This window comes from Streptomyces sp. NPDC048001 (assembly GCF_043203115.1).
Lineage (GTDB): Bacteria > Actinomycetota > Actinomycetes > Streptomycetales > Streptomycetaceae > Streptomyces > Streptomyces sanyensis.
Genome location: NZ_JBIDBN010000002.1, coordinates 112,832 through 169,317 on the forward strand (window position 1 = coordinate 112,832; position 56,486 = coordinate 169,317).

At 73.0% G+C, this 56,486-nt stretch carries 50 protein-coding genes and 1 tRNA gene (1 of these 51 cut by a window edge); 36 read left to right on the forward strand and 15 right to left on the reverse strand.

Annotated features, from left to right (window positions below):
• Nucleotides 1-670 precede the first annotated feature (670 nt).
• Nucleotides 671-742: transfer RNA gene (locus ACGF15_RS04830), tRNA-Arg, on the reverse strand.
• A 155-nt stretch (nt 743-897) separates the two neighbouring features.
• Between ACGF15_RS04830 and ACGF15_RS04835 the strand changes: the two genes are divergently transcribed.
• The 26 genes from ACGF15_RS04835 (at nt 898) to ACGF15_RS04960 (ending at nt 28,216) form a co-directional block, all read left to right on the forward strand.
• Complete coding sequence (locus ACGF15_RS04835) at nt 898-1,530, forward strand: PleD family two-component system response regulator (protein ID WP_376426257.1); 633 nt, start codon at nt 898-900, stop codon at nt 1,528-1,530.
• A gap of 392 nt (nt 1,531-1,922) precedes the next feature.
• Entirely contained in the window at nt 1,923-2,942 is a 1,020-nt protein-coding gene (nrtL, locus tag ACGF15_RS04840; RefSeq protein WP_392796928.1) for an ArgS-related anticodon-binding protein NrtL, read from the forward strand.
• Between the two features lie 14 nt (nt 2,943-2,956).
• Nucleotides 2,957-4,348, forward strand: a complete 1,392-nt coding sequence (gene lysA, locus ACGF15_RS04845) for a diaminopimelate decarboxylase (protein ID WP_345613099.1) — start codon at nt 2,957-2,959, stop codon at nt 4,346-4,348.
• Between the two features lie 95 nt (nt 4,349-4,443).
• Nucleotides 4,444-5,736 (forward strand): homoserine dehydrogenase, encoded by a 1,293-nt coding sequence (locus ACGF15_RS04850; protein WP_392796929.1) that lies wholly within the window; start codon nt 4,444-4,446, stop codon nt 5,734-5,736.
• 7 nt (nt 5,737-5,743) lie between these two features.
• Nucleotides 5,744-6,835, forward strand: a complete 1,092-nt coding sequence (gene thrC / locus ACGF15_RS04855; protein WP_392796930.1) for a threonine synthase — start codon at nt 5,744-5,746, stop codon at nt 6,833-6,835.
• Between the two features lie 355 nt (nt 6,836-7,190).
• Nucleotides 7,191-8,111: a homoserine kinase gene (thrB, locus tag ACGF15_RS04860; RefSeq protein WP_392796931.1), complete on the forward strand. Its 921-nt coding sequence runs from the start codon at nt 7,191-7,193 to the stop codon at nt 8,109-8,111.
• Nucleotides 8,112-8,503: 392 nt separating this feature from the next.
• Nucleotides 8,504-10,513, forward strand: a complete 2,010-nt coding sequence (gene rho, locus ACGF15_RS04865) for a transcription termination factor Rho (protein WP_392796932.1) — start codon at nt 8,504-8,506, stop codon at nt 10,511-10,513.
• 272 nt (nt 10,514-10,785) lie between these two features.
• Nucleotides 10,786-11,916, forward strand: a complete 1,131-nt coding sequence (locus ACGF15_RS04870) for an LCP family protein (protein ID WP_345613109.1) — start codon at nt 10,786-10,788, stop codon at nt 11,914-11,916.
• A 150-nt stretch (nt 11,917-12,066) separates the two neighbouring features.
• Nucleotides 12,067-12,291, forward strand: coding sequence for a 50S ribosomal protein L31 (gene rpmE / locus ACGF15_RS04875; protein WP_256522988.1), 225 nt, complete (start codon nt 12,067-12,069; stop codon nt 12,289-12,291).
• 106 nt (nt 12,292-12,397) lie between these two features.
• Nucleotides 12,398-13,468, forward strand: a complete 1,071-nt coding sequence (gene prfA, locus ACGF15_RS04880) for a peptide chain release factor 1 (protein WP_345613112.1) — start codon at nt 12,398-12,400, stop codon at nt 13,466-13,468.
• 55 nt (nt 13,469-13,523) lie between these two features.
• Nucleotides 13,524-14,405: a peptide chain release factor N(5)-glutamine methyltransferase gene (gene prmC, locus ACGF15_RS04885; protein WP_345613114.1), complete on the forward strand. Its 882-nt coding sequence runs from the start codon at nt 13,524-13,526 to the stop codon at nt 14,403-14,405.
• 29 nt (nt 14,406-14,434) lie between these two features.
• Nucleotides 14,435-15,082, forward strand: coding sequence for an L-threonylcarbamoyladenylate synthase (locus tag ACGF15_RS04890; protein ID WP_345613116.1), 648 nt, complete (start codon nt 14,435-14,437; stop codon nt 15,080-15,082).
• Nucleotides 15,083-15,110: 28 nt separating this feature from the next.
• Entirely contained in the window at nt 15,111-15,761 is a 651-nt protein-coding gene (locus ACGF15_RS04895; RefSeq protein WP_345613118.1) for a protein-tyrosine-phosphatase, read from the forward strand.
• Nucleotides 15,762-15,906: 145 nt separating this feature from the next.
• On the forward strand, nt 15,907-17,217 hold the full coding sequence (gene glyA / locus ACGF15_RS04900; protein ID WP_362606219.1) for a serine hydroxymethyltransferase: 1,311 nt from the start codon (nt 15,907-15,909) through the stop codon (nt 17,215-17,217).
• A 102-nt stretch (nt 17,218-17,319) separates the two neighbouring features.
• Nucleotides 17,320-18,648, forward strand: a complete 1,329-nt coding sequence (locus tag ACGF15_RS04905; RefSeq protein ID WP_392796933.1) for an MraY family glycosyltransferase — start codon at nt 17,320-17,322, stop codon at nt 18,646-18,648.
• 258 nt (nt 18,649-18,906) lie between these two features.
• On the forward strand, nt 18,907-19,236 hold the full coding sequence (locus ACGF15_RS04910) for a hypothetical protein (RefSeq protein WP_362606225.1): 330 nt from the start codon (nt 18,907-18,909) through the stop codon (nt 19,234-19,236).
• 515 nt (nt 19,237-19,751) lie between these two features.
• Nucleotides 19,752-20,189: a hypothetical protein gene (locus tag ACGF15_RS04915; protein ID WP_360647639.1), complete on the forward strand. Its 438-nt coding sequence runs from the start codon at nt 19,752-19,754 to the stop codon at nt 20,187-20,189.
• A 225-nt stretch (nt 20,190-20,414) separates the two neighbouring features.
• Nucleotides 20,415-21,236 carry a F0F1 ATP synthase subunit A gene (gene atpB / locus ACGF15_RS04920; RefSeq protein WP_362606229.1) on the forward strand — a complete coding sequence of 274 codons (822 nt, stop codon included), beginning with the start codon at nt 20,415-20,417 and terminating at the stop codon, nt 21,234-21,236.
• Between the two features lie 71 nt (nt 21,237-21,307).
• Nucleotides 21,308-21,535: an ATP synthase subunit C gene (locus tag ACGF15_RS04925; RefSeq protein ID WP_046776171.1), complete on the forward strand. Its 228-nt coding sequence runs from the start codon at nt 21,308-21,310 to the stop codon at nt 21,533-21,535.
• Nucleotides 21,536-21,572: 37 nt separating this feature from the next.
• The gene (locus ACGF15_RS04930) at nt 21,573-22,109 is read left to right on the forward strand and encodes a F0F1 ATP synthase subunit B (protein ID WP_256522979.1); all 537 of its coding nucleotides are present in this window, start codon (nt 21,573-21,575) and stop codon (nt 22,107-22,109) included.
• Nucleotides 22,106-22,921 carry a F0F1 ATP synthase subunit delta gene (locus ACGF15_RS04935; RefSeq protein WP_345613131.1) on the forward strand — a complete coding sequence of 272 codons (816 nt, stop codon included), beginning with the start codon at nt 22,106-22,108 and terminating at the stop codon, nt 22,919-22,921. Before ACGF15_RS04930 ends, ACGF15_RS04935 begins: the two co-directional genes overlap by 4 nt.
• Nucleotides 22,922-23,058: 137 nt before the next feature.
• Nucleotides 23,059-24,657, forward strand: coding sequence for a F0F1 ATP synthase subunit alpha (gene atpA, locus ACGF15_RS04940; RefSeq protein ID WP_256522977.1), 1,599 nt, complete (start codon nt 23,059-23,061; stop codon nt 24,655-24,657).
• A gap of 20 nt (nt 24,658-24,677) precedes the next feature.
• Nucleotides 24,678-25,595: a F0F1 ATP synthase subunit gamma gene (locus tag ACGF15_RS04945; RefSeq protein ID WP_345613134.1), complete on the forward strand. Its 918-nt coding sequence runs from the start codon at nt 24,678-24,680 to the stop codon at nt 25,593-25,595.
• 1 nt (nt 25,596) lies between these two features.
• Nucleotides 25,597-27,051, forward strand: a complete 1,455-nt coding sequence (atpD, locus tag ACGF15_RS04950) for a F0F1 ATP synthase subunit beta (RefSeq protein ID WP_345613136.1) — start codon at nt 25,597-25,599, stop codon at nt 27,049-27,051.
• 193 nt (nt 27,052-27,244) lie between these two features.
• Nucleotides 27,245-27,619 carry a F0F1 ATP synthase subunit epsilon gene (locus ACGF15_RS04955; RefSeq protein WP_256522974.1) on the forward strand — a complete coding sequence of 125 codons (375 nt, stop codon included), beginning with the start codon at nt 27,245-27,247 and terminating at the stop codon, nt 27,617-27,619.
• A gap of 150 nt (nt 27,620-27,769) precedes the next feature.
• Nucleotides 27,770-28,216 carry a DUF2550 domain-containing protein gene (locus tag ACGF15_RS04960; protein ID WP_392796934.1) on the forward strand — a complete coding sequence of 149 codons (447 nt, stop codon included), beginning with the start codon at nt 27,770-27,772 and terminating at the stop codon, nt 28,214-28,216.
• Between the two features lie 369 nt (nt 28,217-28,585).
• Here the strand turns inward: ACGF15_RS04960 and ACGF15_RS04965 are convergent, their stop codons facing one another.
• From ACGF15_RS04965 to ACGF15_RS04975, 3 genes are all read right to left on the reverse strand, one after another.
• Nucleotides 28,586-30,346, reverse strand: coding sequence for a glycosyl hydrolase family 18 protein (locus tag ACGF15_RS04965; protein ID WP_392797051.1), 1,761 nt, complete (start codon nt 30,344-30,346; stop codon nt 28,586-28,588).
• A gap of 235 nt (nt 30,347-30,581) precedes the next feature.
• On the reverse strand, nt 30,582-31,265 hold the full coding sequence (locus ACGF15_RS04970; RefSeq protein ID WP_345613140.1) for a response regulator transcription factor: 684 nt from the start codon (nt 31,263-31,265) through the stop codon (nt 30,582-30,584).
• Nucleotides 31,262-32,488, reverse strand: a complete 1,227-nt coding sequence (locus tag ACGF15_RS04975; RefSeq protein ID WP_362606241.1) for a histidine kinase — start codon at nt 32,486-32,488, stop codon at nt 31,262-31,264. Before ACGF15_RS04975 ends, ACGF15_RS04970 begins: the two co-directional genes overlap by 4 nt.
• Before the next feature lie 150 nt (nt 32,489-32,638).
• On the opposite strand from ACGF15_RS04975, the gene ACGF15_RS04980 reads away from it, so the two are divergent.
• Nucleotides 32,639-33,214, forward strand: a complete 576-nt coding sequence (locus ACGF15_RS04980; protein ID WP_345613144.1) for a hypothetical protein — start codon at nt 32,639-32,641, stop codon at nt 33,212-33,214.
• 40 nt (nt 33,215-33,254) lie between these two features.
• On the opposite strand, the gene ACGF15_RS04985 is transcribed toward ACGF15_RS04980, so the two are convergent.
• Nucleotides 33,255-33,827 carry a cob(I)yrinic acid a,c-diamide adenosyltransferase gene (locus ACGF15_RS04985; RefSeq protein WP_345613146.1) on the reverse strand — a complete coding sequence of 191 codons (573 nt, stop codon included), beginning with the start codon at nt 33,825-33,827 and terminating at the stop codon, nt 33,255-33,257.
• A gap of 468 nt (nt 33,828-34,295) precedes the next feature.
• Here ACGF15_RS04985 and ACGF15_RS04990 point away from each other — a divergent pair, with 468 nt between their 5' ends.
• From ACGF15_RS04990 to ACGF15_RS05000, 3 genes are all read left to right on the forward strand, one after another.
• Nucleotides 34,296-35,144 carry a 3-hydroxyacyl-CoA dehydrogenase family protein gene (locus tag ACGF15_RS04990; protein WP_345613148.1) on the forward strand — a complete coding sequence of 283 codons (849 nt, stop codon included), beginning with the start codon at nt 34,296-34,298 and terminating at the stop codon, nt 35,142-35,144.
• Nucleotides 35,145-35,293: 149 nt separating this feature from the next.
• On the forward strand, nt 35,294-35,617 hold the full coding sequence (locus ACGF15_RS04995; protein ID WP_256522967.1) for an STAS domain-containing protein: 324 nt from the start codon (nt 35,294-35,296) through the stop codon (nt 35,615-35,617).
• A gap of 363 nt (nt 35,618-35,980) precedes the next feature.
• The gene (locus tag ACGF15_RS05000) at nt 35,981-38,422 is read left to right on the forward strand and encodes an ATP-binding protein (protein ID WP_392796935.1); all 2,442 of its coding nucleotides are present in this window, start codon (nt 35,981-35,983) and stop codon (nt 38,420-38,422) included.
• 139 nt (nt 38,423-38,561) lie between these two features.
• Here ACGF15_RS05000 and nucS read toward each other — a convergent pair whose 3' ends face one another.
• Nucleotides 38,562-39,224: an endonuclease NucS gene (gene nucS / locus ACGF15_RS05005; protein ID WP_345613153.1), complete on the reverse strand. Its 663-nt coding sequence runs from the start codon at nt 39,222-39,224 to the stop codon at nt 38,562-38,564.
• A gap of 242 nt (nt 39,225-39,466) precedes the next feature.
• Here nucS and ACGF15_RS05010 point away from each other — a divergent pair, with 242 nt between their 5' ends.
• Nucleotides 39,467-39,859, forward strand: a complete 393-nt coding sequence (locus ACGF15_RS05010) for an SCO5389 family protein (protein ID WP_345613155.1) — start codon at nt 39,467-39,469, stop codon at nt 39,857-39,859.
• Between the two features lie 158 nt (nt 39,860-40,017).
• On the opposite strand, the gene ACGF15_RS05015 is transcribed toward ACGF15_RS05010, so the two are convergent.
• Nucleotides 40,018-41,049 (reverse strand): LLM class flavin-dependent oxidoreductase, encoded by a 1,032-nt coding sequence (locus tag ACGF15_RS05015; protein WP_362606254.1) that lies wholly within the window; start codon nt 41,047-41,049, stop codon nt 40,018-40,020.
• 201 nt (nt 41,050-41,250) lie between these two features.
• Here ACGF15_RS05015 and ACGF15_RS05020 point away from each other — a divergent pair, with 201 nt between their 5' ends.
• A complete protein-coding gene (locus ACGF15_RS05020) occupies nt 41,251-41,580 on the forward strand; it encodes an ATP/GTP-binding protein (protein WP_345613159.1) in 330 nt (109 codons plus the stop codon).
• A gap of 9 nt (nt 41,581-41,589) precedes the next feature.
• Here the strand turns inward: ACGF15_RS05020 and ACGF15_RS05025 are convergent, their stop codons facing one another.
• The 7 genes from ACGF15_RS05025 to mce all read right to left on the reverse strand — a co-directional run bounded on the left by ACGF15_RS05025 (nt 41,590) and on the right by mce (nt 51,384).
• Nucleotides 41,590-42,420: an ABC transporter permease gene (locus ACGF15_RS05025; RefSeq protein WP_345613161.1), complete on the reverse strand. Its 831-nt coding sequence runs from the start codon at nt 42,418-42,420 to the stop codon at nt 41,590-41,592.
• A complete protein-coding gene (locus ACGF15_RS05030; protein WP_392796936.1) occupies nt 42,417-43,559 on the reverse strand; it encodes an ABC transporter ATP-binding protein in 1,143 nt (380 codons plus the stop codon). Before ACGF15_RS05030 ends, ACGF15_RS05025 begins: the two co-directional genes overlap by 4 nt.
• Before the next feature lie 138 nt (nt 43,560-43,697).
• Nucleotides 43,698-44,477, reverse strand: a complete 780-nt coding sequence (locus ACGF15_RS05035; RefSeq protein WP_345613165.1) for an ABC transporter permease subunit — start codon at nt 44,475-44,477, stop codon at nt 43,698-43,700.
• Between the two features lie 3 nt (nt 44,478-44,480).
• Complete coding sequence (locus tag ACGF15_RS05040; RefSeq protein WP_345613167.1) at nt 44,481-45,458, reverse strand: ATP-binding cassette domain-containing protein; 978 nt, start codon at nt 45,456-45,458, stop codon at nt 44,481-44,483.
• A 145-nt stretch (nt 45,459-45,603) separates the two neighbouring features.
• Entirely contained in the window at nt 45,604-46,542 is a 939-nt protein-coding gene (locus tag ACGF15_RS05045; protein WP_392796937.1) for a cellulose-binding protein, read from the reverse strand.
• 282 nt (nt 46,543-46,824) lie between these two features.
• Complete coding sequence (scy, locus tag ACGF15_RS05050; RefSeq protein ID WP_392796938.1) at nt 46,825-50,787, reverse strand: polarized growth protein Scy; 3,963 nt, start codon at nt 50,785-50,787, stop codon at nt 46,825-46,827.
• 168 nt (nt 50,788-50,955) lie between these two features.
• Entirely contained in the window at nt 50,956-51,384 is a 429-nt protein-coding gene (gene mce / locus ACGF15_RS05055) for a methylmalonyl-CoA epimerase (RefSeq protein WP_256522955.1), read from the reverse strand.
• A 143-nt stretch (nt 51,385-51,527) separates the two neighbouring features.
• On the opposite strand from mce, the gene ACGF15_RS05060 reads away from it, so the two are divergent.
• Both ACGF15_RS05060 and meaB read left to right on the forward strand, forming a co-directional pair.
• Nucleotides 51,528-52,730, forward strand: a complete 1,203-nt coding sequence (locus ACGF15_RS05060) for an acetyl-CoA C-acetyltransferase (protein WP_345613174.1) — start codon at nt 51,528-51,530, stop codon at nt 52,728-52,730.
• 112 nt (nt 52,731-52,842) lie between these two features.
• Nucleotides 52,843-53,799, forward strand: a complete 957-nt coding sequence (gene meaB, locus ACGF15_RS05065; RefSeq protein ID WP_256522953.1) for a methylmalonyl Co-A mutase-associated GTPase MeaB — start codon at nt 52,843-52,845, stop codon at nt 53,797-53,799.
• An 85-nt stretch (nt 53,800-53,884) separates the two neighbouring features.
• Here the strand turns inward: meaB and ACGF15_RS05070 are convergent, their stop codons facing one another.
• Nucleotides 53,885-54,283, reverse strand: coding sequence for a PepSY domain-containing protein (locus ACGF15_RS05070; RefSeq protein ID WP_362615817.1), 399 nt, complete (start codon nt 54,281-54,283; stop codon nt 53,885-53,887).
• Between the two features lie 116 nt (nt 54,284-54,399).
• Here ACGF15_RS05070 and ACGF15_RS05075 point away from each other — a divergent pair, with 116 nt between their 5' ends.
• Together ACGF15_RS05075 and ACGF15_RS05080 are read left to right on the forward strand one after the other, a co-directional pair.
• Nucleotides 54,400-55,065: a response regulator transcription factor gene (locus ACGF15_RS05075; RefSeq protein ID WP_345613179.1), complete on the forward strand. Its 666-nt coding sequence runs from the start codon at nt 54,400-54,402 to the stop codon at nt 55,063-55,065.
• Nucleotides 55,062-56,486: the 5' portion of a HAMP domain-containing sensor histidine kinase gene (locus ACGF15_RS05080; protein ID WP_345613182.1), read on the forward strand. 6 nt of this gene lie beyond the right edge of the window; 1,425 of the gene's 1,431 nt are visible here — the first part of the coding sequence; it begins with the start codon at nt 55,062-55,064; its stop codon lies off the right edge, out of view. Before ACGF15_RS05075 ends, ACGF15_RS05080 begins: the two co-directional genes overlap by 4 nt.

Below are 56,486 nucleotides of genomic sequence, written 5' to 3' on the forward strand. Positions count from 1 at the left end.
GGCCGCCCCTTCCTCAGAGGGCCGTCGTGACCAACGAAGCCGACCGCATACGGTCACGAGCCCACGGTGCTTCGGTCTGTCCGGAGTGCATTCGGGTACGCCGGCACACGTACCCTGGCCCGCCCGCCCGCCCGCCCGCCCGCCCGCCCGCCCGCCCGCCCGCGGTCGGGACGGCGCCGGTGCGAGCCGCCCGGAAGCGGGGGAGCAGCAGAGCCCACGAGGCAGACCCGCGCAGCTGGGCATGTTCCGAACAAACGGATCGATGCCACCGGGCGGCTCATGACCGGGTGGGACGCGCGGGACGCCGACCAGTCGGCAGCCGGCCGAGACGGAGGAGGAGGCCGGCAAGCGCTGGCCGTTCTGCCGACCGGTGGCCCTCTGTTGGAACATCCGGCAGCCATCGGCTCGCACGGTCCCGGGCTTCTGCGGAGGAGGCTGTGCCGATCCCGGCGGTGCCGACGGACGTCGTCCGAACGCCCAGTTCGCCGTCTCGTACCCTCTGCTTCGGGCGCTGAGTCAGCGATCCGGCCAGGGGCGTGCAGGTCTACTCGCCACTTACTTGGCGAGCACTGGTACACAGAACGAAGTCCCGGACTCGGTGTAGAGAGTCCGGGACTTCGTGTTGGCACCCTTGCTCGTCAGCGGCTTGATCACGCTGTCCGAGCTGGAGTGCCCCCGGCAGGATTCGAACCTGCGCACACGGCTCCGGAGGCCGTTGCTCTATCCCCTGAGCTACGGGGGCGTGCGCCTCGCTGCTGCGCGGCGACGGGTAGAACACTACCAGCTCCCGGAGGCTGTCCGTGACCGGATATGTGGAGGGCGCTACGGTCGCGTTGGCGCAGGCCCGGAGGGTCGGGGGAGGGGCGGCGACCGTGGGCCCGGGCGGTGCCGGGACCGGTGCACCCGTGCGCCCCCGGAGCGCCGTCGCGACCCCCGCAAGGGGCGGAAGTCGGGAAAACCCGGACGCGGCCGCGTCCGCGGACCTACTCTCGAGTTGTGTCCGGCGCGCCCCGCCGAGTGCTGGTTGTCGATGACAACCGGGTGATTCGGCAGCTGATCAGGGTCAACCTCGAACTGGAGGGCTTCGAGGTCGTGACCGCGGCCGACGGTGCCGAGTGCCTGGAGGTCGTCCACCGGGTCCGGCCGGACGCCGTCACGCTCGATGTCGTCATGCCCCGCCTCGACGGTCTGCGGACCGCCGCCCGGCTGCGGGCGGATCCGCGGACCGCGCGGCTGCCCCTGGCCATCATCAGTGCCTGCACCCCCTACGAGGTGGAGAGTGGCCTGGCCGCCGGTGTGGACGCCTTCCTCGCCAAGCCGTTCGAGCCCGCCGAGCTGGTGCGCGTGGTCCGCAGGCTGGTGAGGGAGCCCGAGGGCTCCGAGGACGAGGCGGACGGGGGAAGCGGCGACCGCCCCGGCGGCCTCGACCGCGAGGAGCCGCCGCTCCCCGTCCCTCCGCATCCGACCGTGCAGGGCGGTCCGGGCACGGTTCCCGACCGGACGGGCGCCGCCGGGCGCTCGCTCGGCTGAGACGCCGGCCGGAGGGCGCGCAGCCCCGGGCACAGCGCTCCGAGGGCGTACGCCATGCTCCGTGCGAAGGCCCGGGGGCGCACGGACGGGGCACGCGCGGCACCGTGCCCCGGCTCTTCGGGCCCGGCGCCACGCCTCGGAGCCGCGGGGCGCACGCGCCAAGGCGCGCGTCCCGGCGCCAGCCCCCGCGCCCGTGAGCCCCCCACCGCGCCCGCGAGCCCCCAGCACACCCGCCGCCCCCCACTGCACCCGCGAGCGTCCCCCGCACCGCCGAGCCCCCCGCACCCGCCAGCGCCCCGCCACAGCTCCGCCGGGGCCCTGCCCCCGCCCGCCTGCCCGTATGGCGAAACCGGTTCGCGAAGGGCCCCCCTGTCTCCCATACGCTTGTCCCCGTGACCCCCGCAGAGCTCTCCCGTACCGTCCGGCACGCCGTGTGCCGCGCGGTCGAGGACGGTGCGCTGCGGGTGGCCGTGCCGGAGACCGTGCGGGTCGAGCGCCCCCGCCCCGGCGGCAGCGGCCACTGGGCCAGCAACATCGCCCTGCGCCTCGCCCGCGAGGCGGGCCGCAGCGCCGCCGAGGTCGCCGGGATCCTCGGCCGCCACCTGGAGCAGGCCCCCGGCATCGCCCGGGTCGAGGTCACCGGCCCCGGCTTCCTCAACCTCACCCTCGCGGACGGATCCCAGCAGACGCTGGTCCGCAGCGTGCTCGCCCAGGGCCCCGCCTACGGCCTGCCACCGGCCGCCGAGCCCTGTGCGCACGACGCCGAGCCCTGTGCGCACGACGCCGAGCCCTGTGCGCACGACGCCGAGTCCCGTGCGCACGACGCCGAGCCCTGTGCGCACGGCGGCGAGCTGCGCGAGCGGGTGTGGGGCGAGACCCTGGCGCGGATGGGCGCCCGCCCCGCTGCCGGTGAGCGCCTCGGCGTCGTGCCCGCCCCGGACCAGGAGCTGGCCGTCCGCCTCGGCACCGACGCGGCCCGCTGGGCGCTGCTGGCCGCCGCCGCGCACGACCGGCCGCGCACCGAGGGCCTGCTGGTGCAGCAGGAGCGCAACCCCCTCTTCCGTGTGCGGTACGCGCACGCCCGGGCCCACGCCCTCGCCCGCGGTGCGAGGGCGCTCGGCTTCGCGGCCGAGCCCGTCGCCCCCGTCGACGCCCCCGCGCTCACCGCGGCGGTGGCCGACCACCCGGCCGCGGTCGCGGACGCCGCGCGGCTGCGCGCGCCCGACCGGCTCGCCCGGCATCTGGAGGCGGTCGCCGACGCCCTGCTGTCCTTCCAGCACACCGTGCTCCCCGTGGGCGACGAGAAACCCTCGGCCGCCCACCGCTCCCGGCTGGCCCTCGCCGAGGCCGCCGGGGCGGTGCTGGCCGGCGGCCTGTCCCTGTTCGGCATCAGCGCACCCCTACACCTGTGAGATGTGAGAGACAGATGAGCCGATCCGCACACCCCGCCGGGCCCCGCCATGCCGACGTGCTGCCCGAGGGGCACTACACCGCCCCCCCGGCCGATCTGAACGTGCTGGACGCGAAGGTCTGGTCGCGCACCGTGGCGCGCAACGCCGACGGGGTGGCCACCGTCGGCGGGATCGAGGTCACCGCCCTGGCCGAGGAGTTCGGCACCCCGGCGTACTTCCTGGACGAGGCGGACTTCCGCGCCCGCTGCCGGGCCTGGCACGACGCCTTCGGCGGCGGTGCGGACGTGTTCTACGCGGGCAAGGCCTTCCTCAGCCGCGCGGTGGTGCGCTGGCTGACGGAGGAGGGCCTCAACCTGGACGTGTGCTCCGGCGGCGAGCTCGCCACGGCGCTGGACGCGGGCATGCCCGCCGAGCGGATCGCCTTCCACGGCAACAACAAGTCGGAGGGGGAGATCCGCCGCGCGGTCGGGGCCGGCGTCGGCCGGATCGTGCTGGACTCCTTCCAGGAGATCGTGCGGGTGGCGCACGTCGCGCAGAGCCTGGGCCGACGCCAGCGGGTGCAGATCCGGGTGACGGTGGGGGTCGAGGCGCACACCCACGAGTTCATCGCCACCGCGCACGAGGACCAGAAGTTCGGGCTCGCCCTGGCCGGGGGCCAGGCGGCCGAGGCGGTGCGCCGGGCCCTGCGGCTCGACGGCCTCGAACTGGTCGGCATCCACTCGCACATCGGCTCGCAGATCTTCGACATGGCGGGCTTCGAGGTCTCGGCCCGCCGCGTGGTGCAGCTGCTGGCCCAGGTGCGCGACGAGCACGGCGTCGAGCTGCCCGAGATCGACCTCGGCGGTGGCCTCGGCATCGCGTACACCTCCGAGGACGACCCGCGCGAGCCGCACGAGATCGCCAAGGCGCTGAGCGAGATCGTGTCCCGCGAGTGCGAGGCGGCCGGGCTGCGCACCCCGCGGATCTCCGTGGAGCCGGGCCGGGCCATCGTGGGGCCGACGGCCTTCACGCTCTACGAGGTGGGCACGGTCAAGCCGCTGGAGGGGCTGCGCACCTACGTCAGCGTGGACGGCGGCATGTCGGACAACATCCGCACCGCGCTCTACGACGCGGAGTACAGCGTGGCGCTGGTCTCGCGCACCAGTGACGCCGAGCCGATGCTGAGCCGGGTGGTCGGCAAGCACTGCGAGAGCGGGGACATCGTCGTGCGGGACGCCTTCCTGCCGGCCGACCTGGCCCCGGGCGACCTGATCGCGGTGCCCGCGACGGGCGCCTACTGCCGGTCGATGGCCAGCAACTACAACCACGCGCTGCGCCCGCCCGTGGTCGCGGTGGCCGACGGTGCGGCGCGGGTCATCGTGCGGCGCGAGACGGAGGAGGATCTTCTGCGTCTCGATGTCGGATAGCTGAGATACTTGTCTCGTATGTCGGACGGGGGATAGAAACTCCGGTCCGGTGGGTGAGACTGGTCCAACCGTAGAAGTAAAGGAAACGAGGTCGGATGATGCGTACGCGTCCGCTGAAGGTGGCGCTGCTGGGCTGTGGTGTGGTCGGCTCAGAGGTGGCGCGCATCATGACGACGCACGCCGACGACCTCGCCGCGCGGATCGGCGCCCCGGTGGAACTCGCCGGGGTCGCCGTCCGCCGCCCCCAGAAGGTCCGCGAGGGCATCCCCGCGGAGCTGGTCACCACCGACGCGACGGCCCTGGTCAAACGCGGGGACATCGACGTCGTCGTCGAGGTCATCGGCGGCATCGAGCCCGCCCGCACCCTGATCACCACCGCCTTCGAGCACGGCGCCTCGGTCGTCTCGGCCAACAAGGCCCTCCTCGCGGAGGACGGCGCCACCCTCTACGCGGCCGCCGAGCGCCACGGGCGTGACCTGTACTTCGAGGCGGCCGTCGCCGGGGCCATTCCGCTGATCCGCCCCCTGCGCGAGTCCCTCGCGGGTGACAAGGTCAACCGGGTGCTCGGCATCGTCAACGGCACGACCAACTTCATCCTCGACAAGATGGAGCGCACCGGCGCCGGCTACACCGAGGCGCTCGACGAGGCCACCGCCCTCGGCTACGCGGAGGCCGACCCGACCGCCGACGTCGAGGGCTTCGACGCCGCCGCCAAGGCCGCGATCCTCGCCGGGATCGCCTTCCACACCCGCGTACGGCTGGACGACGTCCACCGCGAGGGCCTGACCGAGGTCACCGCCGCGGACATGGCCTCCGCCCAGCGCATGGGCTGCACGGTGAAGCTGCTCGCCATCTGCGAGCGCGCTGCGGACGGCCGGTCGGTCACCGCCCGTGTGCACCCCGCGATGATCCCGCTCAGCCATCCGCTGGCCTCCGTCCGCGAGGCGTACAACGCGGTCTTCGTCGAGGCGGAGGCCGCGGGCCGGCTGATGTTCTACGGGCCCGGCGCGGGCGGTGCGCCGACCGCGTCCGCGGTGCTCGGCGACCTGGTCGCCGTGTGCCGCAACAAGCTCGCCGAGGCAACGGGGCCCGGCGAGTCCGCCTACACCCAGCTGCCGGTGTCGCCGATGGGCGAGGTGGTCACGCGGTACCACATCAGCCTCGACGTGGCCGACAAGCCGGGCGTGCTCGCCCAGGTCGCCACGGTCTTCGCCGAGCACGGCGTGTCGATCGACACGGTCCGGCAGCAGGGCAAGGACGGCGAGGCCTCCCTCGTCGTCGTCACCCACCGCGCGCCCGACGCCGCCCTCTCGGGGACGGTCGAGGCGCTGCGCAAGCTCGACACCGTGCGCGGTGTCGCCAGCATCATGCGTGTTGAAGGGGAGTAAGGGACCCATGACCACCAACGGAACCCACCAGTGGCGCGGCATCATCGAGGAGTACCGGGACCGCCTTCCGGTCACGGACACGACGCCGGTCGTCACGCTCCGTGAGGGTGGTACGCCGCTCGTCCCGGCCCAGGTCCTCTCCGAGCGCACGGGCTGCGAGGTGCACCTGAAGGTCGAGGGGGCCAACCCCACCGGGTCCTTCAAGGACCGCGGCATGACCATGGCCATCACCAAGGCCAAGGAGGAGGGCGCCCAGGCCGTCATCTGCGCCTCCACCGGCAACACCTCCGCCTCCGCCGCCGCGTACGCGGTGCGCGCCGGGATGGTCTGCGCGGTGCTGGTGCCCCGCGGCAAGATCGCGATGGGCAAGATGGGCCAGGCGCTCGTCTACGGCTCCCGCATCCTCCAGGTCGACGGCAACTTCGACGACTGCCTGGACCTCGCCCGCGGCCTCTCCGAGAACTACCCGGTCGCCCTGGTCAACTCGGTGAACCCGTACCGCATCGAGGGCCAGAAGACCGCCTCCTTCGAGATCGTCGACGCCCTGGGCGACGCCCCCGACATCCACGTCCTGCCCGTCGGCAACGCCGGCAACATCACGGCGTACTGGAAGGGCTACCGGGAGTACGCGCGGCCCGCGGCGGACGGCGCGCTTCCCGCCGTCTCCACCCGGACGCCGCGGATGTGGGGCTTCCAGGCGTCCGGCTCCGCGCCGCTGGTCCGCGGCGAGGTCGTCAAGGACCCCTCGACGATCGCCACGGCCATCCGGATCGGCAACCCGGCCTCGTGGGCGCAGGCGCTCGCCGCGCGCGAGGAGTCGGGCGGCCTCATCGACGAGGTGACGGACCGTGAGATCCTGCGCGCCTACCGTCTCCTGGCCTCCCAGGAGGGCGTGTTCGTCGAGCCCGCCTCGGCGGCGTCCGTGGCGGGCCTGCTGAAGGCGGCCGAGCAGGGCAAGGTCGACCCCGGCCAGCGGATCGTCTGCACGGTCACCGGCAACGGCCTCAAGGACCCGGACTGGGCGGTCGCCGGTGCGCCGCAGCCCGTCACCGTCCCGGTGGACGCGGTCGCCGCCGCGGAGCGCCTGGGTCTCGCCTGACGGCGGGCCGCGGTGCGCCGTGCCCCGCCCGGGGCGGCGCATCGCGGCCTCTCCGGCGCCGGTGCGGCGGAGAACGGCTCAAAAGCCGCTTGCGGAAACCCGGTTGCCCCCTGGAGCGTTGCGGTCGGGGAAGCGCAAGCACCGCGGCGTCCCCGGTCGGGGCACACAGGGCGGACGACACGCATCGTGCGCCTCCCGTGCGCCCTGTGTCGCAGGTGAACCTTCCTTCGATAGGCTGTACCCGACCCCGCCCCACCGCAGGTGCCGTGGTGATGTCGCCGTCCAGGCCCGGGTGTTCGTCCCCTCGAAAATCTCGTACATCTCGCAGTTCAGAACCAAGGAGTGTCGTCGAGCGATGGCCGGTCCCGCGTTCCGCGCCGCCGCCGTCCGGGTGCGCGTCCCCGCCACCAGCGCCAATCTCGGTCCGGGCTTCGACGCCCTCGGACTGTCGCTCGGCCTGTACGACGACGTGGTCGTCCGGGTCGCGGATTCCGGCCTGCACATCGACATCGCGGGCGAGGGTGCCGACACCCTGCCGCGCGACGAGAACCATCTGCTGGTGCGCTCCCTGCGCACCGCGTTCGACCTGCTCGGGGGGCAGCCCCGCGGCCTGGAGGTCGTCTGCGCCAACCGCATCCCGCACGGACGCGGCCTCGGCTCCTCGTCGGCGGCCATCTGCGCCGGCATCGTCGCCGCCCGGGCCGTCACCATAGGGGGCGACGCCCGCCTGGACGACACCGCGCTGCTGGAACTCGCCACCGAGATCGAGGGCCACCCCGACAACGTCGCCGCCTGCCTGCTCGGGGGCTTCACCCTCGCCTGGAGCGAGGCCGCGGGCACCCGGGCCATCAGGATGGACCCCTCGGATTCCGTCGTTCCGGTGGTTTTCGTCCCGGCGAAGCCGGTGCTCACCGAGACGGCCCGCGGGCTGCTGCCCAAGACCGTGCCGCATGTGGACGCCGCCGCCAACGCGGGCCGCGCCGCCCTGCTCGTCGAGGCGATGACCAGGCGCCCCGAGCTGCTGCTGGCGGCCACCGAGGACCGGCTGCACCAGGAGTACCGCGCCCCGGCCATGCCCGAGAGCATGGCCCTGGTGCACCGCCTGCGTGCCGACGGCATCCCCGCGGTGATCTCGGGTGCGGGGCCGACGGTCCTGGCGCTGCCCGACAGCGGGGCGGCGGACAAGGTCGCCGGGCTGGCGGGCGAGGAGTGGGCGGCCAACCGGCTCCCCTTCGACGCCGCGGGGGCGAGCGTTCTGCCGCTGGCCACGCAGTGACACACGATTGCCGGTGCGAGAGAGGGGGAATGTTTGTTGGAGCCGGTAGTGTTAACCTCAAGTCTGCAACCGTCGTCGAAGCGGCGCGGTGCTGCGAGTCCCGTTACGGGACCACCCTTCTTCCGGGAGCCTCCCACACTGCCTGAGCAGCCTGCCTGAGCAGTTTCGAGCACGCTCCGGAACCGGCACGACACCCCTCGCTCCCCCGGGAAGCGGGTCGGGCAGGGGGACCTCGAGCCGGACCCTGCACGTCTTTGCATGTATATCTTCCGCCGTTGGTCCGCACCGGCGGGATCACCGCTCCGACGCGGTCGGCACCCCAGACCGCAGCCGGACAGCACAACCGGTCGCCGAGCCAGAAGGCCGACGTCCGCTCCAGGGAAGGACCCTTCGTGAGCGACACCACCGATCTGATGGGCGTCACTGCCGACAACACTGTCGACACCGCCGCGCCCGCCGAAGGTGCTGCCTCCGGCACCACCACACGGCGCCGCCGTTCCGGCACCGGCCTCGAGGGCATGGTCCTGGCCGAGCTGCAGCAGGTGGCGTCCGGCCTCGGCATCAGGGGCACCGCGCGGATGCGCAAGAGCCAGCTGATCGAGGTCATCAAGGAGGCGCAGGCCGCCTCCGGGGCCTCCCCGTCGAAGCCCGCCGAGGCGGGCGCCGGCGAGGCCCCCGCCAAGCCGAAGCGCCGCGCCGCCGCCAAGGCCCGCACGGCCGAGGACGAGGACGCCTCCGGCGCCGACAAGCCCGCCAAGGCCGCCGCCAAGGCCGCCGCCAAGGCCGACAAGGGCGAGGCCGCGGAGAAGGCCGTCGCCCAGCAGCAGATCGAGATCCCGGGCCAGCCGGCCAGCGACGACCAGCCGGCCGGTGAGCGCCGCCGTCGCCGCGCCACCGCGCAGGCGGGCAGCCCCGAGACCACCGGCGACGTCCGCACCGAGGTGCGCACCGAGGCCCGCACCGAGACGCAGACCGACACCAGGCCCGAGGCCGGCGGCGGCCAGGACGGCGAGGCCCGCCAGGGCCGCCAGGACCGCGGCGGGCGCCGCGACCGCCAGCGCGGCCGGGGCAAGGGCGACGACCAGCAGGGCGGCGGCCAGCGCCAGCAGCGCCAGGGCGGCCAGCAGGGCGGCGGGGCGCAGGACGACTTCGACGACGACGGCAGCGGACGCCGGGGCCGCCGCGGCCGCTACCGCGACCGCCGGGGCCGCCGGGGCCGCGAGGACTTCGCCGGCGGCGAGCCGCAGGTGTCCGAGGACGACGTGCTGATCCCCGTCGCGGGCATCCTCGACATCCTCGACAACTACGCGTTCATCCGGACCTCCGGCTACCTGCCCGGCCCGAACGACGTGTACGTCTCCCTCGCCCAGGTCCGCAAGAACGGCCTGCGCAAGGGCGACCACGTCACCGGTGCGGTGCGCCAGCCCAAGGAGGGCGAGCGCCGGGAGAAGTTCAACGCCCTGGTGCGCCTGGACTCCGTCAACGGCATGGCCCCCGAGTCCGGCCGCGGCCGCCCCGAGTTCAACAAGCTGACCCCGCTCTACCCGCAGGACCGGCTCCGCCTGGAGACCGACCCGGGCGTGGTGACCACGCGGATCATCGACCTGGTGTCGCCGATCGGCAAGGGGCAGCGCGGTCTGATCGTGGCCCCGCCGAAGACCGGCAAGACCATGATCATGCAGGCGATCGCCAACGCGATCACCCACAACAACCCCGAGTGTCACCTGATGGTCGTCCTCGTCGACGAGCGTCCGGAAGAGGTCACCGACATGCAGCGGTCGGTCAAGGGCGAGGTCATCTCCTCGACCTTCGACCGCCCCGCCGAGGACCACACGACCGTCGCCGAGCTGGCCATCGAGCGCGCCAAGCGCCTCGTCGAGCTGGGCCACGACGTGGTCGTCCTGCTGGACTCGATCACCCGCCTCGGCCGCGCCTACAACCTCGCGGCCCCGGCCTCCGGGCGCATCCTCTCCGGTGGTGTCGACTCGACCGCGCTCTACCCGCCGAAGCGCTTCTTCGGCGCTGCGCGCAACATCGAGGACGGCGGCTCGCTCACCATCCTGGCCACCGCGCTGGTCGACACCGGCTCGCGCATGGACGAGGTGATCTTCGAGGAGTTCAAGGGCACCGGCAACATGGAGCTCAAGCTCGACCGGAAGCTCGCCGACAAGCGCATCTTCCCCGCGGTGGACGTCGACGCGTCCGGCACCCGCAAGGAGGAGATCCTGCTCGGCAGCGACGAGCTCGCGATCACCTGGAAGCTGCGCCGCGTGCTGCACGCGCTCGACCAGCAGCAGGCGATCGAGCTGCTGCTCGACAAGCTGAAGCAGACCAAGTCCAACGGCGAGTTCCTGCTCCAGATCCAGAAGACCACTCCGTCCGCCGGCAACGGCAACGACTGAGGGTCCCCCGCCCCCGCCGGGGCCCGACCGAGGGCCCCCGGCTGATCCGGCCCCGCTGTGCCCACCGCGCCTCCGCGCGGTGGGCACAGCGCGTTCTCAGGGCGCTCTCAGACACCCGTGCCACGCTGAGGGGGATGCCGCACGCCCCGCGGGGTACCCGGCACACCGCCGGGGGCTCAGGGCGACGCGCTCCCGCCCGGCACCCGCCGAGTGCGGCACAGCCCGACGGCCCGGCCGCACCGCGCGGCGGGCCCAGGAGAGCCGAGGAGAGCATGTCCGAGCAGAGCAGCCAGGGCCGCGGCGACGGCGGCCCGGAGGGCGCCATAGGCGGCAGCGGCAAGCGCCGGGGACACCACGGGACGGCCCGCCGCATCGGCCTGGTCGCGGCCTGGACCACGGCCGCCGCCCTCCTGGTCGCGGGCTCCGGCCTGGCCTACGCCTACTTCACCCTCCAGGGCAGCATCGACGGCGTCGACATCGACCAGGCCCTCGGCACCGAGCGGCCCAAGAACCTCGACGACGGCTCGATGGACATCCTGGTGCTCGGCTCGGACTCGCGCGCCGGCGACAACGGCGCCTACGGCCGCGACGAGGGCGCCGCCCGGTCCGACACCGCCATGGTCGTCCACGTCCATACCGGCCGTACCGCCGCCTCGGTGGTCTCCATCCCGCGCGACACCCTGGTCGAGCGGCCCGGCTGCACCCGCGCCGACGGCACCGAGGCCCCCGGCGCCGCGCGCGCCATGTTCAACACCGCCTACGAGGCGGGCGGCCCGGCCTGTGCGGTCAAGACCGTCGAGACGATGTCCGGCATCCGCATGGACCACTATCTGGAGGTCGACTTCACCGGCTTCACGGAACTGGTCGACGCGCTCGGCGGGGTGGAGATCACCACCACCGAGCCCCTCCGCGACGCCGACAGCCGCCTCGACCTGGAGCCGGGGACCCACACCCTGGACGGCGAGCAGTCCCTCGCCCTGGTGCGCACCCGCAAGGGAATCGGCGACGGCAGCGATCTCGGCCGCATCGAGCTCCAGCAGGCCTTCGTCCGGGCCTTCGTCGACCAGGTGCGGGACGTCGGCGTGCTCGGCAACCCCAAGCGGCTGCTGGACCTGGCCGGCACCGCGGCCAGGGCGGTCACACCGGACTCCGGCCTCGACTCGGTGAACGAGCTGGTGGGCTTCGCCCGCGGGCTCGGCGACCTGGGCGCCGAGGACGTGTCCCTGGTGACCCTGCCGGTCCGCTACGACCCGGTCGACCCCAACCGCGTCGTCCCCGTCGAGCCCGGGGCCACCGAGGTCTGGCGGGCGCTGAAGCAGGACCGCCCGATCCCCGGATCCGCCCTCCAGGACTCCGCGGCCGACCGCGGCCAGGCCGCGGCGGTGGTGGCCGCCGGAGGCTGAGCCCCTGCCGGGGGGGAGGGGGGAATACCGGGGCGGCCACCCCGGTTTTGGGAGATACGGCCGGTCCTGGCAGACTGGTACGTCGGCTCCGGTTCACGCACCCGCATCCCGCCCGTGCGACCCGGCGCCCTCCGGAAACGAGGAGACACCTTGAAGCGCGACATCCACCCCGAGTACGTCGAGACCCAGGTCAGCTGCACCTGCGGCGCGTCGTTCACCACCCGCAGCACCATCGGCGGCGGCAGCATCCGTGCCGAGGTCTGCTCCGAGTGCCACCCGTTCTACACGGGCAAGCAGAAGATCCTCGACACCGGTGGCCGTGTGGCCCGCTTCGAGGCCCGCTTCGGCAAGGCTGCCGGCTCCGCCAAGAAGTAGCGAGCCACTGCGCCGGTCCTCGGCTGCCCCGGTCCACGGGCGGCCGGGACCGGCGTTTTGTCCGTTCCGAGCAGCCACCCCACGTGTAGAGACCAGGAGCCCGACCATGTTCGAAGCGGTCGAGGAACTGATCGGCGAGCACGCCGATCTGGAGACCAAGCTCGCCGATCCCTCGGTCCACTCCGACCAGGCGAACGCCCGTCGGCTGAGCAAGCGCTACGCCGAGCTCACGCCGATCGTCGGCACCTACCGCTCCTGGAAGCAGACCGGTGAGGACATCGACACCGCCCGCGAACTCGCCGCCGACGACCCCGACTTCGCCGCCGAGGTGAAGGAGCTGGAGGCCCGGCGCGAGGAGCTCACCGAGAAGCTGAGGCTGCTGCTCGTGCCCCGGGACCCCAGCGACGACAAGGACGTCATCCTGGAGGTCAAGGCCGGGGCCGGCGGGGACGAGTCGGCCCTGTTCGCCGGCGACCTGCTGCGGATGTACCTCCGCTACGCCGAGCGCGTCGGCTGGAAGACCGAGATCATCGACGCCACCGAGTCCGAGCTGGGCGGCTACAAGGACGTCCAGGTCGCCGTGAAGGCCCGCGGCGAGACCGAGCCGGGCCAGGGCGTCTGGGCGCGGATGAAGTACGAGGGCGGCGTGCACCGCGTGCAGCGGGTGCCGGCCACCGAGTCCCAGGGCCGCATCCACACCTCCGCCGCCGGTGTGCTGGTCACCCCCGAGGCCGAGGAGGTCGACGTCGAGATCCACGCCAACGACCTGCGGATCGACGTCTACCGCTCCTCCGGACCGGGCGGCCAGTCCGTCAACACCACCGACTCCGCCGTGCGCATCACCCACCTGCCCACCGGCATCGTCGCCTCCTGCCAGAACGAGAAGAGCCAGCTCCAGAACAAGGAGCAGGCCCTGCGTATCCTTCGCTCCAGGCTGCTCGCCGCGGCGCAGGAGGAGGCCGAGAGCAAGGCCGCCGACGCCCGGCGCAGCCAGGTGCGCACCGTGGACCGCTCGGAGAAGATCCGGACGTACAACTTCCCCGAGAACCGGATCTCCGACCACCGGGTGGGCTTCAAGGCCTACAACCTGGACCAGGTCCTCGACGGCGAGCTCGACGCGGTGATCCAGGCGTGCGTGGACGCCGACTCGGCCGCCAAGCTCGCCGCCGCGCAGTAGTCCGCCCGCCGCCCCACCGCCCGACACCCACCCGCATCCGCACCGGAGGACCAGCGTGCAGTCACCTTCTGGGGGGCGCCCCCCAGGTCCCCGCAGTCTGCTGCTCGCCGAGGTGGCCCAGGCCACCCAGCGCCTGGCCGACGCCGGTGTGCCCTCGCCCCGTTTCGACGCGGAGGAACTCGCCGCCTTCGTCCACCAGGTGAAGCGGGGGGAGCTGCACCTGGTCGAGGACGCCGACTTCGACGCCCGCTACTGGGAGGCCGTCGCCCGGCGCGAGGCCCGCGAGCCCCTCCAGCACATCACCGGGCGCGCCTTCTTCCGGTACCTGGAGCTGCAGGTGGGGCCGGGTGTGTTCGTCCCCAGACCGGAGACCGAGTCCGTGGTGGGCTGGGCCATAGAGGCCGTGCGCGCCATGGACGTCGTCGAACCGCTCATCGTCGACCTGTGCACCGGCTCCGGCGCCATCGCGCTCGCCATGGCCCAGGAGGTGCCGCGCTCGCGGGTGCACGCCGTGGAGCTGTCCGACGACGCCCTGCGCTGGGCCCGGCGCAACGCGGAGGGCTCCCGGGTCACCGTCCACCAGGGCGACGCGCTCACCGCGCTCCCGGAGCTGGACGGCCAGGTCGACCTGGTGATCTCCAACCCGCCCTACATCCCGCTCACCGAGTGGGAGTACGTGGCGCCCGAGGCCCGCGACCACGACCCCCAGATGGCGCTGTTCTCCGGAGAGGACGGCCTGGACACCATCCGAGGCATCGAGCGCACCGCACACCGCCTGCTGCGTCCGGGCGGACTCGTCGTCGTCGAGCACGCCGACACACAGGGCGGCCAGGTCCCGTGGATCTTCAACGAGGAGTCCGGCTGGGCCGACGCGGCCGACCACCCCGATCTGAACAAGCGGCCGCGGTTCGCGACCGCGCGCAAGGCGATGCCATGACCCGGCACGCGTACGAGGAGGCTCGTTAGATGGCTCGGCGATACGACTGCAACGACCTGACGGACCGCGCCAACGGCCTGCGGGAGGCCGCCTCGGCCGTCCGCCGCGGCGAACTCGTCGTGCTGCCCACCGACACCGTCTACGGCATCGGCGCGGACGCCTTCACCTCCGAGGCCGTCGCCGACCTGCTGGCGGCGAAGGGGCGCGGCCGCACCATGCCCACCCCGGTGCTCATCGGCTCGCCGAACACCCTGCACGGCCTCGTCACGGACTTCTCCGAGGCGGCCTGGGAACTCGTCGACGCCTTCTGGCCCGGTGCCCTGACCCTGGTCACCAGGCACCAGCCGTCCCTCCAGTGGGACCTGGGCGACACCCGCGGCACGGTCGCGATCCGGATGCCCCTGCACCCGGTGGCCATCGAACTGCTCACCGAGGTCGGCCCGATGGCCGTCTCCAGCGCCAACCTCACGGGACACCCCGCCCCCGAGGACTGCGACTCCGCGCAGGGGATGCTCGGCGACGCCGTCTCCGTGTACCTGGACGGCGGCCCCACCCCGGGCATCGTCCCGTCCTCCATCGTCGACGTCACGAGCCCCGTGCCCGTCCTGCTGCGCGAGGGCGCGCTCTCCGCCGAGGAGCTCCGCAAGGTCGTACCCGACCTCGAGGTGGCCCCGTGACACAGGAGAACGACCGGGGGCGGCCGCGGTGACCGCCGCCGAGGGGCGTGGCATAGCGGACACCGCGGGCCCCGTACCGGCCTTCCGCATCCTCCACGTCAGCACCGGCAACGTCTGCCGCTCGCCCATCACCGAGCGGCTGACCCGCCATGCCCTCTGCGACCGGCTGGGCGACCCGCTCTCCGGCGGCCTGGTCGTGGAGAGCGCCGGTACCTGGGGCCACGAGGGCGCGCCCATGGAGGCGAACGCGGAGACGGTCCTCGCGGACTTCGGTGCGGACGCCAGCGGCTTCGTGGGCCGGGAGCTGCTCGACGAGCACGTCATCCGCGCCGACCTGGTGCTCACCGCGACCCGGGACCACCGCGCCCAGGTCATCTCCATGGGCCACTCGGCCGGGCTGCGGACCTTCACGCTCAAGGAGTTCACCCGCCTGGTCCGGGCCATAGACCCGGCCACCCTCCCGGACCCGCGGCAGGAGGGCGTCGTGGAGCGGGCCCGGGCCCTGGTGCACGCCGCGGCCGCCCTGCGTGGCTGGCTGCTCGCGCCGAGCCCCGACGCGGACGAGGTCTTCGACCCGTACGGGGCGCCGATCACCTTCTTCCGCTCCATCGGGGAGGAGATCCACCAGGCGCTGGACCCGGTGGTCACGGCCCTCACCGGGGTCCCCACCCGGCGCTGACCGGCCCCGTGGGGCGGCGGTACCGCCCCGCGGGACGGCACGGCGGGCCGACGGGGACGGAAGGCGGCGGTACAGGGCGCGCACGCGGCGTGGCACGGTCCTACATTGGAGGTGCCGCCGCTCCCCTCCGAGGCACGGAGCCGTCATGTCCGCATCCTCCGAAGTGCGTCCCGTCCCCCTCGCACCCGTCCCCCTCGCACCCGCCGTCCTCCACGACGACCCGGCCTTCGCGGCGCTGCGCCGCCAGGACCCGCAGGCCGCCGACATCCTCCTCGCGGAATCCCAGCGGCAGGCGGGCGGGCTCCAGCTCATCGCCGCCGAGAACTTCACCTCGCCCGCGGTGCTCGCCGCCCTCGGCTCCCCGCTCGCCAACAAGTACGCCGAGGGCTACCCGGGCGCCCGCCACCACGGCGGCTGCGAGCTGGTCGACGCCGCCGAGCGCCTCGCGACGGAGCGCGCCACCGCCCTCTTCGGCTGCGAGCACGCGAACGTCCAGCCCCACTCCGGATCCTCGGCGGTCCTCGCGGCCTACGCGGCGCTGCTGCGGCCCGGCGACACCGTCCTGGCACTGGGCCTGCACTTCGGAGGCCATCTGACCCACGGCTCGCCCGCCAACTTCTCCGGACGCTGGTTCGACTTCGTCGGCTACGGGATCGACCCGGAGACGGGCCTCATCGACTACGGGCAGCTGCGCCGGCTGGCCCGGCAGCACCGCCCGAAGGCGATCGTCTGCGGCTCGATCTCCTACCCCCGCCACCCGGACTACGCGGCCTTCCGGGAGGTCGCCGACGAGGTGGGCGCCTATCTGATCGCGGACGCCGCGCACCCCATCGGGCTGGTCGCCGGCGGTGCCGCACCGAACCCGGTGCCGTACGCCGACGTGGTCTGCGCGACCACCCACAAGGTGCTGCGCGGGCCGCGCGGCGGGATGCTGCTGTGCGGGGCGGAGCTGGCCGACCGGATCGACCGGGCGGTGTTCCCCTTCACCCAGGGCGGTGCCCAGATGCACACCATCGCCGCCAAGGCCGTGGCCTTCGGCGAGGCGGCGACGCCCGCGTTCACCGCCTACGCGCACCAGGTCGTCGCCAACGCCCGGGAGCTGGCGGAGGGACTGGAGGCGGAGGGGCTGGCCGTGCTCACGGGCGGCACCGACACCCATATCGTCGGCGCCGACCCGGCGGCCCTGGGCGTCGACGGCCGGACGGCCCGCAGCCGCCTGGCCGCCGCGGGCATCGTGCTCGACACCTGCGCGCTGCCCTACGGGGACGGCCGCGGCATCCGGCTCGGCACCGCGGCGGTCACCACCCAGGGCATGGGCCGCCCCGAGATGGCCCGGATCGCCTCCCTCTTCGCGGCGGCGCTCCGCGAGGAGGACCGGGTGCGCGAGCAGGTGGCGGAGATGGCGGCGGCCTTCCCGCCCTACCCGCCGGCGGCCATCGAGCGTCACGGGGAGTGACGGTACGGACGCGCGCGGGACGGCCGTGCAACCGTCGGCCGTCGTGGCCCGTCGTATGTCCTAAGGTGTGGATCGGCGCGTCGTCCAACACATGGGGATTCAGTGCGCGAGTACCTGCTGACGCTCTGTGTCACGGTAGCGGTGACTTACCTGCTGACCGGACCGGTGCGGAAGTTCGCCATCGCAGCCGGCGCGATGCCGGCGATCCGGGCGCGGGACGTGCACCGGGAACCGACACCGCGACTCGGCGGCATCGCCATGTTCGGCGGCCTGTGCGCGGGTCTGCTCGTGGCGGACCACCTGGTCAACATGGACGACGTCTTCGCCTTGTCGAGCGAGCCCCGGGCGCTGCTCTCCGGTGCGGCCCTGATCTGGCTGATCGGCGTGCTGGACGACAAGTTCGAGATCGACGCCCTGATCAAGCTCGGCGGGCAGATGATCGCCGCGGGCGTGATGGTCGCGCAGGGGCTGACGATCCTGTGGATTCCGGTGCCCGGCGTGGGCACGGTCTCGCTCACCGCCTGGCAGGGGAACCTGCTGACCGTCGCCCTGGTCGTCATCACCATCAACGCGGTCAACTTCGTGGACGGCCTGGACGGGCTCGCCGCGGGCATGGTCTGCATCACCTCGGCGGCGTTCTTCCTCTACGCCTACCGCATGTGGGTCGGGTACGGGATCGAGGCCGCCGCTCCCGCCTCCCTCTTCGCGGCCGTGCTGGTCGGCATGTGCCTGGGCTTCCTGCCGCACAACATGCACCCCGCCAGGATCTTCATGGGGGACTCCGGGTCCATGCTGATCGGCCTGGTGCTGGCCGCCGGGGCCATCTCCATCACCGGGCGCGTGGACCCCGACCGGATCGCCTACAGCGTGGGCTCGGAACGGGACGCGGTGCACGCCATGGTGCCGGTCTACATGCCGATCATCTTCCCGCTGACCATCATCGCGATCCCGATCGCCGACCTGGTGCTGGCGATCGTCCGGCGCACATGGAAGGGCCAGTCGCCGTTCGCGGCGGACCGGGGGCACCTGCACCACCGCCTGCTCCAGATCGGCCACTCGCACAGCCGGGCCGTGCTGATCATGTACTTCTGGTCCGGCCTGATCGCCTTCGGCGCGGTGCTCTACTCGGTGCACGCCGACTCGATGTGGATCGTCCCGGTGATCGTGGTCCTGAGCGCGGTGGGCCTGGTGCTCCTGCTGCTGCCGCGGTTCCGCCCGAGGGCCCCGCGCTGGGCGGAGTCCTTCGTCCCGCCCCGCTACCGGCGCCGCGTGCGCGGGCGGCACCCGGTACCGCCGCCCGCCGCCGACGGCACCTCCGCCCCGGTCGAGGAGCCGGTTGCCGTCGGTGTGGGCGTCAGCGGTATGAACGGGGCGACGGCGGTGGGCGCGCGGCGGCTGTACGAGGAGGACCGGGCGGGAACCGGCGGCTGACCGAAAACCGGCGTAACCGGTCTCACTCTTTTTGCAGTTCGGCCAATTCCGCACGGCGGGTCGGCCGTGCGGCGGGAGCTTCCCCGGGGGCGTGAACCGGACGGTGCCGTTCCCGGATGATCTTCAGCCGTTCTTCCCCACTCCCTGCCGCGGTCACTGAGCGTCACGGCGCGGGCGGTCTAGATTGCTCGGTGTCCATAGCGGGGGCCCTGACCAGGTTCCCGCTCAGCCGACTCTGCTCGTTTCAGGGGGAAACACATGCGCAAGGCAGTGGCAACGGCGTTCGCCGTGGTGGCCCTTCTCGGCTCGGCCGGGACGTACGCCCCGGCCGCGATGGCGGCCGGGGCGTCCCAGGAGGCCGCGGTGGCCGCTCAGGCGGACTGCGTGAAGGTGAAGCGCTGGTACAGCAAGCGCTTCAACAGGATGGTCGACGTGGAGAACACCTGCGCACGCAAGGTGTGCTTCACCGTGACGGTCGCGGCCCGCAAGGACCCGCTGTTCGCCATCGGCGCGAAGAAGAAGGAGTCCTTCCGCTACGGCGGCACGCTGTGGACGAAGGGCACGGGAATCAAGAACGTCGCCTGCTGAACGGGTAGGCGCCCCGGTGGACGGGCCCCGACGCATGCCGCGTCGGGGCCCGTCCCACGTGGGCCCGGCGGTCGGGCGGGGCGAGGGCCGCACGGCTCCCCGGGCACGTTGCGCGGCCGTCGTGCGGCGGCGGGGGAGCGAGGCGGAGCGGGAGACCGCCACGGGGGTGCGTGACGGGGTGCGCTGCATGGACGTTGAGCGTGCAGGAGCAGTACGCCAGGTGACGTTCGCGGTGTGGGGGTGCTTCGCGCGGGAGGAGGCATCGGCGCATTACCAGGCAAAAACCCATCCCGGCGCGCACACACGCGCAGTGTCACTCTCATGTGTGAGAGTTGGCACACGTACGGGTAAAGACCTCATCAAATAGTTTGTGATACCGTTCACGAGACCCGGAGACAGCGCCGAAGGACCGTAGTGCGACAGTCCGTTGGCCGCCGAGACCCCTTTCGGAACCGGTTTAGGCTCGTCCTCGACGACCCTGATTCACTGCCCCCCAGCAAAGCGGAGCCACCGCCATGCCGTCCAATGACGCACGCAATCTCCTGCACGCCGCCGTGCCCACCGCTGCCGCCGGCGCCGTCGCCGCCGTCGTGAGCGCGGTGGTCGCGGGCGGCAAGGGGGCCGTGGGCGCCTTGGTCGCCACAGGCGTGGTGATCGTCTTCATGGGGATCGGCCTGTACGTGCTCCAGCGGGTGGCCAAGTCGCTGCCGCAGATCTTCCAGGCCATGGGGCTGATGCTCTACACGGCCCAGTTGCTGCTGCTCTTCGTCTTCGTCGCGGTGTTCAAGGACACCACGCTGTTCAACCCCAAGGCGTTCGCGATCACGCTGGTCGTGCTCACGCTCGTCTGGATCGCCGCCCAGACCCGAGCGCACATGAAGGCCAAGATCCTCTACGTCGAACCCGAGTCCTCCGCAGGTGACAAGCCCGGAGACAAGGGGCACTCGTCGTGAGGGGTAGGGCCGGTATAAGTGCCCGTTCGGGATCCTGCTATCGTCCGGTGCCAACTGCGGCATCGCGGGCGCGGGCATCTGAGCTGACGCCTGCCTATTCGCGAGGCTTGATGCCCTACTGCCGCCCCACCATTCGTAGTACCAGTCCAGTGCCGACCCGCGGCTCCGCGCCGCGCCGACACAACGAGGTTGCCGTACCTATGCGCCACGCTGAAGGAGCCCGCGGTGAGTGCTGACCCGACGCAGGTGCTCGCCTTCGAGACCGACTGCCACATCTTCGACGGTTGTGGCTTTCCGGCTCCGGGCTTGCACTCGTTCCTGTTCGAGCCGCTCTGGGGCGACGGGGACAGCAATCTGTACTTCAACAAGACGATGCTGCTGGCCCTGCTCGGGTCGATCATCATCGTCGGCTTCTTCTGGGCTGCGTTCCGCAACCCGAAGGTGGTGCCGGGCAAGCTGCAGATGGTCGCCGAGACCGGCTACGACTTCATCCGTCGCGGGGTGGTCTACGAGACGATCGGCAAGCGCGACGGTGAGAAGTACGTGCCCTTCGTCGTGGCGCTGTTCTTCTTCGTCTGGATGATGAACCTCTGGTCGATCATTCCGGTGGCACAGTTCCCGGTCACGTCGATCATCGCCTATCCCGCCGTGCTGGCACTGCTCGTCTACGTCACCTGGGTCTCCCTGACGTTCAAGCGGCACGGCTTCGCAGGTGCGTTCAAGAACTTCACCGGCTTCGACAAGTCGCTCGGTCCGGTGGCCTACCTGGCCGCGTTCATCGAGCTCTTCTCGAACCTGCTGGTCCGTCCCTTCACGCACGCCGTGCGACTCTTCGCGAACATGTTCGCGGGCCACACCCTGCTGCTGCTCTTCACGATCGCCAGCTGGTACCTGCTGAACGGCATCGGCATCGCCTACGCCGGCGTCTCGTTCGTCATGGTCATCGTGATGACGGCCTTCGAGCTCTTCATCCAGGCGGTCCAGGCGTACGTCTTCGTCCTCCTGACCTGCACCTACATCCAGGGCGCGCTCGCCGAGCACCACTGAGCCCCCTCGCTGAAACCACAGTCGTCCGGTGGCCAACCCCCACCGGTCCGTAAAGAGAAGGAAGCACTGGCATGTCCCAGACCCTCGCTGCTGTCACCGGTTCCCTCAGCTCCGTCGGCTACGGTCTCGCGGCCATCGGCCCCGGTGTCGGCGTCGGCATCATCTTCGGCAACGGCACGCAGGCCCTGGCCCGTCAGCCCGAGGCTGCCGGTCTGATCCGCGCCAACCAGATCCTCGGCTTCGCCTTCTGTGAGGCGCTCGCCCTCATCGGTCTGGTCATGCCGTTCGTCTACGCCTGACGAACTGCGACCAACCGTCCCGACGAAAGGCACTGATGTGGACCCCTTGGTTCAGCTCGCGGCCGAGAATCCGCTGATTCCGCCGATTCCCGAGCTCGTCATCGGCCTGATCGCCTTCCTCATCGTCTTCGGTTTCCTGGCCAAGAAGCTCCTCCCGAACATCAACAAGGTTCTGGACGAGCGCCGCGAGGCCATCGAGGGCGGTATCGAGAAGGCCGATGCGGCCAAGACCGAAGCCGAAAGCGTCCTGGAGCAGTACAAGGCCCAGCTCGCCGAGGCCCGGCACGAGGCCGCCCGGCTGCGCCAGGAGGCGACCGAGCAGGGCACCGCGATCATCGCCGAGATGAAGGCGGAAGGCCAGCGGCAGCGTGAGGAGATCATCGCGGCCGGCCACGCCCAGATCGAGGCCGACCGCAAGGCCGCGGCCTCGGCGCTGCGCCAGGACGTGGGCAAGCTCGCCACCGACCTGGCCGGCAAGCTGGTGGGTGAGTCCCTGGAGGACCACGCCCGCCAGAGCCGCACCATCGACCGGTTCCTCGACGAGCTCGACGCGAAGGCCGAGGCCGCACGATGAACGGAGCCAGCCGCGAGGCGCTGGCCGCCGCACACGAGTCCCTCGACGCGCTGACCGACTCCACGTCGGCCGACGCGGCGAAGCTCGCCGGCGAGCTGGCAGCCGTCACCGCGCTGCTCGACCGTGAGGTGTCGCTGCGTCGGGTCCTCACCGACCCGGCGCAGGCCGGCGAGGCCAAGGCCGAGCTGGCCGGGCGCGTGCTCGACGGGCAGGTCGGCGGTCAGACCGTCGACCTGATCAAGGGCATGGTCCGCGCCCGCTGGTCGCAGTCGCGCGACCTGGTCGATGCGCTGGAGGAGCTGGCGGCCTCCGCCGAGCTCACCGCAGCGCAGAAGACCGGGCGTCTCGACAACGTGGAGGACGAGCTCTTCCGCTTCGGGCGCATCCTCTCCACCAGCACCGAGCTGCGTTCGGCGCTGACCGACCGCGCCGCCACGGCCGCCGCCAAGGGCGACCTGGTCGGCGAGCTGCTCGGCAGCAAGGTGGAGAAGGTCACCGAGCGGCTGGTCGTCCGTCTCGTCACGCACCCGCGGGGACGTAGCCTGGAGGCGGGACTCGACTCGCTGTCCAAGCTGGCCGCGGAGCGCCGGGACCGCATGGTCGCCGTCGTCACCTCCGCGGTGCCGCTGACCGAAGCGCAGAAGCAGCGCCTCGGTGCGGGCCTCGCCCGGCTCTACGGCCGGGAGATGCACCTCAACCTGGAGGTGGACCCCGAGGTCCTCGGCGGTATCTCGGTGCGGGTCGGCGACGAGGTCATCAACGGCACGGTCGCGGACCGGATCGACGAGGCCAAGCGCCGCATCGCCGGCTGACCCCGGTCGGCAGCACAACAGCACAAGCATCACCAGCGGCCCGGTTGGGTCGTGCAGAGATTTGCAGAAGATTCCTGGGGGTCGCCCCCAGACCCCCAAAGAAACTTCGGGCCCAACAAGGAGAGCAGGGAACCCAGATGGCGGAGCTCACGATCCGGCCGGAGGAGATCCGGGACGCGCTGGAGAACTTTGTCCAGTCGTACCAGCCGGACGCGGCCTCGCGCGAGGAGGTCGGCACGGTCAGCCTGGCCGGTGACGGTATCGCGAAGGTGGAGGGTCTTCCCTCCGCCATGGCGAACGAGCTGCTGAAGTTCGAGGACGGCACCCTCGGCCTCGCCCTCAACCTCGAGGAGCGCGAGATCGGTGCCATCGTCCTCGGTGAGTTCAGCGGCATCGAGGAGGGTCAGTCGGTCACCCGTACCGGCGAGGTCCTGTCCGTGGCCGTCGGCGAGGGCTACCTCGGCCGCGTCGTCGACCCGCTCGGCAACGCGATCGACGGCCTCGGCGAGATCGAGACCTCGGGCCGCCGCGCCCTTGAGCTGCAGGCCCCCACGGTCATGCAGCGCAAGTCGGTGCACGAGCCCATGGAGACGGGCTACAAGGCCGTCGACGCGATGACCCCGATCGGCCGCGGCCAGCGCCAGCTGATCATCGGCGACCGCCAGACGGGCAAGACCGCCCTGGCCGTCGACACGATCATCAACCAGCGCGACAACTGGCGTACCGGCGACCCGTCGAAGCAGGTCCGCTGCATCTACGTCGCCGTCGGCCAGAAGGGCTCCACCATCGCGTCCGTGCGCGGCGCGCTGGAGGAGGCCGGTGCGCTGGAGTACACGACCATCGTCGCCGCCCCGGCGTCCGACCCGGCCGGCTTCAAGTACCTCGCCCCCTACACCGGCTCGGCCATCGGCCAGCAGTGGATGTACGAGGGCAAGCACGTCCTGATCATCTTCGACGACCTGTCGAAGCAGGCCGACGCCTACCGTGCCGTGTCCCTGCTGCTGCGCCGCCCGCCGGGTCGTGAGGCCTACCCGGGTGACGTCTTCTACCTGCACTCGCGTCTGCTGGAGCGCTGCGCCAAGCTCTCCGACGACATGGGCGCCGGTTCGATGACGGGTCTGCCCATCGTCGAGACCAAGGCGAACGACGTGTCGGCGTTCATCCCGACCAACGTCATCTCCATCACCGACGGCCAGTGCTTCCTGGAGTCCGACCTGTTCAACGCCGGTCAGCGCCCGGCCCTGAACGTCGGTATCTCGGTCTCCCGCGTCGGTGGTTCGGCCCAGCACAAGGCCATCCGCCAGGTCTCCGGCCGTCTGCGCGTGGACCTCGCCCAGTACCGCGAGCTGGAGGCCTTCGCCGCCTTCGGTTCCGACCTGGACGCGGCCTCCAAGGCCTCGCTGGAGCGCGGCAAGCGCATGGTCGAGCTGCTGAAGCAGGCGCAGTACCAGCCGATGCCGACCGAGGAGCAGGTCGTCTCCGTCTGGGCCGGTACCACCGGCAAGATGGACGACGTCCCGGTCCAGGACATCCGCCGCTTCGAGAAGGAGCTGCTGGAGTACCTGCGGCGCGAGGAGAGCGGTCTGCTGTCCTCCATCCGCGAGGGCGGCAAGATGTCGGACGACACGCTGACGAAGGTCGCGGACTCGATCGCCGACTTCAAGAAGCAGTTCGAGACCGCGGACGGCAAGCTGCTCGGCGAGGACGCCCCGGCGGCCGTCGACGTCTCCAAGTGACGACGGAAGGGACCTGACTCATGGGAGCGCAGCTCCGGGTCTACAAGCGTCGCATCCGGTCCGTCACCGCGACGAAGAAGATCACCAAGGCGATGGAGATGATCGCCGCCTCGCGCATCGTCAAGGCGCAGCGCAAGGTGGCGGCCTCCGCGCCGTACGCGGCCGAGCTGACCCGCGCGGTCACGGCGGTGGCGACCGGGTCGAACACCAAGCACCCGCTGACGACCGAGGCCGAGGCCCCGGCCCGCGCCGCGGTCCTGCTCGTCACGAGCGACCGCGGTCTGGCCGGCGGCTACTCCGCCAACGCCATCAAGGCCGCGGAGCGGCTCACCGAGCGGCTGCGCGGTGAGGGCAAGGAGGTCGACACCTTCATCGTCGGCCGCAAGGGTGTCGCCTACTTCGGTTTCCGCGAGCGCAAGGTCGCGGACTCGTGGACCGGCTTCACCGACAGCCCCGAGTACGCGGACGCCAAGAAGGTGGCCGCCCCCCTCATCGAGGCCGTCCGCAAGGACACGGCCGAGGGTGGCGTCGACGAGCTGCACATCGTCTTCACGGAGTTCGTGTCGATGATGACGCAGACGCCCGTCGACAACCGGATGCTGCCGCTCAGCCTCGAGAAGGCGAAGGAGGAGACCGGCGGGAAGAGCGAGATCCTTCCGCTGTTCGACTTCGAGCCGTCGGCGGAGGACGTCCTGGACGCCCTTCTGCCGCGCTACGTCGAGAGCCGTATCTACAACGCCCTTCTGCAGGCCGCAGCCTCCGAGCACGCGGCCCGCCGTCGGGCGATGAAGTCGGCCACCGACAACGCGGGTGACCTGATCACCAACCTCACCCGACTTGCCAACGCGGCCCGCCAGGCCGACATCACCCAGGAAATCAGCGAGATCGTCGGTGGCTCCGCAGCCCTGGCCGACGCGACCGCGGGGAGTGACAAGTAACATGACTGCCTCTGTTGAGACGGCCACCCCGGGCAGCACGGCCACGGGCCGTGTCGCCCGGGTCATCGGCCCGGTCGTCGACGTGGAGTTCCCCGTCGACGCGATGCCCGACATCTACAACGCCCTTCACGTCGAGGTCGACGACCCCGCCGAGGACGGCGCCCGGAAGACGCTGACCCTGGAGGTCGCGCAGCACCTCGGTGACGGCATCGTCCGCACCATCTCGATGCAGCCCACCGACGGCCTGGTCCGCCAGGCCCCGGTGACCGACACGGGCGCGGGCATCACCGTCCCGGTCGGCGACTTCACCAAGGGCAAGGTGTTCAACACCCTCGGCGAGGTGCTGAACCACCCCGAGGAGAACGCCAACGTCGGCGAGCGCTGGGCGATCCACCGCCAGGCCCCGGCCTTCGACCAGCTCGAGTCCAAGACCGAGATGTTCGAGACCGGCCTGAAGGTCGTCGACCTCCTCACCCCGTACGTCAAGGGTGGAAAGATCGGTCTGTTCGGTGGTGCCGGTGTCGGCAAGACCGTGCTGATCCAGGAAATGATCATGCGTGTCGCCAACCTCCACGAGGGCGTCTCCGTCTTCGCGGGCGTGGGTGAGCGCACCCGTGAGGGCAACGACCTCATCGCGGAGATGGAGGAGTCCGGCGTCCTCGACAAGACGGCGCTGGTCTTCGGTCAGATGGACGAGCCCCCGGGCACCCGTCTGCGCGTCGCCCTGGCCGGTCTGACCATGGCGGAGTACTTCCGCGATGTGCAGAAGCAGGACGTGCTCTTCTTCATCGACAACATCTTCCGGTTCACCCAGGCCGGTTCCGAGGTGTCCACCCTGCTCGGCCGCATGCCGTCCGCGGTGGGTTACCAGCCGAACCTGGCGGACGAGATGGGTCTGCTGCAGGAGCGCATCACCTCGACCCGCGGTCACTCGATCACCTCGATGCAGGCGATCTACGTCCCCGCGGACGACCTGACCGACCCGGCGCCGGCCACCACCTTCGCCCACCTCGACGCGACGACGGTGCTCTCCCGTCCGATCTCCGAGAAGGGCATCTACCCGGCGGTGGACCCGCTGGACTCGACGTCCCGCATCCTGGACCCGCGCTACATCGCGCAGGACCACTACGAGGCCGCGATGCGCGTCAAGGGGATCCTGCAGAAGTACAAGGACCTCCAGGACATCATCGCGATCCTCGGTATCGACGAGCTGGGCGAGGAGGACAAGCTGGTCGTCCACCGTGCCCGTCGTGTCGAGCGCTTCCTGTCGCAGAACACCCACGCCGCCAAGCAGTTCACCGGTGTGGACGGTTCGGACGTGCCGCTCGACGAGTCGATCGCCGCGTTCAACTCGATCTGCGACGGTGAGTACGACCACTTCCCCGAGCAGGCCTTCTTCATGTGCGGTGGCCTCGAGGACCTCAAGAAGAACGCCAAGGAGCTCGGCGTCTCCTGAGTCGTGGCCCGGGAAGGGGGCGGGATCCGTCCCGCCCCCTTCCCCACGCCGTCTTCCGGCGGCATCGGAGGGTGACCTCCGACATCCCGGCCCTGGGCCGGGGCGGGCCGGGGCGCTTCGGCGCCCCGCGCCCTACTAGACTTATGACCCAACACCCGGCACTACCGCCGGGTGGTGACCCGAGGAGCCAACCTTGGCTGCTGAGCTGCACGTCGAGCTGGTCGCCGCGGACCGCAGTGTCTGGTCCGGAGAGGCCACGCTGGTGGTCGCGCGCACCACCTCCGGCGACATCGGCGTCATGCCCGGTCACCAGCCGCTGCTGGGTGTGCTGGAGTCGGGCCCGGTGACCATCCGTACGAGTGAGGGCCAGACCGTGGTCGCGGCCGTGCACGGCGGTTTCATCTCCTTCGCCGACGACAAGCTGTCGCTGCTGGCGGAGATCGCCGAGCTGGCGGACGAGATCGACGTCCAGCGCGCCGAGCGTGCGCTGGAGCGGGCGAAGTCCGCGGCGGACGCGTCCGCCGAGCGTCGCGCAGACGTCCGGCTTCGTGCGGTGGCGGTCGGCTAGGTCCCTTCGCAAGGAGGCGGCCGGCGGACACCGCCGATCAGTTTTTCCCTCAGCCGCGGCCCGGTCCGGAGTCACTCCGGAGCGTGTCGCGGCTGAGGCGATGCAGGTGCAGGTATTCGTGAACGGGACGAGGCGAGGAGGTCGGTGGAGATGTTCCTCGCTCTTCTTGTGAGCGGCCTGGTCGTCCTGCTGGTGGTGGTCGCGCTGTTGGTCTTCGGTCTGCGCCGTCGGGTGATCCAGCGCTCCGGCGGGACCTTCGACTGCAGCCTGCGCTGGAACGTCCCCGAGGACGGCGACGGCAGCAGCAAGGGCTGGGTCTACGGTGTGGCCCGCTACAACGGCGACCGGGTGGAGTGGTTCCGCGTCTTCTCCTACGCCCCCCGCCCCCGGCGGATGCTGGAGCGTGCGGCGATCGAGGTCCTGGCGCGCCGGGCGCCGGACAGCCAGGAGGAGCTGGCGCTGCTGTCCGACGCGGTGGTGCTGGTCTGCCTGCACCGCGGGACGCGTCTGGAGCTGGCGATGAGCGAGGACGCCCTGACCGGGTTCCTGGCCTGGCTGGAGGCGGCGCCGCCCGGCCAGCGGGTGAACGTCGCCTGACGGGTTTCCCCGAGGGGCCCCTTCCCGGTACCGCACCGGGAAGGGGCCCCTCGCCGTTGGTGCCGGGCCCCGTCCACCCGCGCGTCACCAGCAAGACGTGAGGCTCGCCGCCGGCCCGTCTGTCCGCCCGGTCCGTCCGTCCGCCCGGGGCGTGGCGGGCGGCGGGGCTGCGGGGGGCAGGGTGACGGAGGGGCGGTTCGGCTCCGCGGCGGGGGAGTGGGGGCGGCCCCTGCGCCGCCGCCTCGGGGCGGCGCCGACCGGGTGGCGGGCCGCTCGGGGGAGCTGCCGCCCGGCCCCCGGGGCCGGACACGGGGCGGGGCCCGGGAGAGTCACCCACTCTCCCGGGCCCCGCGTGTGTGTACGGACCGGTTATCCGAGCCCGCTGTTGATGGCGCTCACCAGCTCACCGTTGGAGGTGTCGCCGCTGAACTCCCAGAAGAAGGCTCCACCGAGCCCCTGGTTGTTCGCCCAGCCCATCTTGGAGGTGACGGTGGCCGGGGTGTCGTAGCTCCACCAGTTGGTGCCGCAGTGGGCGTAGGCGGTGCCGGCGATGGTGCCGGTGGCCGGGCAGCTGTTCTTGAGGACCTTGTAGTCCTCGATGCCCTGCTCGTAGGTGCCCGTGGCGGGCCCGGTCGCGGTGCCGCCCGGGGCGGCCTGGGTCACGCCGGTCCAGCCGCGGCCGTAGAAGCCGATGCCGAGCAGCAGCTTCTTCGCCGGGACGCCCTTCGCCTTGAACTTGGCGATCGCCTCGGCCGAGTTGAAGCCGGACTGCGGGATGCCCGCGTACGAGGTCAGCGGCGAGTGCGGGGCCGTCGGGCCGTTCTTCGCCCAGGCGCCGAAGAAGTCGTACGTCATGACGTTGTACCAGTCGATGTACTGGGCGGCCGGGCCGTAGTCCGCGGCGTCGATCTTGCCGCCGGAGGAGGCGTCCGCCGTGACGGCGGCCGTGACCAGGTTGTTCGGGCCGAACTTGGCGCGCATGGCCTGCATCATGTTGGTGAAGGCGGCCGGGCCGCTGGTGTCGCAGGACAGGCCGCAGGCGTTCGGGTACTCCCAGTCCAGGTCGATGCCGTCGAAGACGTCGGCCCAGCGCGGGTCCTCCACCAGGTCGTAGCAGGACTGCGCGAAGGCGGCCGGGTTCTGCACGGCCTGGCCGAAGCCGCCGGACCAGGTCCAGCCGCCGAACGACCACAGCACCTTGATGTGCGGGTACTGGGCCTTCAGCTTGCGCAGCTGGTTGAAGTTGCCGCGCAGCGGCTGGTCCCAGGTGTCCGCCACGCCGTCGACCGACTGGGCGGCCGTGTAGGCCTTGTCGTAGTCGGCGTAGGCGTCGCCGATCGTGCACTTGCCGCCCTGGACGTTGCCGAAGGCGTAGTTGATGTGCGTGATCTTCTGGGCGGAGCCGGAGGTGACCAGGTTCTTCACGTGGTAGTTGCGCCCGTAGACGCCCCAGTTGGTGAAGTAGCCGAGCTTGATCTTGTCGCCGACGGGCGGCTCGCCGTCCCGGCCGGTGGTGCGCACGGCGACCGAGCCGCTGGCCGGTCCGGTCTGGTCCGCGGTGTCGCGGGCCTGGACGGCGTAGGAGTAGTCGGTGCCGGCGGTCAGCCCGGTGTTGGTGTAGCTGGTGCCGGTGACCGTGGCGACCTTGGCGCCGTCGCGCAGGACGTCGTAGTTCTTGACGCCGTTGTCGTCGGTGGCCGCGCCCCAGCTGAGCTTCACCGAGGTGTTGGTGATGTCCGAGGCGGTGGGGGTGCCCGGAGCGGAGGGCGGGTTGTCACCCGGGACGGAGCCGCCGTCGCAGGAGGCGCCGTTGAGCTTGCAGTTGGACGGGTCGCCGCTGCCGCTGCCGTTGAAGCCGAAGGAGACGGACGCCCCGGGGGCGAGGGTGCCGTTCCAGCCGACGTTCTTGGCCGTCCAGTGGTTGCCGGAGTTGGTGACGGTGGCGTCCCATGCCGAGGTGACCTTGGTGCCGGAGGGGAAGTCCCACTCGACGGTCCACGTGTTGATGGTCGTGGTGCCGGTGTTCTTCACCGTCCAGCTGCCGCCGAAGCCGGAGCCCCAGTCGGAGGTCTTGGTGTACGTGGCGGTGGCCGAGGTGGCCGCCTCCGCGGGGGAGGCCAGGCCGATCATGGCGGCCAGGGGAAGGGCCAGTGCGCTGACTGCGGCGGTGGCCCGGGAGGTGAATCGTCTTTTCCTGCGGGGGGCTTGAGTCGCCTGAGTGCTCAAGGAATCTCCTCGAGTCGTGTGCGGACAGATCGGGGTTGGTCCGTGCACACCGCTGCGTGGCTCACCGCAGCGTGCTCGGCGAGAGTAGGGTGGTCTGGACCAATCGTCAATAGGTCCAGACCAAAGTCGCCGCCCTCCGTCAGACGCCCAACTCCTGTGCGAGAACCGCCGCTTGGACGCGGCTGCGCAGCTCCAGCTTCGCCAGCACCCGGCTGACGTGGGTCTTCACCGTCCCCTCGGCCAGCGACAGCCGTCCGGCGATCTCCGCGTTGGACAGCCCCCGGCCGAGCCAGGACAGCACCTCGCGCTCCCGGGGCGTCAGGGCGTCGAGGACCGCGGGGCCCGGGGAGCCGGGCGCCGGGGTGCGGGGCGCGGCGAACTCCGCGATCAGCCGCCGGGTCACCGCGGGGGCGATCAGGCCCTCCCCGCGCGCCACCGTCCGCACCGCCTCGACGAGTTCGTGCGCCTCGGCGTTCTTCAGCAGGAACCCGGCGGCACCCGCGCGCAGCGCGCCGAACACATAGGCGTCCAGATCGAAGGTGGTCAGCACCAGCACGTCGGACAGCTGCTCCGCCACGACCTCCCGCGTCGCCGACACCCCGTCCAGCCGGGGCATCTGCACGTCCATGAGCACCACGTCCGGCCGCAGCTCCCGTGCGAGGCGCACCGCCTCCTCGCCGTCCGCGGCCTCCCCGACGACCTCCAGATCGGCCGCGCTGCCGAGGATGAGCACCAGCCCGGCCCGCACCGCGCTCTGGTCCTCGGCGACCAGCACCCGCACACGCCGCCCGGGCGCCCCGCCCGTCCCTGCCCGATCCGTCATGCTGCCGAGGGCTCCCTGTCGTCGCCGCGCACGGGCAGGACCGCCCGTACCTGCCAGATTCTCCCCGGTCCGCCGTCCGCGCCCGCCCCGGGTGCCTCCTCGGGCCCCGCCCGGAAGTCTCCGTCGAGCAGCGCCACCCGCTCCTCCATGCCCACCAGCCCCGCGCGCGAGCCCGGGGCCCGCGGCTCCGGGCGGGGGCCGAAGGGGCTGGTCACCGTCACCGTCAGGGCCCGTTCCCCGCTCGCGACCGAGACCTGGACCGGTCCGGGGGCCGCGTGCTTGAGGGCGTTGGTCAGGGACTCCTGCACGATGCGGTAGGCCGCCAGTTCCACGGGCGCGGGCAGCCTCCGCCCCGGGTCGTCGGCCTGCCGGAGCTCGAAGGACAGGCCGTTCGGCGTCCCGTTCACCCGGGCCTGCGCCACCAGGGAGCGGAGTCCCGCGAGTGTCGGAGTCGCCGCGGGCTCGGCCCCGCCCGCCCCGCTGTCGCGGAGCAGTCCGATCAGCCGCCGCATCTCCGCCAGCCCCTCGACGCTGTTCTCCCGGATGACGCCGAGGGCCCTGCGGGTGGTCGCGCCGTCGTCGAGGGAGAGCGCCGCCGTGGAGTGGATCGCGATGGCCGACAGGTGGTTGGCCACCACGTCGTGCAGCTCCCGGGCCATCCGGGCCCGCTCCGCGGTGACCGCCTGCACCCGGTCCATCTCGGCGAGCAGCGCGGTCTGCTCGGCCCGCAGCCGGGCGGCGTCGGCCGCCTCGCGGTGGTTGCGCACCACCGCGCCGCTGGTGGCGGGCGCGAACACCACCAGCGCCGTGACCATGCCCAGAAGCAGCGCGGCGGGCTCCTGCAGCCACGCCAGGAAGCCCACGAACGCGCCGATCGTGATCATCCCCGAGATCACCGGGATGCGGCGGGCGGCGGCGGGTGTGCCGTAGACGACGGCCGCGTACACGAGGTCGGCGAACATCACCACGGTGGCGATGCTGCCCGGGGTCAGCTGGTCGGCCGCCAGGGCGATGGTCCCGGCCAGCAGCGCGGTGTGCGGCAGCGCCCGGCGCACCAGTTCCAGGCCGGCCGTCACCACCAGGGGGACCAGCATGTAGGCGGGCCCGAGGAGCGCAGGTCCGGCGGGCCGTGCGTGGAGGCCGAGGAACCACAGCACCAGGCCCACGGACAGCCAGATGGCCGCGATCGTCACGTCGTCGCGGTGGGGGCGGGGGAGACTCACGGGCCCATCCAACACGGCGCCGCCCTCGCCCGCGTCCGCGTGCGGGGGGACATCGGGGTGGGTCGAAGGATGCAGGGCCGTCTCGTCCCTTCCGACGAGGACGCGGGCGGCCTCCGCGTGTGAGGCTGGGGCACGGAAAGGAGCGCCGTCGTGATCGTCACGTTGATCGTCGCCTGCGAGGTCGGCTTCTGGGTGCTGCTGGCGGCGGGGCTGGCCGCCCGCTACTTACTGCGGATGCCGCGCACCGGAGCCGCGCTGCTGCTGTGCGAGCCCCTGCTGGAGGTCGTCCTGCTCGTGGCCACCGCCGTCGACCTCAAGGGCGGTGCGGAGCCCGGCTGGGAGCACGGGCTGGCCGCCCTCTACATCGGCTACACCGTGGGCCACGGCCACCGCACGGTGAAGTGGCTCGACGGGCATGCCGCGCACCGCTTCGGCGGGGCCCCGCCGCCCGAGCCCCCGCCCCGCCACGGGATGGCCCGCGCCCGGCACGAGGGACGCGTCTGGCTCGGTACCGCGCTGGGCGCCGCCGTGGCCAGCGGCCTGCTGCTCGCCGCCGTCCGGTACGTGGACGACCCCTCCCGGACCGGGCCGCTGCTGGGCTGGATGGGGACCGCCTGGAAGGTGGCCGGCATACACGGGGTGATCGCCCTGTCCTACGCGGTCTTCCCGCGCAGGGCACCCGCGGCGGCCGAGCGCGAGGACCCGGTGGGCGCCGAGCGGAACTGAGGCCCGCGGCGGTCCGGCCGCGGGCGGTGCCGGGCCGGGGTCAGCGCTCCCCGCCGGGGACCCACAGCACGTCGCCGACCTCCTTGTTCGCGGTCCTGGCCAGGATGAACAGAAGGTCGGACAGCCGGTTCAGATAGGTGGCCGTCAGCGGGTTCATCGTCTCCCCGTGCCCCTCCAGCGCTGCCCAGGTCGAGCGCTCCGCCCGCCGCACCACCGTGCACGCCTGGTGCAGCAGGGCAGCGCCCGGCGACCCGCCGGGCAGGATGAAGCTGCGCAGCTTCTCCAGGCCCTCCAGGAACCGGTCGCAGTCCGCCTCCAGCTTGTCCACGTACGCCTGCTCGACCCTCAGCGGCGGGTACTCCGGGTCCGGGACCACCGGGGTGCACAGGTCGGCGCCCACGTCGAAGAGGTCGTTCTGCACCCGGACGAGGACCTTGACGACCTCCTCGTCCAGCTTCCCGAGCGCGATGGCGGTGCCGATGGCCGCGTTGGCCTCGTTGGCGTCCGCGTAGGCGGCGATCCGCGGATCGGTCTTCGCGGTGCGGCTCATGTCGCCGAGGGCGGTGGTGCCCTGGTCGCCGGTGCGGGTGTAGATGCGCGTCAGATTGACCATGCGGCCAGCCTAAGGGCTGCCGCACGGGCCCCGGCGGGGCGCCCGGCGGCGGCCGCGGCACCGCGCCGCACCGCCGGCGGTCCCCTCGGGTCCGCCGGGTACGAGGGGCGGTCCTGCGCCCGGCGGGGGCGGCCCGCCGGCGGCCGGGGCCCCGTCCACCGGGAGGGCGGCGCTCCCCCGGAGCGCCCCGCGCTCCCGCACCGGGCTGGGGGCGCGCGGGCCCGGCGGGGCACCGGTCGCACCGGACCCGGCGGGGGGCGCGCGGGCCCGCCCGCGCCGCGCCCGCGGGGCCCGTCCCAGGGGCCGGACGGGGCCGTCTGGGCCCTTGTCGGCCACCGCCGCCCGGCCGTGGGTGTGATGTCCGCCATGTGGGACGTGACGCGCGTCTCTTGGTGGTCACAGCGGCCCTCACGGACGCTAACCTCCGGCAGAGAGTCCACATGTAAACAGCTGTTAAGGGGTGCCGCAGTGGCCAGGAAGCTCGCCGTCATCGGGGCCGGACTCATGGGGTCCGGAATCGCACAGGTCTCGGCCCAGGCCGGCTGGGACGTGGTGCTGCGCGATGTCACCGACGAGGCACTGACCCGCGGCCGCGACGGCATCCGGTCCTCCTACGACCGGTTCGTCGCCAAGGGCAAGCTCGAAGCTGCCGACGCCGAGGCCGCGTTGGCGCGCATCACGACCACCACCGACCTCGACGCGGTCGCCGACGCCGACATCGTGGTGGAGGCCGTGTTCGAGAAGCTGGAGGTCAAGCACGAGATCTTCCGCAGCCTGGACAAGGTCGTGCGCCCGGACGCCGTCCTGGCCTCCAACACCTCCGCCATCCCGATCACCAAGATCGCCGCGGTGACCGAGCGCCCGGAGCGCGTGGTCGGCACCCACTTCTTCTCGCCCGTGCCGATGATGCAGCTCTGCGAACTGGTCCGCGGCTACAAGACCAGCGACGAAACGCTCGCCACGGCACGGGAGTTCGCCGAGTCCGTCGGCAAGACCTGCATCGTCGTCAACCGCGACGTCGCCGGGTTCGTCACCACCCGCCTGATCTCGGCACTGGTCGTGGAGGCCGCGAAGCTGTACGAATCGGGCGTCGCGACGGCCGAGGACATCGACATCGCCTGCAAGCTGGGCTTCGGCCACGCGATGGGCCCGCTGGCCACGGCCGACCTGACCGGCGTCGACATCCTGCTGCACGCCACGGGCAACATCTACACCGAGTCGCAGGACGAGAAGTTCGCGCCGCCGGAGCTGATGCGCCGGATGGTGGACGCCGGTGACATCGGCCGCAAGAGCGGGCAGGGCTTCTACAAGCACTGACCGTACCGACCGATGCGGCATCCCTCGCGCGGGTGAATTGGGTATCGGTTCGCTTACAAGCAGCAACCCCGCCGCATGGACGGCAGTCAGTTGTTGCAAGACGGAGAAGTGACGGACACGGGGCATTCACGAGTTCTCGGGGAGCGCATATGCACATCAGGGGCGACCACGCCGAGCTGGTCGTCGGGGGCCGCCTCGACGTCCGCAGCGCGGCGGACGCCCGTACGGTCCTGCACTCGGCCGTCGACGACGGCGTCGGCGACCTGGTGCTCGACCTGACGCAGCTCGACTCCTGGGACGCCACCGGACTCGGGGTCATCATGGGCGCCCATCGGCGGGCCGGCCGGTGCGGCCGCCGCCTGGTGCTGCGCGGAGTCCCCCCGCAGATGCAGCGGCTCCTCGTCGCGACCCGGCTGCACCGCATCCTCGCCATCGAGGGCGGCCTGGCCGCCGAATCGCTTCCCCGGGTCTGAGGACCCGCCCTCGGGGCGGGACGGGTCCGAACCGGCCCGTCCCGCCCCGCTCCGTTTCCCCGGCGCCGCCGCGCAGCAAGCGGAGCGGTACGAGGTGTGCCGGCCGGTGCGAAGGGTACGAGGGCCGCAAACCTTCCGAGAAGGTCACGTCCCGCACCCTGCGGGGACCCGACGGTTCCGCATGTCCCGCCGAACGTCTAGGGTTCGAACGCCCGCCCTTGCGAACACCCTTCAGGCGGGCACCGGACCGAAGCGACGGCGGGCGTGCAGAGAGGCCGGGAGGGCACACCGCACGCGGCTCGGGCCCCAGGACGGCGATCCTGGCGGAGCGAGGCCAGGCAACCGCATCTGGGGGCTTTCAGCATGGACAACGACAGCTTCGGTGACGCCGAGGGCCCCAAGCGGCCACCGCGCGACGTCCTGGGGCCCGCCGCGTCTTCGCCGGGGCCGGTCCGCACCGCCACGGTGACCACGGGCGACCTGCTGCTCACCGTCAACCCGCTCGACGGCAGCGAGGTGGAGCCCTGCCCGCCCGGCGCGCAGCCCCCGCGGCCGACCCGGCGTACCGCCGCCGGGCGCGAGGAGCGCGCGCGGGCCGCGCGGCCGCCGGTCCCGCCCGGGCCCGGGGCCCCGCAGCCGCCCCTGCTGGACCGCGACGAGACCCGCGACCGCCTGGTCCGGCTGCTCTCCCAGGGGCGCTCGGTCCGCCTCACCGGAGCCCCGGGCTCGGGCCGCACCGCGCTGCTGGACGCCGTCGCCGCCCGCTGCGGGACGCTCGCCCCCGACGGGGTGGTCCGCCTCAACGGCCTCCACCGCACCGCGGGAGACCTCCTCCACGACCTGTACGCCACCGTCTACGACTCCCCGGGCCGGCGGCCCGACCGCAACGCCCTCGCCGGGTTCGTCCGGGACATCGGGGCCGTCGTCCTCCTCGACGACCTCGACATCGGCGGTGCCGCGCTGGACGAACTGCTCGACGCCGCGCCCGAGTGCGCCTTCCTGCTCGCCGCCACACCGCAGACGCCCGAGCCCACGGCCGACGCGCCGCTGGAGGAGGTCGCCCTCACCGGGCTCGACCGGGCCACCTCGCTGGACCTGCTCCGCGAGGTCGTCGGACGCGAACTCACCGAGGAGGAGGCCAACTGGGCCGGCGATCTGTGGTTCGAGTCGGAGGGGCTGCCGCTGCGCTTCCTCCAGGCCGGTGCCCTGCTGCGCCAGTGCGACGAACTGCGCGGAGACCCCGAGGCGCAGGAGGAGTTCGCCGCGTTCGACGCCCCGCAGGGCCGGGAGGTGCCCCTGCCGTCGCTGGGCGAGGCCGCGGCACCCGCCCCGCTGCTCGCCTCCCGGCTGAGCGAGTCCGCGCGGCAGACGCTGCGGCTCGCCGTCGCCCTGGGGGGAGAGGTGCCCCACCAGGCCCACCTGCCGGCCCTGGTCGGCGACACCCATGCGGACGCGGCGCTCGGCGAGCTGATGCGCTGCGGGCTGCTCTCCCCGGCCGGACCGCGCTACCGGCTGGCCGCGGGCGTGCTCGCCCAGCTCCGCGAGCGCGACTACGACGAGGACGCGGCCGACTGCGCGCACACCGCCGCCCGGCACTACTCCTGGTGGGCCGGACACCCGTCCGTGACCTCCGAGCGGGCCGTCGCCGAGGTGGACGCCCTCACCGCGGCACTGGGCGCGCTGGTGCCCGGGCAGGACCCGGGCCATGCCGGAACCGCCGTGCTGCTCGCCCGCAGTGCGGCACCGGCCTTCGCCGCCGGCCTGCACTGGAGCGCCTGGGAGCGGACGCTGCGCATCGGCTCCGAGGCGGCCAGGATCAGCGGGGAGGTCGCCGAGGAGGCCTACTTCCACCACGAGTTGGGCGTTCTCGCGCTCTGCACCGGCAATCTCTCGCGGGCCCGGGCGGAGTTGGAGGCGTCCATCGGCATGCGCGGTGCGCTGGCCGACAAGAGCGGCACGGTGGCCGGGCGCCGCGCCCTGGCCCTCGTCGAGGACCGCTCCGTGGGCCTGGCCCCGGTCACCGAACCCCTCGCCCTGCGCGCCGGGCCGCTGTCCCCGCCGCGCGGGACCCCCGCGGCGCTGCCCGCGGGACCGGGGGCGGCGCCGGGCACCGGGCCCACGGCGATCCTCCCCACGAGCCCGGCCGCGCCGTCCGCGGCGATATCCGGGGGCGCCCCGCGGCAGGCGCCGGAACCGCCCGACGGAGGCCGCAAGCCGGCCGGGCGCCTGGCGCTGCTCGGCGGCGCCCGCCGCAACCTCGTCGCCGCGGGCGCGGGCGTGCTGCTCGCGGGCGTCCTCGGCACCGTGGTGACCCTCGGCGCCGCCTCGGACGGCACGGAGGTCCCCACCGACAGCGTCCGGCACGGGCAGTCCACCGACCAGGACCCGGGCGGCACCGGAGACGGCTGGGAACCGCAGGACGCGGTGTCCGAGACCTCCGACGCCCCGAAGGACGAGGACGCCTCGCCGTCCGCCTCGCCCTCGCCGTCCGCGACACCCGCTCCGGTCGTTTCCGTACCCGCGGCACCCCGGCCCGTGACCACGGGCCCGTCCACCGCGAGCACCCGTCCCGGGGGCCCCTCGACGAGGACGTCGAGCCCGTCGAGCCCGAAGCCTCCGACCAGCGAGAGCCCGGGCTCCCCCTCGGCACCGACCTCCTCCACCCCCGGCACGACGCCGCCGACGCCCACCGGCACGACGTCCGCGCCGACCACCGAACCCACGGACGGCGGGGGCGACGGCGGGGGCGACGCCTCCGCCGGGGGCCCCGCCCCCTCGGGCAGCTCCTCCGCCTCCGTCCTCTGAGACCCGGTCGGCCCCGGGCCTCCCCGGAGCCGGCACGGCGCGATGCCGGCACGACGCCGCCGACGCCCGCCGGCACGACGCGACGCCGGACCGCTCCCGCGGCAGCTGCGGTGGGAGCGGTCCGGTGCCGCGCCCCGGGTCAGAACAGGCGGAGCTTGTCGTCCTCGATGCCGCGCAGCGCGTCGTAGTCCAGGACCACGCAGCCGATGCCGCGGTCGGTGGCGAGGACCCGGGCCTGGGGCTTGATCTCCTGTGCCGCGAAGACGCCCTTGACCGGCGCCAGGTGCGGGTCGCGGTTGAGCAGTTCCAGGTAGCGGGTCAGCTGCTCCACGCCGTCGATCTCGCCCCGGCGCTTGATCTCCACCGCCACGGTGGCGCCGTCCGCGTCCCGGCACAGGATGTCCACGGGGCCGATGGCGGTGGGGTACTCGCGGCGGATCAGGGTGTATCCCCCGCCGAGTGTCTCGATCCGGTCGGCGAGCAGCTCCTGGAGGTGCGCTTCCACGCCGTCCTTGATGAGACCCGGGTCGACGCCCAGCTCGTGCGAGGAGTCGTGGAGGACCTCCTCCATCGTGATGATCAGTTTCTCGCCCGCTTTGTTCACCACGGTCCACACGTCGTCCTCGCCCACCTTCACCGTGCAGGGCGGCGACATCCAGTTCAACGGTTTGTACGCCCTGTCGTCGGCGTGGATGGACACACTGCCGTCGGCCTTGACCAGGATCAATCGGGGTGCGGACGGCAGATGGGCGGTGAGCCGGCCCGCGTAGTCCACGGAGCAGCGGGCAATGACGAGACGCATGGTCGGCCACGCTACTGGACGGGGCCCACCGAGCGCGATTCGCCCCGGAAGCCCCCTTCTTGTTTGGCCGGTTGTGCTCCCAATCTCCTGGTGCGGGCACGGCGCCACACTTACCGTGGAAGCAGGAGGTCGCCGGTCGTTCACGCTGCGTTGCCCCTGTGGCGCCTGTGGCGGTGTACCGCCCGGTTCCTCCTTCCCTGCCCGTAAGGCCCCGTCCGTACGGGGCCGCGAGAGGAGAACCCATGTCGCTCGACGTCTCACCGGCTCTGTTGGAACAGGCCGAGCGAGGCGAGGTCGACGAAGCCGCTTTCGTCGACTGCGTCCGGACCTCCCTGCCCTATGCGTGGGAGATGATCAGTTCTCTGGTGGCACAGCTGAAGGTGGACGGCGGGGACTTCGCCGACAACCAGACGCCTCCGCCGGACGAGCAGGCACGTGGTCAGCTGCTGCGCGCCCTCGCGAGTGACGCCATTCGCGGGGCGCTCCAGCGGCACTTCGGTGTGCGTCTGGCCTTCCAGAACTGCCACCGCGTCGCGGTGTTCCCGACGGACCCGTCGGTGGACGACCGGCTCGCCCGCTTCACCTCCGTCCGGGGCCAGCTGCTCAACCAGTCGCCCGAGCTGCGCGACTGCTGAGCCGCCCCGCCCGCTGCCGCGCCGCGTCCTGAGCGAGACCCGCACCGCCCCCGGCGCGTGGGGCGAGGGCACGCCTCGGCGCCGCATGGACGACCCCGGCCGGGACGACGGGACCCGGTCGGGGCGCACCCGGCCGGGCCCGGTCGGGGCCCCGCGCGTCAGCCCAGCAGCGGCAGCACCTCGGTGCCCAGCCGCCGTACGTTCTCCTCGGTGGCCGCGAGGTCGCCCGAGCCCTCGGCGAGAAGGGCGAAGCGCGTGATGCCGGTGCGTTCCGCCGTCGCCGCGAGCCGGTCCGCCGCCAGCTCCGGTGTGCCCACCGGGTGCAGGTCGCAGAGGAGTTCGGTGTACGCGACCGGGTCGCGCATCACCCGGTGCCGGCCGTCGACGGTGACATGGGCGTCCAGACCCTGCTTCAGCCAGCCGGGCATCGACTTCACCAGGGACTCGCGCGCCGCGTCCGTGCGGTCGGCGAGCTGCACCACGCCCGCCGAGACATGGCCCGCCGCCTCGACCTCCTCCCGCGGGCGACCGGACTGAAGGGCGTGCCGCCGCCACAGGGCCACCATCCCGGCCTTGTCCTCGTCGCCGCAGTGCATGCCGAGCAGCATCGGCAGCCCGCGCTCCGCGGCCAGCCGGACACTGCCGGGGGAGGTGCAGGCCACCACGGTCTCCGGCCCGCCGGGCGGCCCGCCGAGCAACTCGTCGGCCCGCGGCACCACCTCGACCTCGCGGAAGGCGAAGCGCTCTCCCGCCGCGCCGACCCGGGGCTCCCGCAGCCAGCGCAGCAGCAGATCCAGGGACTCCGGGAACTCCCGTTCGTACGCGGCGAGTCCGCCCCCGAACACCTCCAGGTCGACCCAGGGCCCGCCCCGGCCGACGCCCAGGGTGAAGCGGCCTCCCGAGGTCAGGTGGAGCAGCGCGGCCTGCTCGCCGAGCGCCACCGGATGGGTGCTCGGCAGCACGCTGACGGCCGTGCCCACCCGGATCCTGCGGGTCCTGCCCAGCAGCAGCGCCGCCAGGGTCACGGCCGACGGGCACACCCCGTACGGCACGAAATGGTGCTCCGCCAGCCAGACCGAGTCCAGCCCGGACTCCTCCGCGGCCTCGGCCGACCTCACCGCGCGGTACAGCGCCTCCTCCTGTCCCTGTCCCGGGAACTGGGCCGCCAGTACGAACATCCCGACGCGCATCGCCTTCTGCCTCCTTGCGGCCGACGCGGCTCTCCCCCTACCGGCAACAACGCCTGACACGTGCCAAAGGCACGGCCCGACGCGAAGTTGTTGCGATTGTCCGGTAACCGACCGTGGGAGGGTGGCCGGTGCGATCCCGGCAGCCCGGTGGAAGGCCCTAACCTGGAGTGCACCTGCACCGCCGAACACCCGAGGTGAGACGTGTCCCCGCGCCGCAACCGCCCCCGAGGCGGCGACAAGGCAGCCGCGCACGCAGAGGAGCGCGCGGACCGGTACGGCGGCTTCGGGCGCAGCGAGAGCTGGCGGGGCGAGGACTGGTCGGTGCGCCATGTCGCGGGAGCGGGGGCGACGGGGAAGACCTACCGCTGCCCGGGATGCGACCAGGAGATCCCCTCCGGCGTCCCGCACGTGGTCGCCTGGCCCGAGCACGGCGGCGTGGACGACCGCCGCCACTGGCACAGGGCCTGCTGGAACGCGAGGGACCGCCGCACCACCGCGGTGCAGCGGTCCCGCAACGCGCCGCGCTACTGAGCCCCGGCCTCAGACGTCCCGGGCGCCGACCGCGGCGAAGCCCGAGCCCAGGGCCACGGCCGCGATGCCGAGCATGGTCGCCACGGCCCCCCAGCCGGCGGGCCCCGAGCCGGCGGCCTCGCCGTAGACGCCGATCAGCTGCGCGGGGACCGAGTACTCCAGCAGCACCTCGCTGACGCCCTGGAGGGCGGAGGAGCCCAGCATGAAGAAGCCGGCCACCAGCGGCAGCAGCATCAGGCCGAGCATGATGGTGATCGCCCCGGCGGAGTGGCGGACCACGGCGCCGACGCCGAGCGAGGTCAGCCCGAGCAGGGCGATGAACAGCGAGACGCCCACGGTCCCCAGCAGCCATTCCTCGCCGGTCGGCTCACGGCCGTCCACCATGGCCACCTGGCACAGCGCGACCAGGCCCACCGTCACCAGCGCGGCGGTGAACGCCAGGACGAAGAAGACCAGCGCCTTGGCGGCCAGGACCCGGGCCCGGCTGGGGCAGGCGGTCAGGGTGGTGCGGATCATGCCGGTGCCGAACTCGGAGGTGACGGTCAGCGCCCCGAGGGTGATCACGCAGATCGAGCCGGTCAGCGCGCCGAAGACGCCCAGGCCCAGGACCGACTCGTCCGTCGGCGCCGGCTCGCCCACGGCGGTCACCAGGGCGGCGAGGCCGATGCCGATGACGGTCATCAGCAGGACCATCACTCCGAGCGTCCACATCGTCGAGCGGACGGAACGGATCTTGGTCCACTCCGAGGCGAGCGCGTCGCCCAGGTGCGCCCGGCGGATCGGGATGGGGGAGGTGTAGGACGCCACGGGGGCGGCCGGCTGCTGCTGGGGGGTGGTCATCGCGGGTCCTCGGGCTGGGTCGGGTCGGTGGCGGCGGGCGGCCGGCTCGCGGCGGCGTCCGCGGACGCCTCGGGGGCGGTGGCGGCGGAGACCGGCTGCCCCGGGGGCGACGCCGCCGGGGGCGGCGGGGCGTACCAGCCCTGCTGCGGCACCTCGGGCACGTCCGGGAGCGGCACCGGGCCGCCGGGCAGCTGGTCCGGCTGCAGCCCCGCCTTCTGGTCGTCCGTCGACCGGTAGTCGACCGCGCCCTGGGTCATCCGCATGTACGCCTCCTCCAGGGAGGCCTGGTGCGGCGAGAGCTCCCAGAGCCGGATGTCCGCCTCGTGCGCCAGGTCGCTGATCCGGGGGAGCGCCAGACCGGTCACCCGCAGTGCGCCGTCCTGCTCGGGCAGGACCTGCCCGCCCGCCCCGGTCAGGGCGGCGGACAGCTTCTCCCGCTGCCCGGGGTCCCCCTGCGGGGTGCGGACGCGGGCGAAGCCGGCGGAGTTGTGCGCGATGAAGTCCCTGACGCTCATGTCGGCCATCAGCTGCCCCCGCCCGATCACGATCAGGTGGTCGGCGGTGAGCGCCATCTCGCTCATCAGATGGGAGGAGACGAAGACGGTGCGGCCCTCCGAGGCCAGCTGCTTCATCAGGTTGCGCACCCAGAGGATGCCCTCCGGGTCCAGGCCGTTGACCGGCTCGTCGAAGAGGAGCACCTGGGGGTCGCCGAGGAGGGCGGCCGCGATGCCGAGCCGCTGGCCCATGCCCAGCGAGAAGCCGCCCGAGCGCCGCTTGGCCACGTCCTGCAGACCCACCACGCCGAGCACCTCGTCCACCCGGCGGGCGGGGATGCCGGAGAGCTGCGCCAGCGACAGCAGGTGGTTGCGCGCGCTGCGGCCCCCGTGGACGGCCTTGGCGTCCAGCAGCGCGCCGACCTGCCGGGGCGCGTTGGGCAGCCGCCGGTAGGGGCTGCCGCAGACCGTGACCTGCCCGGAGGTCGGCTGGTCGAGGCCGAGGATCATGCGCATGGTGGTGGACTTGCCGGCGCCGTTGGGCCCGAGGAACCCGGTGACGGCGCCGGGCCGCACCTGGAAGGAAAGGTCGTACACGGCCGTCTTGGCGCCGTAGCGCTTCGTCAGGCCGACTGCCTCGATCATTGTCCAGCCCCATCGACTGTCGGTCGTCGGGGCCCGTGGCCGTGCCGGCGTGCGCCCCCCGTATGCATCAGGAGGATAGCCGTGCGCCCGCGGTTCCGGCCAAGCCCCGAAGGGGCCCGGCCGGTCGTCCGCGGAGCGTCAGGCGTCTCTCCTCTTCAGGACCAGGTAGCCGCCGACCAGCGAGGCCGCCACCCAGAGCACCATGATCCCGAGGCCGCCCCAGGGCCCGTAGGGCGCCTCGTCGCTGTCCAGCGCGTTCGGCACGACCTGCATGATCTTCGCCCCGGCCTGGTCGGGGAAGTACCGGGCGACCTCCTTGGCCCCGGGGACGGCGCTGAGGATCTGGGAGACCAGGAAGAAGAACGGCATCAGGATGCCCAGCGACAGCATCGAGCTGCGCAGCATCGCGGCGACGCCCATGGAGAACAGGGCGATCAGCCCCATGTACAGCCCGCCGCCGAAGACCGCGCGCAGCACGTTCTCCTCGCCGAGGGTGGTCCGGTGCTCCCCCAGCAGCGCCTGGCTGACGAAGAAGGTCAGGAAGCTGGTGATCATGCCGACCGCCAGGGCCAGCGCCCCGGCCACGGTGATCTTGCTGAACAGGAAGGTGGCCCGCTGGGGCACCGCGGCCAGCGAGGTGCGGATCATGCCCGAGCTGTACTCGGTGCCGACCACCAGCACGCCGAAGACGACCATGGCCAGCTGGCCGAGCACCAGCCCCGAGAAGCTGACGAAGGTGGGGTCGAAGGTCACCCGCTCGGCCTCGGAGAGGTCGTCGAAGGTGGCGTTCATCAGTGCGGACAGGGCGGCGCTCATGGCCAGCGTGACGGCGAAGGCGCTGATCAGGGTCCAGGTGGTCGAGGAGACCGTACGGATCTTCGTCCACTCGGACCGGAGCACGGCGGGTACGGATGCCATGGGTCAGGCTCCCTCGTTGCGCGGGGCCCACTGCGGGGCGGCGGGACCGGTGGGCGGCGGCGCGGCTGCGGCGTCGGCCGAGTGCGCGTGGTACTCCACGGAGGCCGCGGTCATCTGCATGAACGCCTCCTCCAGCGAGGCGCGCTGCGCACTGAGTTCGTGGAGCACGAGGCGGTGCTCGGCGGCGAGTTCCCCGAGCGCCTCCGTCGTGGAGCCGTCGACCTCCAGCACGCCGTCCTCCGCCTCGGTCGCCGTGAGTCCGGCGCCGCTCAGCACGTCGAGGAGCTGCTCGCGCTGGGGAGAGCGCAGCCGGACGTAGCTGCGCGAGTTCCTGTGGATGAAGTCGGCCATGGAGGTGTCGGCCAGGAGCCGCCCCTGACCGATGACGATCAGATGATCCGCCGTCAGGGCCATCTCGCTCATCAGATGGGAGGAGACGAAGATCGTCCGCCCTTCCTGGGCGAGCGCCTTCATCAGCGTGCGGATCCAGTGGATGCCCTCCGGGTCGAGACCGTTGACCGGCTCGTCGAACATCAGGATCTCCGGATCGCCGAGCAGCGCCGAGGCGATGCCCAGCCGCTGGCCCATGCCGAGGGAGAAGCCCTTGGACTTCTTCTTCGCCACCGCGGAGAGGCCGACGATGTCCAGCACCTCGGCGACCCGGCGCTCAGGGATCCGGTTCGCCTGGGCGAGGCACAGGAGGTTGTTGTACGCGCTGCGCCCGCCGTGCATGGCCTTGGCGTCGAGCAGGGCGCCGATCGTCCTGAGGGGTTCGTCGAGTTGCCGGTAGTGGCGCCCGTCGATCCGCACCGTTCCGCTCGTGGGGTTGTCGAGGTCGAGCATCATGCGCATCGTCGTCGACTTGCCGGCACCGTTGGGGCCGAGGAAGCCCGTGACCATGCCCGGGCGGACGGTGAAGGAGAGACGGTCCACGGCGACCTTGCGGCCGAAGTGCTTGGTGAGTCCGTCGAGCTCGATCATGCGTTCAACCTACGGGGGCGGCGAGGCCCGCGCCACCGGGTTCGAGGGACATCAAAGACCTTTACGGAGATACCCGGCACAACGCACCGGTGCCCGGTGCCCCGACGGGGGCACCGGGCACCGCGCGCGTCCTTCGGACGCCGCGTCAGCGGGTCTGCTGCGCGGGGACCCCGCGGGCGATCGTCTCGTCGTCCGCCGGGGCGCCCGCCGCGGCGACCGCCGCACCGGTCAGCGTGGCCAGCATCTCGCGGACGTTGGTCAGCTGGGCGTTGATCGAGTCGCGGCGGTTGGTGAGCGCGGCGAGCTCGCGCTCGGACTCGCTGCGGATGCGGTCGGCCTTGGCGTTCGCGTCGGCCACGATGTCCTCGGCCTGGCGCTGGGCGGTCTCCACCGTCTGGCGCGCCCGGCGCTCGGCGTCCGTGCGCAGCTTCTCGGCCTCCAGACGCAGCTGCTCCGCGCGGTGCTCGATCTCCGCGAGGCGCTTCTCCGCCTTGGCCTGGCGGGAGGCCAGGTCGCGCTCCGACTGCTCGCGGCGCTTGGCCAGGTTGGTCTCGAAGTCGGCGGCGGCCTGGGCGGCCTTGGCCCGGGTCTCCTCGAAGAGGGCGTCCGCCTCCTCGCGCTTGGACTGGGCGTCCTTCTGGGCCTCGGTGCGCAGCGCCTGCGCCTCGCCCTGGGCCTTCTCGACGATCCGGACGCCCTCGTCCTCGGCCTTGGCCTTGCGGTCCGCAGCGAAGGACTCGGCGTCGTTGCGGACCTGCTGGGCGGCGGACTCGGCGAGCTCGCGGTGCTGCTCGGCCGCGCGGCGGGCCTCCTCGCGCAGGTCCTTGGCCTCCTCCTCGGCGAGGCGGAGGATCTTCTCGACGCGGGCACCGAGACCGGCGTACGACGGCTCGGCGTCGTTCACCTGGGCCTGGGCGTTCTGCGTCTCGAGGTGGAGCTCCTCGATGCGCTTCTCCAGAGAGGTGATCCGGGTCAGGGCGCCGTCGCGGTCCGCGACCAGCTTGGTGATCCGTTCTTCAACCTGACCGCGGTCGTAACCACGCCGCACGAGCTCGAAGCCGAAGGGGGAGGAAGTGTCGCTCATGGGGTTCCTGTCGAATGAGACCGGTGAGGTGTCAGGGGCTGTCCGACGGGCCGGGGTCGGAAGGCCGCCGTGTGCCGGTGCGGTGCATCGCAGGGCGCCGGAACGCTCCAACAGCCGAAGACCGTCCGAGCGTTTCGGCGACACGGCGAGGTACCGTGCCGGGCGCCGCGGATCCGACCAAGGCCCGCCGGACAGCCCCTAAGAGGGAATCCTAGGGGCCGAACCGGCGTGTCATCGAGTGGATGCCCGTTTGATCTGGAGAATGTCCAGCCTTTTGAGTGGCTAGCCCTCGGATGACTTGCCACCCGATCGGGTGACCCCCGCAGTGGCCCCCGCCTTGACCGCACCCGATCCGTTCTTGCCCTTGCCGTCGGGGGCCTCGAAGGATTCCAACGCCTCCAGCACGTCCTGGACACGGGAGATCTCCGCCTGGATGTCCTCGCGCCGGCGCACCAGGACCTCCAGCTCGCGCCTGCCCTCCTCGACCAGGCGCTCGGCCTCCTCCTCCGCCTCGGCCTTCACCCGCTCGGCCGCGCCGACCAGCTCCGCCTTCTTGGCTCCGGCCTCCTTGAGCAGGCCCTCCGCCTTCTTGACGGCCGCGATCCGCACCTTGCTCGCCTCGGTGTTGGCGTCCGAGAGCAGTTCCTTCGCCTTCGCCGCGGCCTCGGCGTGCTGCTCCTCGGCCGCCTTGACCAGCTGGTCGACCCGCTCCCCGGCCGACTTCATCTGCTCCGCCGTCTCCCGCCGCGCCCGCTCGTGGAGCTCCTCCACCTCCGCGTCCACCCGGGCCCGCAGCTCCTCGCCCCGCTCCCTTATGGCGGCCGCGTCCCGCCGGGCACCGACCAGCAGCTCGTCCGCGTCCGTGCGGGCCTTCTCGACCAGCGAGTTGCCCTCGACCGTCGCCTCCGACACCAGGCGCTCGGCCTCCTTGCGGGCCGCGCCCACCATGGTGTCGGCACGCTCCTCGGCCTCGGTGGCCGCCCGCAGCGCCTCCTGCTGGGCCTTGGCCACCAGCTGGTCGGCCTGCTCGGCCGCGTCCGCCCGGCGCCTGGCGCCCGCCTCGCGGGCCTCGTCCAGCACCCGGTCCGCCTCGGCGCGGGCCTCGGCGCGCAGTTCCTCGGCCGCGGCCTCCGCCTCGGCACGCACCTTCCGGGCCTCGGCCGCGATCCGCTCGGCGGCCCGCTGGGCGGAGCCCACCGTCTCCGCCGCCTCGGCACGCAGCCGCTCCGCCTCCGTGCCCGCCTCGGTGAGAAGGTGGTCGGCCTGCTCGGCGGCGTCCGCACGCCGCTTGTCGGCCGCCTGCCGGGCCTCGTCGAGCAGCTCCTCGCGCTCGGTGAGCGCCCCCTCGCGCAGCCGCTCGGCCTCGGCCTCGCCCTCGGACCTGATCTGCTCCGCCTCGGTCAGCAGGCGCGTGGCCTCCGCGTCGGCCTCGGCCCGCAGCTCCGCGGCCTCGGCGCCCAGCCGCTCGCCCTCGGACCTCGCCTCGCCGACCAGCCGGTCCGCCTGGGCGGCCGCCTCCGAGCGGATCCGGTTGGCGTCCTCACGGGCCTCGGCACGGGTGCGCGAGGCGTCCTGCTCGGCGGAGGCCAGCGAGTCCGCGGCCTCCGTGCGCACCCGCTGCGCGTACTCCCCGGCCTCGGTGCGCAGCCGCTCGGCCTCCGCCAGCGCCTCGGCCGTGGTCCGCTCCGCGAGGGCCTTCGCCGCCTCCGTCTCCTCCTGCGCCCGCTCGCGCAGCCGCGCCGCGTCCTCCGAGGCCCGCTCCCGCTCCGCATAGGCGTCGGAGCGGACCCGGTCCGCCTCCTCCTGCGCCTCGGTGCGGGTGCGCTCCGCCGCGTGCTCGGCGGCGCTGCGCAGACCGGTGATCTCCTCCTCGGCCTGCTCCTGGAGCCCGCTGACCGCGTCGCGCACCTGCTGGGCGGTCTGCTCCGCGGCGGAGACCATCTCGGTGGCCCGCGCATCCGCCTCCTCGACCAGGCGCTGCGCCTCGGCCTGCGCCTCCTCGACCCGCTTGCGGGCCGAGCCCAGCAGCTCCTCGCTCTGCTCGCGGGCGCGGTCGCGCTCCTCGTCGGCCTCCGCCCGCGCGGAGCGCAGGGTCTCCTCCGCGGCCCGGCGGCGCCGCTCCGCCTCCTCCTGGGCCGCGGCGAGCGTCTCGGCCGCCTCGGTGCCGACCCGCTCGGCGGCCGCGGCCGCCTCGGCGCGCACCCGGTCGGCGGTGTCCTGCGCCTCGGTCTTCAGCCGCTCCGCCTCGGTGGCGGCCTCGGTGCGCAGCCGCACCGCGAGGGCCTCCGCCTCCGCCCGCGAGGCCGAGGCGTCGCCCGCCGCCTCGGTGCGCAGCCGCTCGGCGTCCTGCTCCGCCTGCTCCGTCAGGGCCCGCAGCCGCTCCGCCGCCTCGGCGCGCAGCCGCTCGGTCTCCTCGGCCGCCTCCCGCCGGATCCGCTCGCCCTCGGCGCGCGCCTCGGCGAGGCGGGCATCGGCGTCCGACAGCCGGGCCGCGGCCTCCGCGTGCAGCCGCTCCAGCTCCTCGGCCGCCTCGGCCCGCCGGGCCTCCGCCTGCCGCTCGGCCTGACGGCGCACCTCCGCCGCGTCCGCCTCGGCCCCGGAGCGCACCGTCTCGGCCTGCTCCTCGGCCTCGGCCCGCAGCTTCTCGGCCTCGGCGCGGGTGCGCTCCAGCGTCTCCTCGGCCTGCCTGCGCAGCGCCCTGGCCCGGTCGATGGCCTCGGTGCGGACCTTCTCGCTGTCGCCCGCGGCCTTGGCCCGCAGCTCGTCCGCGTCCGTGCGGGCCTTGGTCAGCAGCTCCTCGGCGGTGCTGGCCGCCTCCTCGATCTGCTGGACGGCCTCGCGACGGGCCTCGCCCCGGATGCGCTCGCCCTCGGCGACCGCCTCCGCGCGCAGCTGCTCGGCCTCGCCCCGCAGCCGGCGCGCGTCCTCCTGGAGCTCGACGGTCCTGGCGCGGTACTCCTTGGTGTCGTCCTGGGCCGCGCCCTTGAGCTGGTCGGCCTGCTCGGCAGCCTCGCCGCGCAGCCGGTCCGCCTCCGCCTCGGCCTCGCGGCGGATGCGCTCCGCCTCCTCGGCGGCCGCCCTGGTGGTGGCCCTGGCGTCGTCCGAGGCCTTGGTCAGCACCTCCTCGGCGGTGCGCGCCGCCTTGGCGAGCTGGGCGGCGGAGTCCTCGGCCGCGGCGGTGCGGGCCTTCTCGGCCGCCTCCTCGACGAGCTTCGCCGCCTCCGCGCGGGCGTCGTCGAGCGCCTGCTCGGCCTCCGCCTTGCGTGCCTCGGAGTCCTTGGTCGCCTCCCCGACGAGCCGGGCGATCTCCGCCTTCGCCGTGCGGTTCCGCTGCTCGTTGACCGACTCCGCGGTGGCGAGCTGCCTGGTGGCGGAGTCCTTCGCCTCCGCCACCAGCTTCTCGGCCTCGGCGCGGGCCTCGCGCAGCCGCTCCTCCGCCTGCTGCATCCGCGTCTCGGCGGTCCGGCTGAGCTCGGCCGCCTGCCGGCGGGCCTGGTCGGACTCGGCGGTCGTCGCCGAGCGCAGCTGCTCGGCGTGGGCCGTCGCCTCCTGCGCCTGGCTGGAGGCGGCGCCGAGCAGCCGCTCGGCGTCCTTGCGGGCCCGCATCAGCAGCGACTCGGCCTCGGCCCGCGCGCTCTCCGCCTCGCTGCCGAGGCGGCGGCGGGCCTCCTCGGCCAGCCGGGCGGCCTCGGCGCGGGCGGTGGCGAGGGCCTGCTCGGCCTCGGCCCGGGACTGCTCCACCAGGCGCTGGGCCTGGGACTCCGCCCGGGCGCGCAGCTGCTCGGCCCAGGCGACGTTCTCGTTGACGTGCGACTCGACGGTCTGGCGGCGCTCGGCGAGCTCCTGGTCGAGCCGCTGCCGGCGCTGCACCGCCTCGGCGTGCAGCTCGGCCTGGAGCCGGGCCTGGTGCTCGGCGTGCTCCTGCAGGATGCGCTGCGTCTGGGCGCGGGCCTCGCGCAGCTCCCGTTCGGCGTCGGCGCGCATCTGCTCGGCCTGGACCTGGGCGTTGCGGAGCAACTGCTCGGCCTGGTAGCCGAGATCGCCGTTGTCGTAGGCGGGACGGGAGGCGAGGTTGCGCCGCGCCTCGTGCAGTTTGGCGCGCAGCACCTCGACCTGGTAGCCGAGGTCCTCGGCATGCTGGACGGCCTTCTCCCGCTCGGTCTTCAGCCGGTCCATCTCGGCTTCGAACCGCGAGAGGTGGTCTTCGTCAGCTCGGTGGCTCTCCTGGCGTTCGTAGCCCCGCACTACGCGGTCCCATCCGTCCCCTGGTCGCAACTGTCTCCGAACGAGCACCGTCCGACGGCGAACGGCCCCCCGGGGAAATGGTGACAGATCGACGACGGGGACGCGGCACGGCCCCGAACCCGGCCCCGGCCCGGAACGGCCCACTCTACCGGGCCGGGAATGGGTGGGTCAGTGCTCCGTTGCAGAGGTGACGAGTTCGGTCAGCACGCCGTGGCAGTCCTTGGGATGCAGGAAGGTGATGCGCGATCCCATGGAACCGGTGCGCGGCTCGTCGTACAGCACGCGTACGCCCTTGCCGCGGATGGCCTCGGCGTCGCCGTCCACGTCCGCCGTGCCGAAGGCGATGTGGTGCACGCCCTCACCGTGCCTGGCCAGCCACTTGCCCACGGCGGAGTCCTCGCGGGTGGGCTCCAGCAGCTGGATGTAGGAGGCTCCGCCGTCCGAGGTCCCGTTGATCCTGAGCATGGCCTCCCGGACGCCCTGCTCCTCGTTGACCTCGCTGTGGAACACCTCGAAGCCGTATGTCGCCCGGTAGAACTCGACGGTCTTGTCGAGGTCGAAGCAGGCGATCCCGATGTGGTCGATTCGCGTCAGCATTCCCTCAGTGCAGCGTTCGCGGGCCCGTTACGCAACGTGCGCGCCGTCACACCGGCTCGCCGGTGACCTGGACCGGTACCGCTCAGTACATTGAAGTAAACCCTCGTTCACTCCTCAGCTCCGGCTGGAAGGGGATCGCGCACATGTCTGGAACGACCGGTACCACTTCCGTGATCGTCGCGGGTGCCCGTACGCCCATGGGCCGCCTGCTCGGCTCGCTCTCGTCCTTCTCCGGAGCCGACCTCGGCGGCTTCGCCATCAAGGCCGCCCTCGACCGTGCGGGCATCGGCGGCGACCAGGTGCAGTACGTGATCATGGGGCAGGTGCTCCAGGCGGGGGCGGGCCAGATCCCGGCGCGCCAGGCCGCCGTCAAGGCGGGCATCCCGATGAACGTCCCCGCGCTCACCGTCAACAAGGTCTGCCTCTCCGGCCTGGACGCGATCGCTCTGGCCGACCAGCTGATCCGCGCCGGCGAGTTCGACGTGGTCGTCGCCGGCGGCCAGGAGTCCATGACCAACGCCCCGCACCTGCTGCCCCGCTCCCGCGGGGGCTACAAGTACGGAGCCGTCGAGATGCTCGACTCGATGGCCCACGACGGTCTGACGGACTCCTTCGACAAGGTCGCCATGGGCGAGTCGACCGAGAAGCACAACACCCGCCTCGGCATCCCCCGGGCGGTGCAGGACGAGATCGCCGCCGCCTCCCACCAGCGGGCCGCCGCCGCGCAGAAGAACGGCCTCTTCGAGGCCGAGATCACGCCGGTGGAGATCCCGCAGCGCAAGGGCGACCCGGTCCTGTTCGCCAAGGACGAGGGCATCCGCTCCGAGACGACCGTCGAGACGCTCGGCAAGCTGCGCCCGGCCTTCGCCAAGGACGGCACCATCACCGCCGGGACCTCCTCGCAGATCTCCGACGGCGCCGCCGCCGTGGTCGTGATGAGCAAGGCCCGGGCCGAGGAGCTGGGGCTCGACTGGATCGCCGAGATCGGCGCCCACGGCAATGTCGCGGGCCCGGACAACTCCCTGCAGTCCCAGCCGGCCAACGCCATCGCCCACGCGCTGGAGAAGGAGGGCCTCGCCGTCTCCGACCTCGACCTGATCGAGATCAACGAGGCCTTCGCCGCCGTCGCCCACCAGTCGGCCAAGGAGCTGGGCGTCTCCTTCGACAAGGTGAACGTCAACGGCGGTGCCATCGCCCTCGGCCACCCGATCGGCATGTCCGGCGCCCGGCTGGTGCTCCACCTGGCGCTGGAGCTCAAGCGCCGCGGCGGCGGCACCGGTGCGGCGGCCCTGTGCGGCGGCGGCGGCCAGGGCGACGCGCTGATCCTCCGCGTCCCCGGCGCCTGACGGCCCCGTCTCCCGGCCGCGCGCGTGGCGTGCGGCCGGGAGGAGCCGGGAAGAGATACCCCCGTCCCGGTCGCGGCCGCCCGCGTCCGGTCCCGTAAGGAGTGCAGGAGTCATGGTGGACGTCGCCCAGCTGGTCGCCCAGGCACGAGAGGGCCGGCCGCGCGCCGTGGCCCGGCTGATCTCCCTGGTGGAGGGGGCGTCCCCGCAGCTCCGCGAGGTGATGGCCGCGCTGGCCCCGCTGACCGGCGGCGCCTATGTGGTCGGCCTGACGGGCTCGCCGGGCGTGGGGAAGTCCACCTCGACCTCGGCCCTGGTCAGCGCCTACCGCAAGGCCGGGAAGCGGGTCGGCGTGCTGGCGGTCGACCCCTCCTCGCCCTTCTCCGGCGGCGCGCTGCTGGGCGACCGGGTGCGGATGTCCGACCACGCCTCCGACCCGGGCGTCTACATCCGCTCGATGGCCACCCGGGGCCATCTCGGCGGCCTGGCCTGGTCCGCCCCCCAGGCCATCCGCGTGCTGGACGCCGCGGGCTGCGACGTGGTGCTGGTCGAGACGGTCGGCGTGGGCCAGTCGGAGGTCGAGATCGCCTCGCAGGCCGACACCTCCGTGGTGCTGCTCGCACCGGGCATGGGCGACGGCATCCAGGCGGCGAAGGCGGGCATCCTGGAGATCGGCGACGTGTACGTCGTCAACAAGGCGGACCGGGACGGCGCCGACGCCACGGCCCGCGAGCTCAACCACATGCTGGGCCTCGGCGAGGCCCGGGGCCCGGGCGACTGGCGCCCGCCCATCGTGAAGACGGTGGCCGCCCGCGCCGAGGGCGTGGACGAGCTGGTCGAGGCGCTGGAGAAGCACCGGGCGTGGATGGAGGAGCACGGGGTGCTCGCCGAGCGCCGCCGGCGCCGGGCGGCGACCGAGGTCGAGACGATCGCGGTCACCGCCCTGCGCGAGCGCATCGGGGACCTCCACGGCGACCGCCGGCTGGGCGCGCTGGCGGAGCGCATCGTGGCGGGCGAGCTGGACCCCTACCGTGCCGCCGACGAACTGGTCGAGTCCCTCACGGCCTCCTGAGCCCCGGACCGGGGGAGGCGGCGGCCGGGGGGCACTGCCGGTCCCGGGGCCGGACCCCCGGGCGGAGCCACGGCGGCCGTCTCCGTCAGTCCCCGGTCCGCGAGGCCGTCTCGGCGGAGCGGGCGTCCACCGTCACCTCCAGCTCCCGCCCCCCGGCGTCCCACAGCTCGACCTCCCAGTGCGCCGGGCCGTCCTCGTCCCGCTCCTCGAACTCGACGGAGGCGACGGCCGCGCCCGGGTGGGCGGCGAGCGCCGCGCCCACCGCCTCGCGGACGTCCACCGCGGCGCCGCGCAGGGCCTCCCGCTCCGCGCGGTCGTCCGCGTCGCCCCCGTGCCGGTCGTCCGCCTCCCCCGAGCGGGTGTCCGCCGACGGCCGGGACGACTCCGGCCGTCCGTCGTCCGAGGTGACGGCCACTGCCGTGTAGGCGCCGCCGCCGAGGAGCAGGGCCGCCGCGGCGGTGGCGAGGACGATGGTGCGCTTCATGGTTCCTCCCGTGGGGATGGGCCGATCTGACGTCCCACCACCCTTCCCCCGCCCGGCTGAAGCGGCGCTGAAGCCACCTGAAGGGATCTTCAGCGCGGGTTTGCGACCCTTGCCCCATGAGGTTGCTGATCGTGGAGGACGAGAAGCGGCTGGCCCTGTCGCTCGCGGCGGGACTGACCGCCGAGGGGTTCGCCGTGGACGTGGTCCACGACGGGGCCGAGGGCATGCACCGCGCCGCCGAGGGCGTGTACGACCTGGTCGTGCTCGACATCATGCTCCCCGGCATGAACGGCTACCGCGTCTGCGCCGCCCTGCGGGCCGCCGGCCACGACGTGCCGATCCTGATGCTCACCGCCAAGGACGGCGAGTACGACGAGGCCGAGGGCCTGGACACCGGTGCCGACGACTACCTGACCAAGCCCTTCTCCTACGTGGTGCTCCTCGCGCGGGTCCGCGCGCTGCTGCGACGCCGCGCCCGGCCGGGGGCGTCCCCCGTGCTGGCGGTCGGCGACCTGCGGGTGGACACGGCCGCCCGGCGGGTGCACTGCGGCGAGACGGAGGCCGCCCTGACGGCCAAGGAGTTCGCCGTGCTGGAGCAGCTGGCCCGCCGGGCGGGCGAGGTCGTGGGCAAGCCCGAGATCCTGGAGCACGTCTGGGACTTCGCCTACGAGGGCGACCCCAACATCGTGGAGGTGTACGTCTCGGCCCTGCGCCGCAAGCTGGGGGCCCGGCGGATCCAGACCGTGCGGGGCGCGGGCTACCGGCTGGTGGCGGCGCCGTGAGGTCGGTCCGGGCGCGGGCCGCCCTGGGCGCCACCCTGGTCGTCGCCGTCGCCCTGGTCGCCGCGGGGGCGGCGGTCCTGCTGGTGCTGCGCCAGAACCTCATCGACCAGACCGACCTCCAGGCCGAGGTCGCGGCCCGCGAGGTCGCCTCGCAGATCGCGCTGGACGTGCCGCCGGACCGGCTGGAGCTGCCGGACGAGGAGGAGCGCCCGGTGCAGGTGGTGGCCGAAGACGGCCGGGTGGTGGCGGTGAGCGACCAGCTGGAGGCGGTCTCCGGCACCTCCAGCACCGAGGTGCGCGCCCGCCCGCTGCCCCCGGCCGGGGACGGGGACGACGAGGATGACGATCCCGCCCGGGGCGAGGTCTCCACCGACGAGCCGGGCTTCACCTCGGGCCGGGCGACCGTGGACGGGGACAGCGCCGACTACCGCTTCGCCGCCGTGCGCGTGACCGCGGGCGACCGCAGGACGTACACGGTGCACGCGGGGGCGCCGCTGACCACCGAGCAGGACGCGGTGGACACGGTGCGCGACGCGATGCTGGTGGGCCTGCCGGTGCTGCTGGTCGTGGTGGGCTCCGTGACCTGGCTGGTGACCCGGCGGGCGCTGCGCCCGGTGGAGGGGATCCGCCGGGAGATGGCGGCGATCACCGCCTCCGAGGACCTCTCCCGCCGGGTGCCCGAGCCCGCCTCCCGCGACGAGGTCGCCCGCCTCGCGCGCACCACCAACGAGACGCTGGCCGCGCTGGAGGCCTCGGTGGAGCGGCAGCGGCGCTTCGTGGCGGACGCCTCGCACGAGCTGCGCAGCCCCATCGCCTCGCTGCGGACGCAGTTGGAGGTGGGCGCCGCGCACCCCGGGCTCCTGGACGTGCCGGGGGCGGTGGAGGACACCGTCCGGCTGCAGCAGCTGGCCGCCGACCTGCTGCTGCTGGCGCGGCTGGACGCGGGGGAGCGGCCCGGACGGACCCGCTTCGACGTGGCGGAGATGGTCCGGGAGACGGCCGCGGCCCGCCCGGGGGGCCGGGTGCCCGTCGAGGTGGACGCCCCGGACGGCACGGAGGCCGAGGGCTCCCGCTCGCAACTGGCGCGGGTGGTGGGCAACCTGCTGGACAACGCCCAGCGCCACGCCGAGCACCTGGTCCGCCTCTCGGTGGGCCCGGTGCGCGGCGGGGGAGTCGCGGTCGTGGTGGAGGACGACGGCGACGGGGTGCCGCCGGGGGAGCGGGAGCGGATCTTCGAGCGGTTCGTGCGCCTGGACGACGCGCGCAGCCGGGACGAGGGCGGCGCCGGACTGGGGCTGGCGATCGCCCGGGACGTGGCCCGCCGCCACGGCGGGGCGCTGACCGTCGCGGACTCCCCGCTGGGCGGGGCGCGCTTCGAGCTGAGGCTGCCTGCGGGCCGCCGCGGCGCGGCGCCGCACGGC

Coding starts and splice junctions, on each gene's coding strand:
- ACGF15_RS05030 (WP_392796936.1), bottom strand. CDS start 43,559: ATGATCGAGGCAGTCGGCCTGACGAAGCGCTACGGCGCCAAGACGGCC.
- ACGF15_RS04915 (WP_360647639.1), top strand. CDS start 19,752: ATGCCGTCCAATGACGCACGCAATCTCCTGCACGCCGCCGTGCCCACC.
- lysA (WP_345613099.1), top strand. CDS start 2,957: ATGAGCCGATCCGCACACCCCGCCGGGCCCCGCCATGCCGACGTGCTG.
- ACGF15_RS05070 (WP_362615817.1), bottom strand. CDS start 54,283: ATGAAGCGCACCATCGTCCTCGCCACCGCCGCGGCGGCCCTGCTCCTC.
- ACGF15_RS05075 (WP_345613179.1), top strand. CDS start 54,400: ATGAGGTTGCTGATCGTGGAGGACGAGAAGCGGCTGGCCCTGTCGCTC.
- ACGF15_RS04925 (WP_046776171.1), top strand. CDS start 21,308: ATGTCCCAGACCCTCGCTGCTGTCACCGGTTCCCTCAGCTCCGTCGGC.
- ACGF15_RS05000 (WP_392796935.1), top strand. CDS start 35,981: ATGGACAACGACAGCTTCGGTGACGCCGAGGGCCCCAAGCGGCCACCG.
- ACGF15_RS04870 (WP_345613109.1), top strand. CDS start 10,786: ATGTCCGAGCAGAGCAGCCAGGGCCGCGGCGACGGCGGCCCGGAGGGC.
- ACGF15_RS04960 (WP_392796934.1), top strand. CDS start 27,770: ATGTTCCTCGCTCTTCTTGTGAGCGGCCTGGTCGTCCTGCTGGTGGTG.
- ACGF15_RS04890 (WP_345613116.1), top strand. CDS start 14,435: ATGGCTCGGCGATACGACTGCAACGACCTGACGGACCGCGCCAACGGC.
- ACGF15_RS04945 (WP_345613134.1), top strand. CDS start 24,678: ATGGGAGCGCAGCTCCGGGTCTACAAGCGTCGCATCCGGTCCGTCACC.
- mce (WP_256522955.1), bottom strand. CDS start 51,384: ATGCTGACGCGAATCGACCACATCGGGATCGCCTGCTTCGACCTCGAC.
- ACGF15_RS05035 (WP_345613165.1), bottom strand. CDS start 44,477: ATGGCATCCGTACCCGCCGTGCTCCGGTCCGAGTGGACGAAGATCCGT.
- ACGF15_RS05015 (WP_362606254.1), bottom strand. CDS start 41,049: ATGCGCGTCGGGATGTTCGTACTGGCGGCCCAGTTCCCGGGACAGGGA.
- prfA (WP_345613112.1), top strand. CDS start 12,398: ATGTTCGAAGCGGTCGAGGAACTGATCGGCGAGCACGCCGATCTGGAG.
- nucS (WP_345613153.1), bottom strand. CDS start 39,224: ATGCGTCTCGTCATTGCCCGCTGCTCCGTGGACTACGCGGGCCGGCTC.
- thrB (WP_392796931.1), top strand. CDS start 7,191: ATGGCCGGTCCCGCGTTCCGCGCCGCCGCCGTCCGGGTGCGCGTCCCC.
- thrC (WP_392796930.1), top strand. CDS start 5,744: ATGACCACCAACGGAACCCACCAGTGGCGCGGCATCATCGAGGAGTAC.
- ACGF15_RS05025 (WP_345613161.1), bottom strand. CDS start 42,420: ATGACCACCCCCCAGCAGCAGCCGGCCGCCCCCGTGGCGTCCTACACC.
- ACGF15_RS05010 (WP_345613155.1), top strand. CDS start 39,467: ATGTCGCTCGACGTCTCACCGGCTCTGTTGGAACAGGCCGAGCGAGGC.
- ACGF15_RS05060 (WP_345613174.1), top strand. CDS start 51,528: ATGTCTGGAACGACCGGTACCACTTCCGTGATCGTCGCGGGTGCCCGT.
- glyA (WP_362606219.1), top strand. CDS start 15,907: ATGTCCGCATCCTCCGAAGTGCGTCCCGTCCCCCTCGCACCCGTCCCC.
- ACGF15_RS04995 (WP_256522967.1), top strand. CDS start 35,294: ATGCACATCAGGGGCGACCACGCCGAGCTGGTCGTCGGGGGCCGCCTC.
- ACGF15_RS04910 (WP_362606225.1), top strand. CDS start 18,907: ATGCGCAAGGCAGTGGCAACGGCGTTCGCCGTGGTGGCCCTTCTCGGC.
- ACGF15_RS04965 (WP_392797051.1), bottom strand. CDS start 30,346: ATGATCGGCCTGGCCTCCCCCGCGGAGGCGGCCACCTCGGCCACCGCC.
- ACGF15_RS04985 (WP_345613146.1), bottom strand. CDS start 33,827: ATGGTCAATCTGACGCGCATCTACACCCGCACCGGCGACCAGGGCACC.
- ACGF15_RS05045 (WP_392796937.1), bottom strand. CDS start 46,542: ATGAGCGACACTTCCTCCCCCTTCGGCTTCGAGCTCGTGCGGCGTGGT.
- ACGF15_RS04970 (WP_345613140.1), bottom strand. CDS start 31,265: ATGACGGATCGGGCAGGGACGGGCGGGGCGCCCGGGCGGCGTGTGCGG.
- ACGF15_RS04850 (WP_392796929.1), top strand. CDS start 4,444: ATGATGCGTACGCGTCCGCTGAAGGTGGCGCTGCTGGGCTGTGGTGTG.
- atpD (WP_345613136.1), top strand. CDS start 25,597: ATGACTGCCTCTGTTGAGACGGCCACCCCGGGCAGCACGGCCACGGGC.
- atpA (WP_256522977.1), top strand. CDS start 23,059: ATGGCGGAGCTCACGATCCGGCCGGAGGAGATCCGGGACGCGCTGGAG.
- ACGF15_RS04935 (WP_345613131.1), top strand. CDS start 22,106: ATGAACGGAGCCAGCCGCGAGGCGCTGGCCGCCGCACACGAGTCCCTC.
- meaB (WP_256522953.1), top strand. CDS start 52,843: ATGGTGGACGTCGCCCAGCTGGTCGCCCAGGCACGAGAGGGCCGGCCG.
- ACGF15_RS05040 (WP_345613167.1), bottom strand. CDS start 45,458: ATGATCGAGCTCGACGGACTCACCAAGCACTTCGGCCGCAAGGTCGCC.